We start from the raw sequence: 44,672 nt of genomic DNA, 5'->3' as shown, positions 1-44,672 counted from the left end.
TGCAATCCTGTGGCGAGGGAGCTTGCTCCCGCTTGGGTGCGAAGCAGCCACAACGAATGGGTCTGCTGCGCAGCCCAGCGGGAGCAAGCTCCCTCGCCACAGTGAATCGCGCCAACCTTGAGGGAGCGGCTGTTGGGCTATCTTCTATCAGGACGACAGATACGACGAACGCGTCAGCCCCAAACGCAGCGCATCGAGGAACTGGGTGCGCTCGGCGGCGCTGATGCGGGCGCTGGCGCATTTGTCGCGGTAGTGCGTCATCAACTCCTCTGGCGACAAGTGCACGTAGCGCAGCATGTCTTCGATGGTGTCGTGGGTTTCGATGCCTGCGTGGTACACGCTGCCGTCGGCGTTCTGGTAGATGTTCACCGAGTCGGTATCACCGAACAGGTTGTGCATGTCGCCGAGAATTTCCTGGTAGGCGCCCACCAGGAAGATGCCCAGCAAGTAGTCTTCACCGGGATTGAGGGCGTGCACCGGCAGGCTGGTCTCGATGCTCTGCTCATCGACGTACTGCTTGATCTTGCCGTCGGAGTCGCAGGTCAGGTCTTGCAGCACGGCGCGGCGCAGCGGCTCTTCGTCCAGGCGATGCAGCGGCAGGATCGGCAGCACTTGGCCGATGGCCCAGGTGTCCGGCAGGCTCTGGAATACCGAGAAGTTGCAGATGTACTTGTCGGCCAGCTTGTCGTTGAGTTCGTCCAGCACCTGGCGGTGCGAGCGCTGGCGGGCCTTCAACGAGTTGTGCAGGCGACGGCACACGGCAAAGTAGCACTGCTCGGCCAAGGCTTTTTCCGCCAGGGTCAGCTTGCCGTCGGCATATTGCGCCGCCACGTCGCTCATGTAGTGCGTGGCACGCCAGTAGGTCTCGGTGACCATCTCGATATCGGTCGGGCCCAGCAGGTCAACCAGCCATTGCACGGTTTCCGGCAGTTCCTGCTTGTTGTCGATCGCCGGCACGTCGTCGTTGTGTTTTTCGACGTCGGTCACCTGCACCACCAGCATCGCGTGGTGAGCAGTCAGCGAGCGGCCGCTTTCCGAGAAGATGTGCGGGTGCGGCAGGCCCTGGGCGTCGCAGAATTCCTTGAGCATGCCAACCACGACACCGGCGTAATCGTCCATGTCGTAGTTGATCGAACTGGCATTGCGCGAGTGCGTGCCGTCGTAGTCCACGCCGAGGCCGCCGCCGACGTCGATGTGATCCACCGGCAGGCCGAGGTTGCGCAGCTCACCGTAGTAACGGATCGCTTCCTTGAAGCCATGCTGGTAGTCCGCCAGGTTGGCGATCTGCGAACCCATGTGGAAGTGCAGCAGACGGATGCCCTGGTCCAGGCCAGCCGCGCGGAAACGCTCGACCACCGACAGCAGTTGCGCGGCCGACAAGCCGAACTTGGACTTCTCGCCACCGGTATCGGCCCACTTGCTCGACGCCAGGGACGACAGCCGCACCCGCAGGCCGACCTGTGGCTTGACCTTGAGCACTGCGGCCTCTTCGATCACCAGGCCGACTTCAGACTCTTTCTCGATGACGATGAAGACGTTGTGGCCAAGCTTCTGGCCCATCAGCGCCAGGCGGATGAATTCGCGGTCCTTGTAGCCGTTGCAGACGATGGTCCCGCCCTTCGGTGCGAGGGCCAGCACCGCCAGCAGCTCCGGCTTGGAACCGGCTTCCAGACCGATGGAGACGTTCTGGGTGGCAATGATGTTTTCGATCACCGCTTCCTGCTGGTTGACCTTGATCGGGTAGAGTGCGGTGTACTTGCTCTGGTATTCCAGGCGCGCGATGTTGCTGTCGAACGCGCCGGTGAGCTGGCGCACGCGGTCTTGCAGGATGTCGGGGAAGCGCACCAGCAACGGCAGCGAGAGGCCACTCTGGCGCAACTGGTCGACTTGCTCGAACAGGTCGATGGGCGAACTGCCTGGACCGTTCGGACGGACTTCGACGCGACCGGCTTCATTGATCGCGAAATACCCGGCCCCCCAATGGCGAATCCCGTAAACACTGCGGCTGTCCGCAACTGTCCATTGGCTGCCATCGTCTTTGCGTGTGCGTCGTACGGACATCGAAGTCCCCTATAAAGAAGTCAAAATGCACCATCCGGTCGGAGGCTGGGGCAGTCTAGAGAGTGAAAATGACGAATTGCCTGTTAGCAAGGTAGACCCTGCTCCCAGCGATGAGTTTAGAAACCCGTTCAGAACAGGTTCTGTGAAAACCATGCGGGCGACCTCGGACGGCGGGTCCGGGTCAAGCCGAGGGTGGTTTTCACAGAAGCTGCTAGCCGCCGGATTTCTTTGCCTTGAAGCCGTGCTTGAGCAGTTCCGCCAGCAGCAGCTCGACGTGATCGCCCTGGATCTCAATGATGCCGTCTTTCAACGCACCACCGGTGCCACAACGTTTCTTCAACGTGGTGGCCAGTTCCTTGAGCGCGTCTTCGGCCAACGGCACACCAGTGATCGTGGTCACCGTCTTGCCGCCGCGCCCTTTGCTTTCCCGGCGCACACGGGCAATGCCGTCACCGGCGGGGATGGCGGTCTGTTTGCAGATGCAGGCATCCACCGGCTGACGGCAATCAGGGCAATGACGACCGGCGTCGGTAGAAAATACCAGGCCGCCCAGGGCGGCGAAGGATGCGGCTTTTTTGGCCACCGGCAATCCTCTTGGGAGGACAAAGACTGGTCGAGGGGAGAATGTGCCTCGACCGCGAAACCCCACTCAGGCAGGGGCAGCGCTACTGGACCGCAGACACGGTTCAGCTTGAAAAGTCGCGCAGTGTAACGGCAAAAAGCCGACTTGCTAAGGGCCAATCAACGCCAATTTATAGCTTCTTTGCGACGCTGCCACCGTGGACGCGCAAATAGCGCTCAAGTGCCGCCAGGGAGTCCGGGCAGTAAGGCATGCGCTGGATTTCGTCGAGCACCTGTTCGAGGGGCAGGAAACGCGCTTCGAGGACTTCTTCGGGTTGCAGGACCAACGGGCCGTCCCACACCGCCGAGAACGCCGAGCACCACAGGCGACTGCCGGGATCTTCGAAATAAAAATGATCATGGGCAGTCAGTTCCACGCCGCTCACGCCCAGTTCCTCCGCCAGCTCACGGGCGGCCGATTCGGCGTAGGTCTCGTCGGCCTGGACCATGCCGCCCGCCGCCACGTCCCAGAACCCCGGGTAGATGGCCTTGCTCAGGGTGCGCCGGTGAACACACAGTTCACCGGCCGAGTTGAAGAGCATGATGTAGGTGCCACGTCCGATCAGGCCGCGTTCGCGCAACTCTGAACGCACCAGGCTGCCGAGCAGGTTGTCGTGCTCGTCGACCCACGCGATCAACTCGGCATCCGAGGCCACTCGGTGAGCGACCTCCCGGGGGCTTTCGCTCATGGATCAACCCTGGTTCAGCAGTTGCCGCAAGTCGATGACCGCTGCGTTGGCCCGGGAAATGTAGTTGGCCATGACCAGCGAGTGGTTCGCCAACACACCGAAGCCACTGCCGTTGAGGATCATCGGGCTCCAGACCGGTTCCTGGGACGCCTCCAGTTCACGGATGATCTGCCGCACGCTGACCGTGGCGTTCTTTTTCGCCAGCACATCGGCGAAGTCCACTTCGATGGCACGCAGCAGGTGCGACAGCGCCCAGGCCTGGCCGCGGGCTTCATAGAACACGTTGTCGATCTGCAGCCATGGGGTCTCGACCACCTCTTCGTCCACCTGCGGCACCTGGCCCGGGGCCGGGACTTCGGTTTTCAGCGAGGTGTTGAGCTTGACCCGGCCAACGCTGGCAGACAGGCGCTGGGACAACGAACCCAGGCGCGTGCCGACGTCGCCCAGCCAGTTATTCAAGTTGTCGGCGCGCGCGTAGAACAGCGCGCTTTTCTGGTTCGGGTCAGACAGCCGCGCCTGATAGCGGCTCAGGGAGTTGATGCCTTCCTGGTATTCGGATTCGCTGGAGGGCAGCACCCAGCTGCGGTTGTCGAAGTTGAAGCGCGGCTCGGCCTTGGCCAGGTCGGCGTCCTCGGCGGACTGGGACTGGGAGCGGGCGAAGTCCTTGCGCAGGGCACGGCTCAGGTCGCGGACCTGCACCAGCACGCCGTATTCCCAGCTCGGCATGTTGTCCATCCACAGGCCCGGCGGGAAGCGGTCGTTGGAGATGTAGCCTCCCTGCTTGGTCAGCAAGGTCCCGGCCACGGTCTTGAGGGTCTCGACCGTGGTGTAGCCCACCACCATCTGCCGGCCGTCCTTCTCGGCCGCGGCCTGGGCGTTCTGCTGCACGGGAAACAACGCGGGCTCCTGGCTCCAGTACCAGCCGACGGCAATGGTGACCAGCAGGTAGAGGGCGATCAGCGTGGCCAGTGCGCGGCTGAAAAAAAGCCCACCCAGGTAGCTGCGGGTGGCCGATTTCGGCTCGGCGGCGCGTTCAGGCGCGCTGCCCGCGCGGTTTTTCCAGTCCAGCATGGCGATGTTCCTTCAATCACTTGAGTTCTCGGTTCGACCACAACCCTACGCCATCGTGCCTGATTTGAAACGCGATAATGCGGCGCCAATCATGCCGGGCGCGACAGGGCAATCGAACAGCACTATAAAGGAAGCGTTGCCATCGGCCTACGAGACTGTCCAGTCACAAACTGAATTTCGCGACTGGACAGAATATTGACGTACGACACTCATGCGAGGGAAAAGAGGTGCTAGCATAGAGCCACCAGTCGATCTCAGCATGCACCCTAACTAGTAGTCAGGATATGACCGAGCCAGAAGACCCCAGCCGTGAGCGCCTCAAGCACCACTTTGCCCAGCGGGTAATTCATCAGGCTCGTCAGATCCTGGAGATTTGGCAGCGCCTGCAACGCAGCGAATGGTCAAGCACCGACCTCTCGGAACTCAGCGAAGCCAATCTGCGCCTGCTGCGCTTTGCCGAGCGCTTCGAACAGCCCGAGCACTCCCAACTGGCCCAAGGCATCAGCCAATCGCTGCAAGCGGTGGATGCCAATCGCGGGCGCCTGAGCAGCCACCTGATCACCGAAATCAACCGCCTGATGCAGCGTTTGTCGCGCACCGGCCTGCGCCACGGCGACCAGCTCGAACAAACCTTCCTGCCACCGCTGCGCAAACCCGTCTACGTGATGCTGCAGGACCATGACCGCGCCGAGCGCCTGGCCAAGCAATTGGAATTCTTCGGCCTCAGCGCCCAAGCGCTGGACAGTGTCGCGGCGTTCCGGGCCTCGATGGTCGAGCGCCTGCCGGCGGCAATTGTCATGGATGTGGACTTCAGCGGCCCCGGCACTGGCTTGAAACTGGCCGCCGAAGCCCAGGAAGGCCTGGAACAACCGTTGCCGCTGTTGTTCTTCAGTTTGTTGGAAACCGACACGCCGACACGCCTGGCCGCGGTACGCGCCGGCGGGCAGGAATTCCTCACCGGCACCCTCGAAGCCTCGAGCCTGCTGGAAAAGATCGAGGTGCTGACCTGCGTCGCCCAATACGATCCCTACAAGGTGCTGATCATCGATGACTCCCGTGCCCAGGCCTTGCACACCGAGCGCCTGCTCAACAGCGCCGGCATCATCACCCGCACGCTGATCGAACCGATCCAGGCCATGGCCGAGCTGGCGGATTTCCAGCCCGACCTGATCATCCTCGATATGTACATGCCCGCCTGCACCGGCACGGAACTGGCCAAGGTGATCCGCCACAATGACCGCTACGTCAGCGTGCCGATCATCTACCTGTCCGCCGAAGACGACCTGGACAAGCAGCTCGACGCCATGAGCGAAGGTGGCGACGACTTCCTGACCAAGCCGATCAAGCCTCGGCACCTGATCACCACCGTACGCAACCGTGCGGCCCGGGCGCGCAACCTCAAGGCGCGGATGGTGCGCGACAGCCTCACCGGCCTGTACAACCACACCCACATCCTGCAACTGCTCGAAGATTGCAGCTTCCGCGCCCGTCGCGAAGGCAAGCCCCTGAGCTTCGCCATGCTCGATATCGACCATTTCAAACGGGTCAATGACAGCCACGGCCACCCTATGGGCGACCGGGTGATCAAGAGCCTGGCGCTGTTTCTCAAGCAACGCCTGCGCAAGACCGACTTCATCGGCCGTTACGGCGGCGAAGAGTTCGCCATTGTCATGCCCGACACCGACATCGACGCTGCCTGCAAGGTGTTGGATGAGATTCGCCAGCGCTTTGCCGAAATCCATTACCCGGCCCAGCCCCATGATTTGTGGTGCACCTTCAGCGCTGGCGTGGTGGAGATGAGCGATGATTCCGACAGCCTGATGATGGCCAGCCAGGCGGACGAAGCGCTGTATCGCGCCAAGCACGCCGGACGCAACCGGGTACAGAGCGCCCGTCAATCAAAGCAAAGTGCCACTTTTTCATCGGAATCGACCGATTCGGTCATAAACCTGTAACTCAAGCGCAATAAATTCAGGCACTTACGATTCTGCCCCCGGTAGACCCTTGATGCGCCTGAAGCTGCTGACCAATCTCAACACCCTTCTTTTAGTTGCCGTGTGCCTGGGCCTCGGGGCCACCCTATGGTGGTCTCAGATCGCCCTGGAACGGCCCTACTTGCTGATGGAGCGTTATCTGGGCCTGTCGCGGCAGTTCCAGGGCGAAGTGGCGCGCAACATCGAGGACTACCTGGCCAGCGGCGATGCCTTGCGCCTGAGCGCGGCCACCCAGGCCTTGGAAACCCTGCAAAACGACCTCGACCAGTTCCCCCCGGAGCTGGCCAAGACCCTGCGTCCGAGCCTGTCGAACCTCGATAGCTTCAGCAAGACCGATCTGCTGGCCGCCGGCAAACTGGCCGGCGATCCCCAGGCGTTGCTGCTGCAGGCCGAGCGCGAACTGAGCGCCAGCCTCGATCAACTGGCCCAATACGCCAACGGCGCCCCAGCCTACTTGCCTCCCTTGTTCGCCGCGTCGCAGCACCTGGGCCGGTTGTCCCTCACGCGGGACAAACTGGTCAGCAGCGGCCGCAGCGAACTGGCCGCCGATGTCGAACGAGAACTGGCGAGCATCCGTGTCGAGGCCGAACGCCTCGACCGCCTGCCGCTGCTGGGTGTCACCGCCAGCAGCGATTCGGGCAGCGATGATTTCGCCGCGCTGATGGGCCTGGAGACCCAGGAAAAAGCCGCCGCCGAAGACGCTGGCATCGCCCTCAAGCGCGAACTCAACAGCCTGCTCGGCCGTTATCCGGCGGAATTGACCCGCACCCGTGAATTGATCCAGAAACGCACCGAACTAAGCAGCGCCACGCACCTGAAAATCGCCGACGTGCAAACGGCGATCGATACCCTGGAGCCGGCGGTACGGGCCCAGCATGGACAGATCCAGGGAGAGGTACGCTTGATTCAGGGGGTGATGATCGGCCTGATCCTGCTGATCGCACTGTTGATCGACACGTTGCAGCGACGCCTGGCCCGCACCTTGACGCATCTGGCTCCGGCCCTGTCGACCTGGGCCGAAGGGGACTTCAGCCGGAGCATCCACGTGGGCGCCAGCAACCGCGAAATGCAAGACATCGAGGCTTCGCTCAATCGCCTGCGCGCTTATCTGGTGGACCTGGTGGGCACCATTCGGGTGAACGCCGAACAGGTCGCGGGCAGCAGCCGGGCCCTGGCCGAGCTGAGCGGCGAACTGCACAGCGGGGCCGAGCACCAGGCCGGCGACACGGCGCTGATCCGTGATTCCCTCAGCGAACTGGAAGCGACGATCCAGCAAGTCGCCGGCGACGCCAGCCAGGCCGCAGACGCCAGCCGTAGCGCCGGGCAAGCGGTGGAGCAAGGGCAGAAAGTCATCGGCCTGAGCCTCACGGGCCTGCATGCGCTGGTGGGGGAAGTGCAAGGCAACGCGCAGATGATCGAACAACTGGCCGAGGAATCGGCCACCATCGGTGGCGTGCTGACGGTGATTCGCTCGATTGCCGACCAGACCAACCTGCTGGCCCTCAACGCCGCCATCGAAGCAGCCCGTGCCGGGGAAATGGGCCGGGGCTTTGCGGTGGTGGCCGAGGAAGTCCGCTCCCTGGCCCAACGCACGGCCGGCGCCACCGCCGAAATCCAGACCTTGATCGCCCGCCTGCAACTGGCCGCGCGCCAATCGGTGGACGGCATGCGCGCCCAGGTCGAACACGCCGAAGCCACCGCCAGCCAGGCGCAAGCGGCCGACGGTGCACTGGATGAAATCGTCGGCGCCATCCAGACCATCGCCGATACGGCGGTCCGCATCGCCGACGTCACCGCCCAACAAAGCGGCGCCGTCAGCGAAATCCGCGACCACAGCGAGCGGATCCACCAACTGGGCGGGGACAACCTGCTGCGCATCGGCCAGGGCCGGGAGCAAGGCGACCATCTCTTGGTGCTGGGCGGGCAATTGCACACCGCAGTGCAGGCGTTTCGGGTTTAGCACCAAGCACCCTATGAATCACCGTGGCGAGGGAGCTTGCTCCCGCTCGGCTGCGCAGCAGTCGTAGAACCTGCCTACTGGTTTTTTCCGATACACCGTGTTGAATGGTCTTGGGGCTGCTGCGCAGCCCAGCGGGAGCAAGCTCCCTCGCCACCGGGTCGATTCCGAGAGAAAGTGAACACTCACCGTCAACCGCCATCGCCTGTGGGAGCGAGCTTGCTCGCGATAGCGGTGGGTCTGCTGGCATCGATGCTGGATATGCTGCCGTCATCGCGAGCAAGCTCGCTCCCACAGGGGTTCGGTTTCCAACCGTATGACCGGATCACGGGCCTGGGTCATAAATTTCGCGCAAACATCGGTCATCGTGCTGGCTATTGCCGAGAACTGGACAGTCATTAAGGCTTTGCGGCATAGTCGCCGGGTTCTGATACCTGCTCACAGATAACAAGGAACAGCAGATGGCGACCCTATTGGTCCTGCACGGACCCAACCTGAACCTGCTGGGCACCCGTGAACCGGGCGTCTACGGCGCCGTGACCCTGGCCCAGATCAACCAGGACCTGGAACAGCGGGCCCGCAACGCCGGCCATCATTTGCTCTATCTGCAAAGCAACGCCGAATATGAATTGATCGACCGTATCCATGCCGCGCGTGGCGAAGGCGTGGACTTCATTTTGATCAATCCAGCAGCTTTTACACACACAAGCGTCGCATTACGTGACGCGCTGCTGGCGGTGAGCATCCCATTCATCGAAGTGCATTTGTCCAACGTGCACAAACGCGAACCTTTCCGCCATCACTCCTACTTCTCCGATGTAGCAGTGGGAGTGATCTGCGGCCTTGGCGCCAGCGGTTACCGACTGGCCCTGGAGGCCGCCCTAGAGCAGCTTGAAAGACAGGCGACAGCTTGAACAACAAGCGTTAAACGCCCCTGACCGACCCTTGGGAGTTGATGATTCATGGATATCCGTAAAGTTAAGAAATTGATCGAATTGCTGGAAGAGTCCGGCATCGACGAGCTTGAGATCAAGGAAGGCGAAGAGTCCGTACGCATCAGCCGTCACAGCAAGACCCCGGCCCAGCAGTTCTATGCACCAGCCCCGATGCAGGCTCCGGCCGCCGCGCCTGCTCCAGCAGCAGCCCCGGTTGCCGCCGCAGCACCCGCCGCACCGGCGGCACCAACGCTGAACGGCACTGTTGCCCGTTCGCCAATGGTGGGCACGTTCTATCGCAAGTCTTCGCCATCCTCGCCGTCCTTCGTTGAAGTCGGCCAGACCGTGAAGAAAGGCGACACCCTGTGCATCGTCGAAGCCATGAAGATGATGAACCACATCGAAGCTGAAACCAGCGGTGTGATCGAATCCATCCTCGTCGAAGACGGCCAGCCGGTTGAGTACGACCAACCGCTGTTCACCATCGTTTGAACCGCGGGGAGCCTTTGATGACTGCGAAGTTGGAAAAAGTCCTGATCGCTAACCGCGGTGAGATCGCCCTGCGGATTCTGCGTGCCTGCAAAGAGATGGGCATCAAGACCGTCGCCGTTTACTCCAAGGCCGACAAAGAACTGATGCACCTGGGCCTGGCGGACGAATCCGTCTGCATCGGTCCGGCGTCGGCTGCGCACTCCTACCTGCACATCCCGGCGATCATCGCCGCTGCCGAAGTGACCGGCGCCACCGCCATTCACCCGGGCTACGGTTTCCTGGCGGAAAACGCCGACTTCGCCGAACAGGTGGAAAACTCCGGTTTTGCCTTCATCGGTCCGAAAGCCGACACCATCCGCCTGATGGGCGACAAGGTGTCGGCCAAGCACGCCATGATTGCCGCCGGCGTGCCGACCGTTCCGGGTTCCGACGGCCCGCTGCCTGAAGACGAAGAAACCGCTTTGCGCATCGGTCGCGAAGTGGGTTATCCGGTGATCATCAAGGCCGCTGGCGGCGGCGGTGGTCGCGGCATGCGCGTGGTACACAAGGAAGAAGACCTGATTTCCTCGGCGAAACTGACCCGCTCCGAAGCTGGCGCGGCGTTCGGCAACCCGATGGTCTACCTGGAAAAGTTCCTGACCAACCCACGTCACGTCGAAGTCCAGGTACTGTCCGACGGCCAGGGCCAAGCCATCCATCTGGGCGACCGCGATTGCTCGCTGCAACGTCGTCACCAGAAGGTCCTCGAAGAAGCGCCGGCTCCAGGCATCGACGAGCAGGCTCGCCAGGAAGTCCTGGCACGTTGCGTCAAGGCCTGTATCGACATCGGCTATCGCGGCGCCGGTACCTTCGAGTTCCTCTACGAAAACGGTCGTTTCTACTTCATCGAAATGAACACCCGTGTTCAGGTGGAGCACCCGGTTTCGGAAATGGTCACCGGTATCGACATCGTCAAGGAGATGCTCAGCATCGCCGCCGGCAACAAGCTGTCGTTCACCCAGGATGACGTGGTCATCCGCGGTCACGCGCTGGAATGCCGGATCAACGCCGAAGACCCGAAGACCTTCATGCCAAGCCCTGGCACGGTCAAGCATTTCCATGCCCCGGGCGGCAACGGCGTTCGCGTCGATTCGCACCTGTACAGCGGTTATGCCGTTCCGCCGAACTACGATTCGCTGATCGGCAAGCTGATCACTTACGGGGCGACCCGTGACGAAGCCATGGCGCGCATGCGCAATGCGCTGGACGAAATCGTGGTGGACGGGATCAAGACCAACATCCCGCTGCACCGTGATCTGGTTCGTGATGAAGGCTTCTGCAAAGGGGGCGTGAACATTCACTACCTCGAGCACAAGCTGGCAGGCGAAAAGCACTAAGCTTCAGCCCGCACCAGACAAAGCCGCCTTCGGGCGGCTTTGTCGTACCTGCAGGTTTCGCAAACCCTGTGGGAGCGCGCTTGCTCGCGAATGCGAGGTAGCCGCGGACAACAATGTGACTGACAGCCCGCTTTCGCGAGCAAGCTCGCTCCCACAAAAGCTTTGCGCTCGCGTAAACTTGCGCGCTTCGCTGGCCGCTAGGCTGCAATCATCATTTTTCAAAGGTGCCCGCCATGCCTTGGCTGCAAGTACGCCTGGCCATCAGCCCGGAACAAGCCGAAACCTATGAAGACGCGTTTCTTGAAGTAGGCGCGGTATCGGTAACCTTCATGGACGCCGAAGACCAGCCGATCTTCGAGCCGGAGCTCAACACCACGCCGCTGTGGTCCCACACCCACCTGCTGGCCCTGTTCGAAGGCGGCACCGAGGCGGCCAGTGTGCTTGCCCATCTGGAACTGCTGACCGGCGGCCCGCTGCCCGAGCATCACAGCGAAGTGATCGAGGACCAGGACTGGGAACGCAGCTGGATGGACAATTTCCAGCCGATGCGTTTCGGCCAGCGCCTGTGGATCGTCCCGAGCTGGCATGCCGCGCCGGAGCCCGAGGCGGTCAACCTGTTGCTGGACCCGGGCCTGGCGTTCGGCACCGGCACCCACCCGACCACCGCGCTGTGCCTGGAATGGCTCGACGGCCAGGATCTGAAGGGTTGCAACGTACTCGACTTCGGCTGTGGCTCAGGGATCCTGGCGATTGCCTCGCTCCTGCTGGGCGCCAAGGAAGCGGTCGGCACCGACATCGACGTCCAGGCCCTGGAAGCCTCCCGCGACAACGCCGGTCGCAACAACATCGCCGAAGCCCTGTTCCCGCTGTACTTGCCGCAGGACTTGCCACAGGTCCAGGCCGACGTGCTGGTGGCCAATATCCTCGCCGGCCCGCTGGTTTCCCTGGCGCCGCAACTGTCGAGCCTGGTCAAGCCGGGTGGGCGCCTGGCGCTGTCGGGCATCCTCGCCGAACAGGGCGAAGAAGTCGCCGCCGCTTATGCCGCGGACTTTGACCTGGACCCGATCGCCAATCGCGATGGCTGGGTGCGCATCACCGGACGTCGGCGCTAGAATGAGCGCCTGTATCCACCGGATTGCCGCATGACTGACAGCTTCGTCACCCAGTGCCCGCATTGCCACACCCGTTTTCGCGTCAGCCATGCTCAATTGAGCGTGGCCCGCGGGGTGGTTCGTTGCGGCTCGTGCCTGCAAGTGTTCAATGCCGCACGACAGCTGCTGGAACAACGCACGGGCAAGCCAGTCGCGCCCGCCGTCGCGCCGCCCGCCAAGCCTGCCGCCGAAGCCCCACCCCGGGCTATCAGCCAGAAACAATGGAGCGCCGCCGAGCTGGACCTGGATGACCTGGACAAGGAACTGGCGCGCCTGGAGCGACGTGACAATCGCGCCCCAGGCAGTGCCGGTCGGCGTCGGGAAGACAACCTGAGCGCGCAACGCGATTCGCTTTCCGGCGAACAACAAGCCTGGCCCGACAGCCTGTACAGCGAAACCTCGGACGAACCCGTCGAAACCGTCCTCGATACGCCCTTCGAACCGTTCGAACCCCACGAACCGGTGCGGCCGCCGCGTACCGAACCGTCCCTGTCCCTGGCCCTCGAACCACTGGAACCGGACGACGAACCAGTCGCCCCACTCCGCCTCGCACCGGACGACGAGCCCGAAGAACGCCTTGAGCGCCTGTCCGCTACCGACGACCACGACGACGAACCCGAGCCACCGCTGCCACTGCGCAAGTCACGGGAGCGCCAGGAGCCGGGCATACGCGCCGAAGCCCTCCACGACCTGGACGACGACCCGCTGCAACTGGATTGGCGCAAACGTCGTTCGCCCTGGGGCCGACGCCTGTTGTGGATTCTGCTGATCCTGCTCGCCGCCGCAGCCCTGGGTGGCCAGTACATTGCCTACCATTTCGAAGAACTGGCCCGCCAAGACCAGTACCGGCCGTGGTTCCTGCAAATCTGCCCGACCATCGGCTGCGACGTACCGTCCAAGGTCGACATCGCCAAGATCAAGAGCAGCAACCTGGTGGTGCGCAGCCATCCGGAATTCAGCGGCGCCCTGATAGTGGACGCGATCATCTACAACCGTGCGCCCTTCTCCCAACCTTTTCCGTTGCTGGAACTGCGCTTTGCCGACCTCAACGGGCACCTGATCGCCAGCCGTCGCTTCAAGCCCGGGGAGTACCTGGGCGGCGACCTCGAGGGCCGCGGCGAAATGCCGCCGCAGACGCCCATCCACATCGCACTGGATATCCTGGATCCGGGCCCCAAGGCGGTGAACTACAGTCTGAGCTTCCATTCCCCCGAATGAAACCGGCCAGGGTCGGCCAATTGACGGCAGCTTTCTGACTGACCCCGCCCAGACCAAACCGCTGGCGATAACAAATTAGCTGTTCAGATTTTATCCAATTCGATCTTTAACCAGTCATCGAGAGCGGGTATCATGCCAACCCTTTTTCGAAGTCTCATGATCCGGCCCCACTTCAGGGAAGTCCTATGTCGGCGGTACGCATCGGCCCATATACATTGCAGAACGGCCTGGTTCTCGCCCCCATGGCGGGCGTCACCGACCAGCCCTTTCGTCAGTTGTGCAAACGATTGGGCGCAGGCCTGGTGGTTTCGGAAATGGTCACCAGCGACATGAGTTTGTGGAACACCCGCAAATCGCGTCTGCGCATGATCCACGAAGGCGATCCCGAGCCCCGCTCGGTACAGATCGCCGGTGGCGACGCACAGATGCTGGCGGAGGCGGCCCGGGCGAACGTCGAGCTGGGGGCGCAGATCATCGACATCAACATGGGCTGCCCGGCGAAGAAGGTCTGCAACAAGGCCGCCGGCTCGGCGCTGTTGAAGGATGAAGCGCTGGTCACCGAGATCCTGCAGGCAGTCGTCGCCGCAGTCGATGTGCCGGTGACCCTGAAGATCCGCACCGGGTGGGACCGGGAAAACAAGAATGGCCTGGTGGTGGCGAAGATCGCCGAACAGGCGGGTATCACGGCGCTGGCGGTGCATGGCCGCACCCGTGCCGACCTGTACACCGGCGAGGCCGAGTACGACACCATTGCCGCGATCAAGCAGGCGGTGTCGATTCCGGTGTTTGCCAACGGCGACATCGATTCGCCGGAGAAGGCCCGGTACGTGCTGGACGCGACCGGTGCCGATGGGCTGTTGATCGGCCGGGCCGCCCAGGGGCGGCCATGGATTTTTCGTGAGATCGAACATTACCTGCGCACCGGCGAAAAGCTCGCTGCGCCGCAGTTGTCCGAAGTGGAACGTATTCTGCTAGAGCATCTGGCCGCGCTACATGCCTTCTACGGAGAAGTCATGGGCGTACGCATCGCTCGCAAGCATGTGGGCTGGTATCTCGCAACCCTGCCGGGCGCCAGGGAGTTTCGCGCCCGTTTCAATCGTTTGGATGGTACGCAAGCACAATGCGCCGACGTTCAGGCGTTCTTCGCTGAGCGTTACAAGAGCCTGACAGGGGACGAAGGGGTGGCCGCATGACGATGATGACCGAGACTTTAGTGAGTGGAACAACACCCGTGAGCGACAACGTGAATTTGAAACAGCACCTCAATACGCCCAGCGAAGAAGGCCAGACCCTTCGCGGGAGTGTCGAGAAGGCGCTGCACAATTATTTCGCCCACCTTGAAGGCGCTGCCGTCACGGATGTGTACAACCTGGTGCTTTCCGAAGTCGAGGCGCCTCTGCTCGAAAGCGTGATGAACTACGTCAAGGGCAACCAGACCAAAGCCAGTGAGCTGCTGGGCCTGAACCGCGGCACCCTGCGAAAGAAACTCAAGCAGTACGACCTGCTGTAAGCATTCAATCGAACCAGAAAGGCGCCCGCATCAAAAACGGTCGCCTTTTTTGCTGACTTCCCTTGCTTTTGATGGAAATTGAAATGACCGACCAGACCACCCGCCTGCCGATCCGCCGCGCCTTGATCAGCGTTTCCGACAAGACCGGGATCCTCGAATTCGCCCGCGAGCTGCAACAGCTGGGCGTCGAGATTCTCTCCACCGGCGGAACCTTCAAGCTGCTGCAGGACAACGGCGTCGCCGCAGTGGAAGTCGCGGACTACACCGGTTTTGCAGAAATGATGGACGGTCGGGTCAAGACCCTGCACCCCAAAATCCACGGCGGGATCCTCGGCCGTCGCGGCATCGACGACGCCATCATGAACGAACACGGCATCAAGCCAATCGACCTGGTAGCCGTCAACCTCTACCCGTTCGAAGCCACCATCAACAAGCCTGGCTGCGACCTGCCGACCGCCATCGAGAATATCGATATCGGCGGCCCGACCATGGTCCGCTCGGCGGCCAAGAACCATAAGGACGTCGCCATCGTAGTCAACGCCAGCGACTATGCCAGCGTGCTGGAAAACCTCAAGGCCGGTGGCCTGACCTACGCCCAGCGTTTCGACCTGATGCTCAAGGCCTTCGAACACACCGCCGCCTACGACGGCATGATCGCCAACTACATGGGCACCGTGAACCAGGCTGCCGAAACCCTGGGCACGGAAGGCCGCAGCGAATTCCCGCGCACCTTCAACACCCAGTTCGTCAAGGCCCAGGAAATGCGCTACGGCGAGAACCCGCACCAGAGCGCGGCGTTCTACGTGGAAGCCAAGCCCGCCGAAGTCGGCATTGCCACCGCCACCCAGCTGCAAGGCAAGGAACTGTCGTTCAACAACGTGGCCGACACCGACGCCGCGCTGGAATGCGTGAAGAGCTTCGTCAAGCCCGCCTGCGTGATCGTCAAGCATGCCAACCCGTGCGGCGTGGCCGTGAGCCCGGACGCCGAGGGCGGTATCCGCCAGGCCTACGAACTGGCCTACGCCACCGACACCGAGTCGGCCTTCGGCGGCATCATCGCCTTCAACCGTGAACTGGACGCCGAGACTGCCAAGGCCATCGTCGAGCGCCAGTTCGTCGAAGTGATCATCGCCCCTTCTGTCAGCGAAGAAGCTCGCGCCATTGTCGCCGCCAAGGCCAACGTGCGCCTGCTGGCCTGCGGCCAATGGTCGGCCGACCGTGCGCCGGCCTGGGACTACAAGCGCGTCAACGGCGGCCTGCTGGTCCAGAGCCGCGACATCGGCATGATCGGCAGCGAAGACCTCAAGGTCGTGACCCAGCGCGCCCCGAGCGAACAGGAAATCAACGACCTGATCTTCGCCTGGAAAGTCGCCAAATACGTCAAGTCCAACGCCATCGTCTACGCCAAGAACCGCCAGACCATCGGCGTCGGCGCCGGCCAGATGAGCCGCGTGAACTCGGCCCGCATCGCCGCCATCAAGGCTGAGCACGCCGGCTTGCAAGTACAGGGCGCGGTCATGGCCTCCGATGCGTTCTTCCCGTTCCGCGACGGCATCGACAACGCGGCCAAGGTCGGTATTACTGCGGTGATCCAGCCGGGTGGTTCGATGCGTGACAATGAAGTGATTGCGGCCGCCGACGAGGCTGGCATCGCGATGGTCTTTACGGGCATGCGCCACTTCCGTCACTGATACAACCCGATCGAAATGTGGGAGCGAGCCTGCTCGCGAATGCAATCTGCCAGCGACGTTGATGTTGGCTGACACACCGCTTTCGCGAGCAGGCTCGCTCCCACATAAAGCGCTCCAGCAGCGCCTTACAGAATTTGAGGTTTTTGAAATGAATGTTTTGATCATTGGCAGCGGTGGCCGCGAACACGCCCTGGCCTGGAAAGTGGCCCAGGATCCCCGTGTACAGAAGGTCTTCGTGGCGCCAGGCAACGCCGGCACCGCCATCGAAGCCAAGTGCGAAAACGTCGCCATCGACGTGCTGGCCTTGGAACAACTGGCCGATTTCGCCGAGAAGAACGTCTCGCTGACCATCGTCGGTCCGGAAGTGCCACTGGTCGCCGGCGTGGTCGATCTGTTCCGCTCCCGTGGCCTGGACTGCTTCGGCCCGACCGCCGGTGCCGCGCAGCTGGAAGGCTCGAAAGCGTTCACCAAGGATTTCCTGGCGCGCCACAAGATCCCGACCGCCGACTACCAGAACTTCACTGAAATCGAACCGGCCCTGGCGTACCTGCGCGAGAAAGGCGCGCCGATCGTGATCAAGGCCGACGGCCTGGCCGCCGGCAAGGGCGTGATCGTTGCCATGACCCTGGCCGAGGCCGAGGACGCCGTGCGCGACATGCTCGCCGGCAATGCCTTCGGTGACGCCGGCTCCCGCGTGGTCATCGAAGAGTTCCTCGACGGCGAGGAAGCCAGCTTCATCGTCATGGTCGATGGCAAGAACGTCCTGCCGATGGCCACCAGCCAAGACCACAAGCGTGTCGGCGATGGCGACAGCGGCCCGAACACTGGCGGCATGGGCGCCTACTCCCCGGCCCCGGTGGTGACCGCCCAAGTGCACCAGCGCGTCATGGACCAGGTAATCTGGCCAACCGTGCGTGGCATGGCCGACGAAGGCAACGTCTACACCGGTTTCCTCTACGCTGGCCTGATGATCGACAAGGCTGGTAACCCAAAAGTCATCGAATTCAACTGCCGTTTCGGCGATCCTGAGACCCAGCCGGTGATGCTGCGCCTGCAATCGAGCCTGGTCCTGCTGGTCGAGGCCGCACTGGCCCAGGCCCTGGACAAGGTCGAAGCCCAATGGGATCCGCGCCCAAGCGTCGGCGTCGTATTGGCCGCTGGCGGTTACCCGGGCGACTACGCCAAGGGTAGCGCGATCCAGGGCCTGGACGCTGCGGCCCGGCTGGAAGGCAAGGTGTTCCATGCAGGCACGGCATTGAAGGATGGGCAAGTGATCACGGCCGGCGGTCGTGTGCTTTGCGCCACCGCCTTGGGCGCTAGTGTCGACGCAGCTCAGCAGCAGGCCTACAAGCTTGCCGCCGAGATTGACTGGGAAGGTTGTTTCTACCGCAAGGACATTGGCTACCGTGCCATTGCCCGTGAGCGTGGCGAAAATCTGGAATAACCCAGCCATTCAGCCAGGCAAGGGTCTGCGGCCCTTGCCTGACTGTTCCGGCGCCGCGCATAGTTATAATCTGGCATCAACCTACGAAGGGATTTCGCCGTGCGCTGGCTCAGGATTGCCATAGGCTTTACCGTCACCCTGCTGACGCTGCTGTGCATGCTCCCGGCCCAGGCCGCGCCAGGCAGTGGCTGGGCGGTATTGCTTGACGAACAGGGCGACCTGACGCTGAGCGATATACGCTCTGCCCGCTACACCAATCAATTCAGCCCCATCGATCTGGACCGCCTCAAGGCCGCCGAGCCCGGTGGTGCATTGTGGCTGCGTTTCCGCCTGGCCCCGGACAGGCACGAACAGATCCTGCGCATCTTCGCACCCGACCTGTCACGCCTGAACCTCTACGTGCTGGACGGCGACGCCCTGGTCGAGCAACAGGTCAGTGGCAATGCCACGCCGCATACCGAACCGGCGGTGCCCAGCAGCGACTTCATGCTGCCTCTGCCGCGCAGCGATAAATCGCTGGACGTCTACCTGCGACTGGCCTCGCGCCACGAACTGCGCCCCTACGTCACGTTGCAATCGGCCGTCACAGCGGCGGCCGATCAGAACCAGACGCTGATTTATGGGTTGCTGTTCGGCTGCATCGCCATGCTGATCCTGCACAACCTTACCCGCTACGCCTACACCCGCTCACGCAGTTGCCTGTGGCTGGCCGCCTGTGAAGGGCTGCTGATGCTCAGCCTGGTGCTGTTGCTGAACCTGGCCGGCCCCTGGCTGCCCGACTGGCCGGCGGTGCAGACGCCCGGGGCCTACCTGGCGCTACTGCTGACGGCGCCCTGCGGCCTGATGTTCGCCTACCGCTTCTTCGCGCCCTTGGGGCCGCACCCGTTGAACCGGCTGCTGCTGGGGGACATCGTGTTCGTCATGCTGTGCAGCCTGCTGCTGTTGTTCGTCAACACGCTGCCACTCAATATCATGACCTATGCCCTGGTGGCCCTGGCCGGCCTGAGCATGCTGTTCGTCAGCGCCTGGCACTGGCAAAAGGGCTACCGTCCGGCCCGGCTGTTCGTCGCGGCCATGGTGGTCTTCAACCTGGGCACGCTGATCATCCTTCCGGCACTGCAAGGGCTTACGGAAGTCCCTCCCCAGGGCTTGATCATCACCCTGCTGGTCTTCATCTGCATCAGTGGCCTGTTGATGAGTGTCGCCCTGGGCGAACGCCAGCGCTCGATCAACGAAAGCCGTTTCAGCCTCAGCCGCGACCTGGCGGCGAGCAATGCCGAAATCAATGCCAAGGCCGAATTCCTGGCGAAGATCAGCCACGAGATCCGCACCCCGATGAACGGCGTTCTGGGCATGACCGAGTTGCTGCTGGGCACGCCGCTGTCGGTCAAGCAGCGCGACTACGTGCAGACGATCCATAGCGCCGGCAATGAACTGCTGACCCTGATCAACGAGATCCTCGACATTTCCCGGCTCGAATCCGGGCAGATCGAACTGGACGATGTGCAGTTCGACCTCAATGCCCTGATCGAGGATTGCCTGAGCATCTTCCGCGCCAAGGCTGAACAGCAGAACGTCGAGCTGATCAGTTTCATCCAGCCCCAGGTACCACGCGTGATCAGCGGCGACCCTACGCGGCTGCGCCAGGCGTTGCTGAGCCTGCTGGAAAATGCCCTGAAGAAGACCGACGAAGGCGAAGTGCTGATCGTCGTCGCCCTCGACGAGCGCAGCCATCAGCCCCGCCTGCGCATCGCCGTGCAGGACAGCGGGACGCCGATGGACGCAGAGGAGCGCGACACGCTGATGCACGCCGAGCTGCACAGCAAGAACTTCCTCTCGGCCACACGCCTGGGCGGCAACCTGGGCCTGGTCATCGCCCGCCAGCTAATCATCCTGATGCACGGGGAATTCGGCATCAAAAGCGGCAGCAACCAGGGCAGTACCCTGTGGCTGACCTTGCCGCTGGACCCGGATCGCCTCGAACACCCGACTTCCGATCTCGATGGCCCGCTGCAAGGGGCGCGGGTGTTGATCGTCGACGACAACGACACCTGCCGCAAAGTACTGGTGCAGCAATGCAGCGCCTGGGGCCTGAACGTCAGCGCGGTGCCCTCGGGCAAGGAAGCCCTGGCACTGCTGCGCACCAAGGCGCACCTGCGGGATTATTTTGACGTGGTGCTGCTGGACCAGAACATGCCGGGCATGACCGGCATGCAACTGGCGGCCAAGATCAAGGAAGATCCGAGCCTGAACCACGACATCCTGTTGATCATGCTCACCGGCATCAGCAACGCGCCGAGCAAGATCGTGGCGCGCAACAGCGGGGTCAAGCGCATCCTCGCCAAGCCGGTGGCCGGCTATACCCTCAAGACCACCCTGGCGGACGAGCTGAACCAGCGCAACCGGGGTCAGGCGACGAACATGCAAGTGAATGCAGGCCCGCCCATCCCGGTGAAAGTGCCGAGCGACTTCCGCATCCTGGTGGCCGAGGACAACAGCATCTCCACCAAGGTCATCCGCGGCATGCTCGGCAAGCTCAACCTGCAACCCGACACCGCCAGCAACGGTGAGGAAGCCCTCAAGGCCATGAAGGAGCAGCGCTACGACCTGGTCCTGATGGACTGCGAAATGCCGATCCTCGACGGTTTTTCCGCTACCCAGCAACTGCGTGCCTGGGAAATGGGTAACCAGCGCACCCGCACACCAGTGGTAGCGCTTACCGCGCACATCCTGGCCGAGCACAAGGAGCGCGCCCGCCAGGCCGGGATGGACGGGCACATGGCCAAGCCAGTGGAGCTGTCCCAACTGCGCGAGCTGATCGAACACTGGGTGGCCCAGCGCGATCAGCAAAAACCGACCGCATCGACTTATTGACCCCGACCCAAGCCTGCAAGAAAGCCTTCTTCAAAGCTCCAGGGCGCTGAGGTAGGTGGACGCTTGAGACATCACCGAGCGTTTTACCTTGTCTCTGAAGGTGGCGTAGTACAGCGTATTGAAAGTGATGAGGGTCATTTGCTCCACGCTGTTGCGCACCCAGTCGCCTCGCTCGACGAACAAGAACCGAGACACCTGTCGGCGCAGCTGGAACTGGCAGTGATAGACGCCCACTTCAATTCGATGGGCGCCTTTGGGCACACAAGGAATCATCTGGAAAATACCCGTATCGCGCGACAAGGTGGTTGATTCGAACAGCCCAAGCGCTTCCGGATTGTGCCTGAGCGCCATTAACGCACCACTGGCCGGCGCATGAAATGCTTCGCCAAAACGGGCCTCGATCTGTTGCGCCGCCCCCGCCCCCATCGGCTGGCCCTCAATGGCCGGTAACGCCTGCGGACGGGGTACGTCCCACCCCAGGTATTTGAGTTGGTTGCAGTAGTAGTCGAACCAATTCCCGGATAACCCAGCATCGTAGGCAGCCCTGGTGGCGCGTTGCGCGAAGAAGGTACTCAAATACACGTCTTCTCTCTGGGAAGCGGGCAGACCTGCCGCGAACGAAACAATACTGCCGCCGACAACCCCTGCGGATGGAGCGAACCCCGTCATCGGCCGACCTCCTCGACAGGAGGCGCCACCGCATCGTGGATCACCTCGGAGATATCCACGACATTGTCAGCCACGACCGCCCCAACCTTACGGGCGATAACCTCACGAGCCGGCGCAAACAGTGTTTCGCTCAGTTGCATCCGGAAATAACGCACCGATACAGCACCGTCGATGTCCTCGGCATCAAAGCATTGTCCCCAAGGGTTGGCATCGATCACTTTTCCTGTGTTGAATTGCAGGCAGATACCGGTTATCGAAACAGCACTTTGCGCCACAATCACCAGCAAGCGCACGGGGTTGGGCGATGGTGGAGACAGCGTCGGGTCAGCTTCACTTTGTTTTTGCGCGTGCTTGCGCAGGATTCCCATCGCTGGCAGCGTGCCAGATAACGCTGCGACACGCGCCAATACCGCCATGATTTGCTGTTGTTGATCCGGCCGATCGTCCAGGGGAAAGGCTGCAACCCACTTGAGTGGCGAGTTGGAGTCTTCCTTTTTTGGCCACAGGTCTTTTCGCCGTTTGGTACCCGAGACCCAGGCGACGTTCAAGACATCCATGTAAGCGCCGTACCAATCAGCGATCGGCAAGCGCTGCAGACTCTTGTTAGCAACCAATTGCGCGAGCAAGAGCGAATTCATTAGGTCGTCAGCTCCCGTTTGCCCCGCAGAAGAGGGAACTAAAACAACCGCCGCCGCGCTAACAAAAACCGAATATTCCTTGTCCATTTTTTTTATTTTCCCTGAAAATAAGACAGCCGTCGCCCGGCTGCCTTATTTAAATAAAGCTTAAATTTCGTACTCTTCGATTTTGCTCACCGCATGGCTACCCAGCCGACTGATAATAATGCCTCTGGTTTGCTCCACAATACCGGGAACTTTCCTGAATACCGACTCACCTTTATATAACTTGACGTCACGACTACTCCAATCGGCAAACAAGACCTGAGTCGAACTGTTGCGCCGAGTAAAGCGTACGGTACCCAGTAACATGCTGACTTCACCTTCGATCTCGACACAGGTGCCGGCCGCCATTCCGCCGACCCCATGTTCCAACAGGTTTCGCTCATAAAGCGTCAGCGCCTTTTCTTTCCTCTGCAATGCAGTGATTGCACTTTCAGCGACTTTCAACAGCAACGCCGATGTCGCGCCTCCGAGGGCAACCCCCGTCACCACGGAGGCCAGGATATCCAACACCAGCTTATCCATTCGCACGGTGTTACCGGAAATGTTCAGGTCATCATAGAAACGCTGCGTCGGGACCCAACCTGCATTCGTCATGACTTCGACGAACTTGTAGTACCACTCCCGTCCCTGGGACTCGAGCGGAAATTGCCTATTGGCGACCAGAGAGGCGAAGAGAAAAGCATGCTGCGCATCTTCCTGGTGCTGGGGCGCAAGGCCACCGGCAAAAGCCAGGATACCTTCACCAACGACCGAGCCCTTGGCCGGGGGCTCAACATCGCCGGAATAGAACGAGCGGGGGCGAATATCAGGATGGACTTCGTAACTTTCCAGGCGTGCCACACAGGCCGCCACCGCACTATCAAATACTTCAACACTCATAACTTACTCCTTAAATTAATTAGACAAGCCATTCCGTGACTTGCAGCCTCACACTAATCAAGCCAACCGAATACAACAACACCTGACTTGTAACTTTAGAATAAACCAGCCAACCAACACCCTTTGGACAAGTAAAAACAGCCCGACAAATAAGGAATACGCTTCCACCGTACTCAATCAAATGCCGACAGTCGTTTCAGAGACTGATAGACTCCGGCAATGTCTTTCGCAATGAGTCTGAACCATGCTCCATGTACTATTCAGCGTTTATCTGAAGATGCTGGTGCTCTACAGCCCCTTCTTCGTGCTGTCATGTTTTATCGGGCTGACTCGCGGCTATTCGCGCAAGGAACAACGCCGCCTGGCCTGGAAGGTCGCGACCGCGACGCTGGTCTCCAGCGTGCTGCTGTATTTGTTTGGGCGGGTGATTTTCAGCGTGTTCGGCATCACCGTGGACGCATTCCGGATCGGCGCCGGCAGTGTGTTGTTCATTTCGGCACTGGGCATGGCCCAGGGCAAGTCGGCGGTGCAGACCGACAATGTGCAGCAGGACGTGACCATCGTCCCGCTGACCATTCCGTTGACCGTCGGCCCCGGCACCATCGGCGCCCTGCTGGTGATGGGCGTGAGCCAGCCACATTGGGACGACAAACTCATGGCCATCATCAGCATCGCCCTGGCGAGCTTCACCGTCGGCGTTGTGCTCTACCTGTCCAGCCGCATCGAACGGATCCTCGGTGACCAGGGCTTGCAGATCGTCAGCCGCCTGATGGGGCTGTTTGTCTGTGCGCTGGCCGCGCAGATTATCTTTACCGGGGTCAAAGGCTATCTGGTGCCATAGCATGGCCCGCGAGCACCGGGTTCGATCAAAGAGGTTTGTTGCCATACCAACGCGGTGTGTACACCCAGTCGCCACCCTGGGCGCGCGGGAATACGCACGTAGTCGAGGAACCGATCAGCACCATGGTGCGCATGTCCACTTGATCCGGGGTCAACTGCCCCAGGGTCGTGACACGCAAGGTCTGGCCCGGGCGGCCGATATCGCGCCCCAGCACCACGGGTGTTTGCGCCGTGCGATGTTGCCCGACGATCTCCAGCGCCCGCCCCAACTGCCATGGCCGGGAGCGGGAGATCGGGTTGTAGAAGGCCAGGGCCAGGTCGGCTTCAGCCGCAAGACCCAGGCGTTTTTCAATGATCGACCAGGGCTTGAGGTTGTCCGACAGCGACATCACGCAAAAATCATGACCCAACGGCGCACCGGCCTGGGCGGCGGTGGCCAGGGAGGCCGAGACACCCGGCAAGATCTGCAAGTCGACGTTGTGCCAATGGGCATCCGAGGACTCATGCAACGCTTCCAACACAGCGGCAGCCATGGCGAACACGCCCGGATCACCGGACGATACCACCACTACGGAGCGTCCCTGGGCCGCGAGTTCGAAGGCATGTCGGGCCCGCTGCATCTCTTCGCGGTTGTCAGTGCAGTGTTGCACCTGATCGGCCCGAAAGGGCCCGGCCATGCGCACGTAGGTTTCATAACCGAGCACATCGGTGGCACGGTCGAGTTCGGCGCGCACCGCCGGCACCATCAACTCGGCAGCGCCTGGGCCCAGGCCAATCACCGCCAGGCGCCCACGTGGACAACCGATCAACTGCGGATCGAAGGGGTGTTCAGTCACGACAATGGCATGGCTGTCCATGACCTGTAGCGATGCCGGTTGGCCGAGGGCATCGCTCAACCACTGCTCCAGGTAGTCATTAGGCGCCGCAAAACGCAGCGGCACCTCCAACGCCGAAGCCATTTCGTGCAGCTCGGCACGGGCCATGTCACTGTCCGCCGCCAGCAGACACGCCAGCGACTGCACCGCGAGGCCAGCCTGTTCCAGTATCGCGCCGATGTCCGGCGTCGCCCCTGCATTCAATACCACCAGCACATTGCGCGGATAGATCCGTAGTTCATTCGCCCCCGGTGTGCCCGCGGCACTGTCGATACGGATCGCCAGCCGTGCCTGCTCATCCCCAGGCAACTGCGCCTGATCCAGCCACGGCGCCGCGCCGTCGATACGCACCGGCTCGCCGGCCAGCAAGTCGGAGACGAAGCGCTTGCCCTGCTCCAGGTCGCCGAGGCTGTAGCCGCTTGGCGGATTGAGCAGGCAAGTGCCGAAACGCAATTCGCCGCTGGTGGTAATGGCCGGCGCGACTCGCAGGGTTGCCGCGATGTCCCGGGCCATGTCATTCACCCCGCCCAGGCCGCCCAACAGCGGCACCACGGCGCTGCCATCTTCGGCCACCGCCAGCACTGGCGGCTCGGCGCCTTTTTCCAGCAACAGCGGCGCCAGGGTACGGATGACAATGCCCGCGGCACACAGGGCGATGATCGGCGTGTCCTGCTGGTAGAGTTCGCGCAACGTCGCGCCAAATTCCAGGTACTGCCGATCGCCCTCGACACGCCCGGCCAGGCCGTGGATCAGGGCGTCGGGGTAGCGCTGCTGGATCCGTCGGGCCGTCGCCAGGCTGCCGGGGCCGAGGATGACGATGGCCGGCGTCTTGGCGGCCATCAACCCTGCCACCGTTCGCCCGGCACGATGATCAGCGAGAAGTACGGCGAAGACATCGGCTCGACGTCATCCAACGGCACGATTTTCTGGTTGGCCATGGTCGCGCGCTCGACGTACAGCGCCCGCCCGTCCATGCCCAGTTCCTGGAGCACTTGGCGAACCTTGGGGAAATTACGTCCCAGCTTCATGATCACCGCCGCGTCCGCGTCGGCGAGGCGACGCTTGAGATCGTCGTGAGGCAGGACGCCCGAGAGCACCGACAGGCTCTGGTTGCGATAGACCAGCGGCGCACCGAGCACCGAGGCTCCGCCGAGCATCGAGCACACGCCGGGGATGACTTGGGCCTCATAACGCTCGGCCAGGCGATCGTGCAGGTACATGTAGGAGCCGTAGAAGAACGGGTCGCCCTCACAGATCACCGCCACGTCGCGACCGGCGTCCAGATGCACGGCCAACTGCTCGGCGGCGGTGTCGTAGAAATCGGCGATCACCTGTTCATAGGACAGCGGCGCCGGCAGCACCTCGGTGGTGACCGGGTAGACCAGCGGCAGCAATGTCTGCGCGTCCTGCAAATGCGCCTCGATGATGCCGAAGGCGTTGCCTTTCTTGCCCTTGGCGACGAAGTACGCCACCACGGGCGATTCGCGCAGCAGGCGCAGGGCCTTGACCGTAATCAGTTCCGGGTCACCGGGGCCCACGCCCAGGCCGATCAGACGTCCAGGCTGCTGCATCATTCAACCTCCGTAGCGAGGGCGTTGACGGCGGCGGCGGCCATGGCGCTGCCACCCAGGCGGCCTTGCATGATCACGAAGGGCACGCCACGGCTGTTGGCCGCGAGCATCGCCTTGGACTCGGCGGCGCCAACGAAGCCCACCGGAAAACCGAGGATCAAAGCCGGTTTCGGCGCGCCGGCGTCGAGCATTTCCAACAGATAGAACAACGCGGTCGGCGCGTTGCCAATGACCACGACACTGCCCTCCAGATGCGGACGCCACAACTCCAGCGCCGCCGCCGAACGGGTGTTGCCCAGTTCCAGGGCCAAGGCCGGCACGCTCTCGTCGCGCAAGGTGCAGATCACCGGATTGTTGGCCGGCAGGCGAGCCCGGGTCACGCCTTCGGAGACCATCCGCGCATCGCACAGGATCGGCGCACCGGCGGCCAGCGCCTGACGCCCGGCCGTGCCCGCGCCCTCGGAAAACTGCAAGCCATCAATGGCCTCGACCATGCCGCAGGCGTGGATCACCCGCACCGCGAGTTTCTCCAGATCGGCCGGAATGCGCGCGAGGTTGGCTTCGGCGCGGATGATCGCGAAGGAGTTGCGATAGATCTCCTGACCGTCGCGGATGTAATCAAGCATCAAGGGGGCTCCGGGGATGAGCGTCGAGCCATTGGCCGAGCGCTTCAATAGTCATATTGTGGGCTTGCAACGCGCCGAAACCTGGCAGCGCGGCATCACGAAAATACAGGTCGTAACGACCGGGGGCGACCGCCAGCAAGGTGGCGGGCGCGATATGGGCTGCCGCGCAGGAACGTGGGCAGCCCGACAGATGGACTTTCAGGGTTTGGCCCTGGTGTTGCAGCAGCTCGGCCAATTGACGAGCATCGGCCTTGGTGTCGGCCAGGGCTTTGCCGCAGCCACTGGAGCCGGTGCAGGCGATGAGCTGCGCCAGGGGTTGGTCGACCGACACCAACAGGCCCAGCGTTTGGAGCCGCGCCAGCACTTCTTCGGCATCCTCGATACACACGTTGGGCAGCAACAGGCTTTGCCAGGGCGTGAAACGAAGGCTGCCGTCGCCCTTTTCCCGCGCCAGTTGCGCCGCCCCCCGCAGCATGAACGCATCGAGCCGCCCCAGGGGCGCCGCCGCGCCGACGTAGACACGGTCGTCGTGCTGGGAATGAACGCCAATGTGCCGTTCGTCGACGGGCTCGTCCCGCTGCCAATCCAGGCAAGCTTGCAGCGGCAAGCGGCAGGCCAATCGGGTCATGAATTCATCGCTGGGGATTTCAGCCAACAAGTGACGCATGCGGTTCTGGTCCGGGCGAGCCAGGTCGAGGAACAGCTCCAGCACCGCCACCACCAAGGCATGCCCCTGGGCCAGGGGCACCCTGCCCGCCGGTTTATCCAATGGGGAGCCGGCCAAGCCGAAGGCCAGCCAGGGCTCGCCATCACGGACCAAGGCCGACAACCACAGGTCGTGGTGATGTTCGAGCATTGCCAGCGCCTCTCCACCGTCCAGTTGCACGGCGAACTTGGCCGACAGTTCGGGGAAGCGTTCGTGGGTTTGCAGGGTGATGAGTATCTGCTCGGCCAACGGGCGGGTGTCGAACAGCATCTGCCGGTCGATCCCAGCCGCGGGGCTGAGCATCAGGTTGCGCACGTCATCGCCAGACGGTTTGCGAGGACCAAGCCCGGCGGCCAGCAATGGCTGGATCAGCGCGTCGTGCCCGGGACCGATCCCGCGGATCTGCAGGTTGGCCCGGTTGGTCGCTTCGATCACGCCCCCGGCGAACCGCTCGGCCACCGAGGCCACGACGTCAGCCTGATCCGCCTGGATGGAACCGCCATCGAGCTTGATCCGACAGATCCCCCCGTCCAACGCCTGGACGACACGCAGCAACCCCGGGCAACCGGAGGGGCGGGTGACGTTGGAGGATGGACGTTCGTTCAAGGGCAGACCGGCAGCTGAGAAACGCCACATTGGCGAAGGTGCGCCATTATGCCTGCTTTGCCGGTGGTCATGAAAAGCTTGCCTGTCGGATTGAGGCGAGATTGCTCAAGAACACGGGCTGCCTGATCCAATGATGTTGTCTGTATCGCCGCCATCGCGAGCAAGCTCGCTCCCACCGTTTTGACCGGGGTATACACAAACTCTGCGTTCAACCCCAAATCCCCTGTGGGAGCGAGCTTGCTCGCGAAGGCGGTCTGTCTGAAAAAATGATGTTGGATGGACCGCCGCCATCGCGAGCAGGCTCGCTCCCACAGTTTTGGATCGGGGTGTTCACAAATTCTGCGTTCAACCCCAAATCCCCTGTGGGAGCGAGCTTGCTCGCGATAGCGGTCTGTCTGAAAAAGTGATGTTGGATGGACCGCCGCCATCGCGAGCAAGCTCGCTCCCACAGTTTTGGATCGGGGTGTTCACAAATTCTGCGTTCAACCCCAAATCCCCTGTGGGAGCGAGCTTGCTCGCGAAGGCGGTCTGTCTGAAAAAATGATGTTGGATGGACCACCGCCATCGCGAGCAGGCTCGCTCCCACAGTTTGGATCGGGGTGTTCACAAATTCTGCGCTCAACCCCAAATCCCCTGAGGGAGCGAGCTTGCTCGCGATAGCGGTCTGGCGGTGACAATGATGTTGCGCCAGGCGCCTGATCCGCCGGGGCGCGGTATGATGGCGGCCCGGTTCGCGGCGGCAACACGCCTGTCGATCAACCCAACTATTCGAGGAACAGAGATGACCCCCTGGCTGACCGTAGTGGGCATCGGTGAAGACGGCTTCAAGGGCCTGGGCCGAACGGCTCGCCATGCCTTGCTGCGAGCATCGCGGATCTTGGGCAGCCCTCGCCAGTTGGAACTGTTACCCCTGTGTATCCGCGGCGAGCGGGAGCTGTGGCCCAGCCCGTTTTCCCTGGAACCGCTGCTCGCTCGGCAGGGCGAACCGGTGTGCGTGCTGGCCAGCGGCGATCCGATGTTCTATGGCGTGGGCGCCAGCCTGGCGAAACAGGTACCGAGCGACCAGATGCTGGTCATCCCCGCGCCCTCCTCCTGTTCACTGGCCGCGGCGCGCATGGGCTGGCCATTGCAGGAAGTGGTCACGCTGTCGCTGGTGGCGCGGCCCCTGGCGGCGCTCAATGGGCATTTATCCACAGGCGTCAGGCTGCTGCTGCTGAGCAACGATCGCCACAGCCCCGCCGCCGTGGCGAGCTTGCTGCGCGAGCGGGGATTCGGCCCAAGCGCCATGACGGTGCTGGAACATTTGGGCGGCACGGCAGAACGACGGATCGAAAGCACTGCGACACAGTGGTCCGACGCCACCGTCGCCGACCTGAACCTGATCGCCATCGAATGCCGGGCCGAACCATCAACACCGCGCCTGTCACGCCTGGCCGGCTTGCAGGACACCGCGTTCGAGCATGACGGCCAGTTGACCAAACGCGACGTTCGCGCCATTACCCTCGCCCGTCTCGCCCCAACACCTGGTGAGCTGCTCTGGGATGTCGGTGCCGGCAGCGGCTCCATCGGCATCGAATGGATGCGCTCCCACCCCAGCTGCCGGGCCCTGGCCATCGAGGCCGATGAAGGCCGGCAAGGCTTGATCGAACGCAACCGCGACACCCTCGGCGTGCCGGGCCTGCAACTGATTCGCGGCAGCGCCCCGCAGGCGCTGGAAAACCTCGAACGTCCGGACGCGGTGTTCATCGGTGGCGGCGTCACCCGCGAAGGCGTGCTCGACGCCTGCTGGGCCCAACTCAAACCCGGCGGTCGGCTGGTCGCCAATGCCGTGACCCTGCAAAGCGAAATGACCTTGATGCACTGGCGCGAACGTCACGGCGGTGAACTGACCCGCATCCACATCGCCCAGGCCCAGCCCTTGGGCGAGTTCGACACCTGGCGCCAGGCCTTGCCGATCACCTTGCTGGACCTGACGAAACCTCTCGATGCGTGACGAAACCGCCGAACAACCCGCCCCCCTGCGCAGCGGCCTGACCACCGGCAGTTGCGCCACCGCTACCAGCCTGGCGGCGGCCCGCTTGCTGCTGCGCGGCACCGAAGCCGACGCGGTGGAGATCGTGCTGCCCAAGGGTAAGCAGGTGCAGATGCGCCTGGAGTTCTGCCGGTTGACCGACCAAGGTGCCGAGGCCGGGACGATCAAGGACGCCGGCGACGACCCGGACGTGACCCACGGTGCCCTGTTGTTTTCCCAGGTGCGCTTGATCGCCGAACCCGGCGTGTGCTTCATCGCCGGTCGCGGCGTGGGCACGGTGACGCGCCCCGGGTTGGTGCTGGGCGTCGGTGAGCCAGCGATCAATCCGGTGCCACGCAAAATGATCAACGATCACCTGGGTCGCTTGGCCGAAGAATGCGGTTATGCCGGCGGTTTCGAAGTCACGGTCAATGTCGAGGGCGGCGAAGCCCTGGCGTTGAAAACCATGAACCCGCGATTGGGCATCCTCGGCGGCCTGTCGATCCTTGGCACCAGCGGCATCGTCCGGCCGTTCTCTTGCGCGGCCTACATTGCCTCGATCCACCAGGGCATCGACGTGGCGAAAACCAACGGCTACCTGCACATCGCCGCCTGCACCGGCAATGCCAGCGAAGACACCATGCGCCGGGTCTACAACCTGCCGGAAATCGCCCTGATCGAAATGGGCGACTTCGTCGGCGCCGTGCTCAAGCATGTGCGCAAGGTGCCGGTGGAAAAACTCAGCCTCTGCGGCGGTTTCGGCAAGATCAGCAAACTCGCCGCCGGCCACATGGACCTGCACAGCCGTCATTCGAGCATCGACCTGCCGCAACTGGCCGAATGGGCGGCTGCCATCGGTGCCGATGAGGTGTTGCAGCAAGGCATTCGAGAAGCCAACACCAGCCAACAGGCCCTGGCGATGGCCAGCGCCGCCGGCATCGCCCTCGGTGACGCGGTGTGCGAACACGCGCTGGCCTTCGCCCGTAGCGTGGTACCGGCCCAGGTCCAGGTCGAAGTCTTCGCCATCGACCGCCAGGGTGGGATCGTCGGCCATGCGGGAGCCTTGTCATGAAGAGCCTTGAAATGAAACGCATCCTGCTGCTCGGTGGCATCACCGAAGCCCTGGCCATCGCCCGCACCCTCGGCCCCCAGCACATCTACAGCCTGGCCGGCATCGGCCGCGTTCCCACTGACCTGACCTGCCAGGTGCGCGTCGGCGGCTACGGCGGCGCCGAAGGGCTGGCGCACTTCATCCGCGCCGAGGGCATCGACCTGCTGCTGGACGCCACCCACCCCTACGCCGCCCAGATCAGCCACAACGCCGCCCACGCAGCCCGTGCCTGCGCCATCCCCTGCTGGGCCCTGCGCCGCCCGGCCTGGCAACCCCTGGCCGGCGATGACTGGCGCGAAGTGGCCGACTGGAGCGAACTGATCCAGGCCCTGCAACCCTTCCACCGACCCCTGTTCACCCTCGGGCGCGAGCCGCTGCAACACCTGGATGAAATCCCGCCAGAGCAATTCTGGACCCTGCGGGCGCTGGAGGTTTACCCCGGTAACGAGCGCTGCGAAGTGATTGGGGCCCGTGGTCCTTTTCATATCGAGGGCGAGCGTGAGCTGTTCGAACAACGGCGGATCGATGTGCTTGTGAGCAAGAACAGCGGTAGCACGGCGACTGAACCGAAGCTGGAGGTGGCGCGGGAGCGGGGGGTGCCGGTGTTGGTGTTGAAGCGGCCGGTGCTGGCGGGGGTGGATCGGGAGTTTGGGACGGTGGATGAGGTGTTGCAGGGGCTGCGGCAGTTGGTCTGACAGAAATCTGCACCGTCCTACAAGCCTGTCCTGTCGGAACTACGCCAGAATCCGCCGGCTTGTGCGCCTTGGAGGCCCTCGGTAACTTGATTCCCGTCACTGCCCTTCAGTGATCGGGTTTAGTCGCCCGAGGTTTTCAGCGGGTTCACAAGCTTCGTCAGTCAGGTATTTCATCCCTGCACTTGATGGTGGTTGTGCGCAGGGCGCCTTCGGGCGCGCCGGTAATGCTGGACTCCCCGGTCGACTAACCTGCGCACAGCCGCCGCCCTGTGGCGAGGGAGCTTGCTCCCGCTGGGCTGCGCAGCAGCCCCAAAAAAGCGGACGCGATATTCCTGACACACCGCAATGTCCGGTTTTAGGGCCGCTCCGCGCCCCAGCGGGAGCAAGCTCCCTCGCCACAAAAACCATGCATGTTCTCTGGTCCCACAGGTGAATAAATGGCTCTTACACGAAACTACAAACATATGATTGCGGAACGCGCCAAAAGCGATCCAGCGTTCGCCCAAATTCTGCGGGATGAAGCCTTCACACGTTTCGATGCTGCCAGCTATCTCCAAACGGCAGAGGAAAAGTTGGCTTATCTTGATGCTTGCCTGGAAGAAGATAAGGGTGACGGCGTCTTGATCCGAGCGGCCCTCAACGATATCGCCCGGGCAAACGATATAGCACAGGCTTATACCGGCGCAGATCGGGAACGACTGGATATCAAATGATCAATAATGCCGTGGCGAGGGAGCTTGCTCCCGCTGGGCTGCGCAGCGGCCCCAAGGAAATGAACGCTATGTTCCTGAAACACTGCAATGTCCGGTTTTAGGGCCGCTTCGCGCTGGAGCGCCAGCCCGGCCCAGCGGGAGCAAGCTCCCTCGCCACAAAAGCACTCACTCGAAGATCTGTTGCTACTGTTAACCCCAGCCCTGCGACCCTACACCGCACGTGGCCTTTTTACTTCTGCCCCCCGATCAGGCTAAATACCGCCACCTGATCGCCCAACCGAGCGGATTGCCCCATGTCCCGACAACGGCTTGCATTTGCCTGGATCGCCTGCTTCGCAGTGCTGTTCAACATGCTTGCCATGCCGCTTTCCAACAGCGGGGGTGCGACCGCCAATTCGCCAGCCGAGCAAGTGCTGTGGGGCAGTTTCTGTTCCTCCAGCGGCACGAAGATGGTGGCGATTTCCCTGGGCACGTTCAAACAGGGCGCGCCGCAACAGGACAATCATTCGACCATGCAACATTGCTGGTGCTGCTCAGGTCCGGCGCCATTGGTAGCGCTTGCCGGGCATGCGCCGCAGTTGTATCTGGATGCTCAACTGGCCCATCGTGCCGCCATCCATTCGGAACTCGACAGCCCTACCCCGCGCCAGCAATGGCCCAGCCTGAACCCTCGCGCCTCGCCTCTGGCCTGATTCCTCCGCACACACCTGCGTCCTGAATCGTTCCGGAGATTTGCCATGTTGAACAAACTTATCCTGCTGGCCGCCCTACTGCTTCCTGTCGGCTTCGCCCAAGCTCACCAATACAAGGCGGGCGAGCTTGAGATCGCTCATCCGTGGTCCCAGGAGTTGCCCCCCAACGCGCCGACCGTGGCTGCGTATTTCGTCATCCACAACAGCGGCACGACCGCGGACAAACTGCTCAGCGTCGACTCGCCCATCGCCGGCAAGGCCGAGCTCCATGAGCATGTGATGCAAAACGACCTGATGAAAATGCAACCGGTGCCCATCGTGAATATCGCCCCCGGTGCGACCGTCACCTTCGCGCCGATGGCGTATCACGTGATGCTGCTGGACCTGAAAGACCGCAGCCTGCTCAGCGACGGCAAACGCTTCCCCATGACCCTGCATTTCGAAAAAGCCGGGGATGTCACGGTTGATGTCGCGGTGCAGAAAAAAGCACCCGACGGCAACAAGTCGCATAAGCACGGCCAGTAAGACGTAGCCGCCCATGCAACCTCGTCGCGCCAGCCTGTCCACGCACCGCCGTCAGCCCATGAGCCTGACCCGCGGCAGCTGGATCAGCTTGTTCGCCATGCTGATGATCTTTATCGGTCCGCTGGTTTCCCAGTCGATGCCGATGGATCAGCGCATGCCTTCGTCCATGCCTGTGTCCATGAGTATGGACATGGAGATGGGCATGGACATGACGGCGCATGAAGCGCCGGCAGCCGAACATTGCCCGCCCCAGAGCGAGCACCACGCGTTGTGGGAAAAGTGCGGTTATTGCAGCCTGCTGTTCAATTGCCCCGCGCTGCCCGGCGGCCACACCTTCGCGGCCTTCGACACACCCCACACCAACACCTACCCCCGTTCTTCCCCACGCCTGGGCCATGCCCGGTCGGCGTTCTTCCCGGGTGCCCGCACCCGCGCACCACCCTTCGCAGCGTAGCTCCCGACACTTACCTCAACCGGTCATACAAGACAGCCCCAGGCTGCCCGACCGTGTCGTCTACGTCTGTTCGATGGAATCATCATGTCCAGGTTTTCTGCTGGCACCGCGTTGGGCTCTGCCCAGGTTCGCTGCCCCCTGAACGAGCCACGGGTTCGTTCGCGCCACACCGTCGCCGCCCTGTGCGGCCTGCTGCTCGCTCCACTCGCGCTGGCCGATGAGCACGAGCATCACGACCATCCGGTCGAAGAACTGAGCCCGACGGTCATCACCGCCATCGCCCCCAGCTCGCCCCTGACCGTCGTCACCAACCCCAAGGACCCGCGCCAACCGGTGCCGGCCAGCGATGGCGGCGATTACCTCAAGACCATTCCCGGCTTCGCCCTGGTGCGCAACGGCGGCACCAATGGCGACCCGGTGTTGCGTGGCATGTTCGGTTCGCGGCTGAACATCCTCACCAACGGCAGCATGCTGCTGGGTGCTTGCCCGGGCCGGATGGACGCGCCGACGTCCTATATCTCGCCGGAAACCTACGACAAGCTCACCGCCATCAAAGGCCCGCAAACCGTGCTCTGGGGCCCCGGCGCATCGGCCGGGACCGTGCTGTTCGAGCGCGAGCCGGAGCAGTTCGGCGAGCTGGGCACCCGGGTCAATGCCAGCGTGCTGGCCGGCTCCAACGGCCGTTTCGACAAGGTAGTGGATGCCGCCGCCGGTGGGCCGCTGGGTTATGTGCGGGTGATCGGCAACACCGCCCATTCGGACGATTACCGCGACGGCAACAACGACACCGTGCCGTCGCGCTATGACAAATGGAATGGTGACGTCACCCTCGGCTGGACGCCGGACGCCGATACCCTGCTGGAGCTGACGGCCGGCAAGGGGGACGGTGAAGCGCGCTACGCCGGGCGCGGCATGGACGGCTCGCAGTTCAAGCGCGAAAGCCTCGGGCTGCGTTTCGAGCGTTCGAACATCGGTGACGTGTTGGATAAAGTCGAAGCCCAGGTCTACTACAACTACGCCGACCACGTGATGGACAACTACACGCTGCGCACGCCGTCCGGCACCGGGATGATGGCCGGGCCCATGGCTTCCAACGTCGACCGTCGCACCCTCGGCGCCCGCATCAAGGCCACCTGGCGCTGGGCCGATGTGCAATTGATCAGCGGCCTGGACGCCCAGACCAACGAGCATCGCCAACGCAGCAGCATGGGCGTGGACACCTACAAGGACCTGCCGTACACCAAGGACGCCGACTTCCACAACTACGGGGCGTTTGGCGAACTGACCTGGTACGCCGCCGACCGCGACCGAGTGATCACCGGCGCCCGGCTCGACCGCGCCTCGGCCAAGGATTACCGCCAGAGCATCGGTTCCGGTATGTCGGCCCGTCCCAATCCTACTGCCGATGACACCCGCGCCGACACGCTGCCCAGCGGTTTCGTCCGCTACGAGCACGACCTGGACGACAGCCCTGCCACCCTCTACGCAGGCATCGGTCACGCGCAACGCTTTCCGGATTACTGGGAGCTGTTCTCGCCAAACGCCGGCCCGAGCGGCTCGCTGAATGCTTTCGACGCGATCAAGCCGGAGAAAACTACTCAGCTCGACTTCGGCCTGCAGTACAAGACCGAAACCCTCGAAGCCTGGGCGTCGGGTTACGTCGGGCAGGTGCGCGACTACATCCTGTTCGACTACACCCCCGGAATGATGGGCACCACTTCCCGGGCCGAGAACATTGACGCACGGATCATGGGCGGTGAACTGGGCGCGGCCTACAAGCTCACCGAGCGCTGGAAAGCCGACGCCACCCTGGCCTACGCCTGGGGCAAGAACAGCAGCGACGGCAGCGCCCTGGCGCAGATGCCGCCGCTGGACGCACGCCTGGGCCTGACCTACAGCGAAGACCGCTGGAGCGCCGGAGCCTTGTGGCGGGTGGTGGCCGCGCAGCACCGGGTCGATGAAAACAAGGGCAACGTGGTGGGCAAGGACTACGGCAAAAGCTCGGGGTTCGGGGTCTTCTCCCTCAACGGCGCCTACCGCATCAACCAGCACTGGAAGGTCAGCAGCGGCGTCGACAACCTGTTCGGCAAAGCCTACGCCGAGCACTTGAACCTGGCCGGCAACGCCGGGTTCGGCTACCCGGCGAGCGATCCGCAGGCCATCAACGAACCGGGGCGCACGCTTTGGACGAAGGTGGATATGAGTTTCTGACAACACAGGCAGAGCCTGACACCTGACCTTGTGGCGAGGGAGCTTGCTCCCGCTCGGTTGCGTAGCAACCGCAAAAAGCCAGGGACTGCTGCGCAGTCCAGCGGGAGCAAGCTCCCTCGCCACGGGGTCTGTGTTTAAGGCTCCCTGCTTATCGGTTGCCTGGCAACCGCTAAAAACATAACAACCCATTTGCCCTGCGGAGTGCTTTGCAATGAGCCAACCGAAACCGAATTTCTACAACCTGGCCTGGCGCTGGCATTTCTATGCCGGGCTGTTCGTGGCGCCGTTCATGGTGATGCTGGCCCTGACCGGGATCATTTACCTGTTCAAGCCGCAACTCGATCCCCTGATGTACGGCAGCCTGCTGAACGTGCCGGCCGGGCATCACACCCTGGCGGCGGACGACCTGCTCAAGCAGGTCCGCCAGGCCTACCCCGAAGGCCAGGTCAAGCAGTACCTGCCACCGGTCAACGCCGAGCGCAGCGCGCAGTTCGTGGTGATCGACAAGGGCCGGGAGTTGAATGTGTTCATCGACCCGTACCACGGCGATGTCCTCGGCGAGCAGGATGCGAAAGACAATCTGCAAGCCATGGCCCGGGCGATCCACGGCGAGTTGCTGATCGGCACCGTCGGCGACCGACTGGTGGAAATGGCCGCCGGCTGGGGCGTGGTGCTGGTGGTCTCCGGCCTCTACCTGTGGTGGCCGCGCGGGCAATCATCGGCGGGTGTGCTGTGGCCGCGCTGGAGCGCGCGCGGTCGGGTGTTCTGGCGTGACCTGCACGTTGTCGTCGGTTTCTGGGGCGCGGCGTTCCTGCTGGTGATGCTGCTCAGCGGCATGACCTGGACCGGCTTCTGGGGCAAGCAATACGCCGACCTCTGGAACCGCTTCCCGGCGGCGATGTGGAATGACGTGCCAAAGTCCGACGTCGAGGCCGGCAGCCTCAACAACGCCCATCGCCAGACCGTGCCGTGGGCCATGGAAAACACGCCGATGCCAATGTCTGGCGACCATGCCGAGCACATGGCCCACGGTGGCATGCACGAAGGCCCTGCCGCCCCGACCGTCAGCCTGCAAGCGGTGCAGGATATCGCCACCGAGCGCCAGGTCGAACCCGGCTACAGCATCACATTCCCAACGACCGCCTCGGGCGTGTTCACCATCGCCGTGTTCGCCGATGACCCGCGCAACGACGCGACCCTGCACGTGGACCAATACACCGGCAAGGTCCTGGCCGATGTGCGCTGGGAGCATTACGGCATCGTGGCCCGCGCCACCGAGACCGGCGTAATGCTGCACGAAGGCAAGATGTTCGGCCCGGTGAACCAGATCCTCGTGCTGCTGGTTTGCCTGATGATCCTGCTCAGCGCGGTGAGTGGCCTGGTGATTTGGTGGAAGCGCCGGCCCCAGGGCAAGTTCGGCGTGCCACCGTTGCGCCACGACCTGCCGACTTGGAAAACCGGGGTGTTCATCATGCTGGCCCTGGCGCTGGTGTTCCCGTTGGTGGGGGCTTCGCTGGTGGTGGTGTGGTTGCTGGACCGGCTCGTCACGCGGTTGAATCGCCAGCCTGAGATTGCCTCATCTTCAAACTGAAGACAGTGCGTTAACGGAAGGTGGCGCGAACCCTCTACAATCGTGCCCGCCTTCCAAACGGTGAACACCATCCCTTGTGGGAGCGAGCTTGCTCGCGATTGCAGTCGGTCAGTCACATCTCTATCGACTGACACACCGCTATCGCGAGCAAGCTCGCTCCCACAGGGGACTGAGGTGTCGAGCCAATGACTTGAGTAACCGCATGACCTCCCTAACCCTCTCCCACCTCGCCTGGACACCCCTGGGCCATGGCCACTGCCATCACCAGTTCCAGCTGCGTGATGCCACCCTGCAGGTGGCGGCCGGGGAGTTTGTCGGGTTGATCGGGCCCAACGGCAGCGGCAAGACCAGCCTGTTGCGCTGCGCCTATCGCTTCAGCCGACCAGAACATGGCGAGGTCAAACTCGAACATCACAACCTCTGGAAGCAGTCCTCACGCTGGTGTGCCCAACGCATCGCGGTGGTGCTGCAAGAGTTTCCCGACGCCTTCGGCCTGACGGTGGAGGAAGTGGTCGCCATGGGTCGCACGCCCCACAAAGGGCTGTTCGACAGCGACAATCACGAAGACCGCCGGCTGGTGCTCCAGGCATTGGCATCGGCAGGGCTCGAAGGCTTTGGCGACCACGCTTTCGCCACGCTGTCGGGAGGGGAAAAACAACGGGTGATCCTCGCCCGTGCCCTGGCCCAGCAACCGCAGTTGCTGATCCTCGACGAGCCGACCAACCACCTCGACCCGCACTATCAATTGCAACTGCTGCAACTGATCAAGGGCCTGGGCATCGGCACCCTCGCCAGCCTCCACGATTTGAACCTGGCCGCCGCCTTTTGTGATCGCCTGTACGTGATCGAACACGGGCGCATCGTCGCCAGCGGCACGCCCAAGGACGTCCTCACGGCAGAGCTGTTGCGCGAGGTGTTCGGCGTCGAAGCCCTGGTGGATGAGCACCCGCTGTCCGGCTACCCACGAATCACCTGGATAACCCAACCATGACCTTGCGTTTCCTGCTGTTGCTGCCCCTCCTGCTGGGCAGCGTCCATGCCCTGGCCGAAGCTACTCGCTACCCGTTGACAATCCAGAGCTGCAACCGCCAGGTGGTGTTCAACGAGGCACCTCGCCACGCGGTCAGCCATGACATCAACATGACGCAGATGATGCTCGCCCTGGGGCTCAAGCCTCGCATGGTTGGCTACAGCGGTATCAGCGGTTGGAAATCGGTGACGCCCGAGATGGCTAGGATCCTTGATGGCCTGCCGGAACTGGCCGCCAAATATCCCTCGGTGGAAACCCTGCTCGATGCCAACGTCGATTTTTTCTTCGCGGGCTGGGACTACGGCATGCGCGTGGGCGGCGACCTGACGCCGCAGACCTTGCAACCGCTGGGCATCAACGTCTACGAACTGACCGAATCCTGCGCCTTCGTGATGAAACGCCCGGCGGCCTCCCTGGAGGACACCTACAACGACCTGCGCAACCTCGGGAAAATCTTCGATGTGCAGGATCGCGCCAATGCGCTGATCGCGACGATGCAGGCCCAGGTGGCCGAAACGCGCAAGCACCTGCCCGCCCAGCGGCCGCGAGTGTTCCTGTACGACAGCGGCGAAGACCGTGCCATGACCTCCGGCCGTCTCGGCATGCCCCAGGCGTTGATTGACGCCGCCGGCGGACGCAACATCCTCGATGACGTGGAAACCAGTTGGACCCGGGTGAACTGGGAGAACGTGGTGGAGCGCAACCCGCAGGTGATCGTGATCGTCGACTACGGCGAAGTCAGCGCCGAGCAGAAGCAACAATTCCTGCTGGATAACCCGGCCCTGCAATCGGTGGATGCCATCAAGCACCGGCGCTTCATCGTGATCCCCTATGTGCAAGCCACGCCGGGCATCGATAACGTGCTGGCGGTGCAAACCCTGGCACGGGGTTTCCACGACCAATGAATAATCGTCGCTACGCCGCCCTGCTGATGGTCCTCGGCGCGCTGCTGCTGGTGTCGTGCCTGGTGTCCCTGGGCTTTGGGCCGGCGCGGGTGCCGGTGGCCGTGGTCTGGGACCTGCTGCTGCACAAGGCCTTCGGTGTGGGCGAGGTCTATTGGACGCCCGGCCAGGAACATATCGTCTGGCTGATCCGCGTCCCGCGCCTGCTGCTCGGTGCCCTGGTCGGTGCCGGGCTGGCGCTGATCGGCGCGGTACTCCAAGCGGTGACGCGCAACCCGCTGGCCGATCCGCACCTGTTGGGTGTCACCTCCGGTGCGACCTTGGGGGCGGTGATCGTTGTGTTGCATGTCGGTGAAATCATTGGCCTGCTGACCCTGCCGCTGGCCGCGTTCATCGGCGCATTGCTGAGCATGTTGCTGGTGCTGGCCATCGCTGCCCGCCAAGGCCGGCTGGAGAGTGATCGGCTGTTGCTGTGTGGTGTGGCAGTGTCCTTCGTGATGATGGCGGCGGCCAACCTGCTGTTGTTCCTCGGCGATCATCGTGCCAGTTCGGCGGTGATGTTCTGGATGCTCGGCGGCCTGGGCCTGGCCCGTTGGGAACTGCTAGCCGCGCCGGCCGCCAGTGTGCTGCTGGGACTGGTGTTGCTGCTGGGCATGGCCCGGCCGTTGAACGCGCTGATGGCCGGCGAACAGACCGCCGTGACCCTCGGCCTGAACGCGGCGAAGGTGCGGTTGTGGATTTTCCTGATCGCGTCGCTGATGACCGGCGTACTGGTGTCCATCAGCGGCTCGATTGGTTTTGTCGGGCTAATGGTGCCGCACATTGCCCGGCGCCTGGTGGGCGCCGAGCATCGGCGGCTGCTGCCGGCTTGCGTACTGCTCGGCAGCCTGTTCCTGGTGTGGGTGGACGTGGCGGCCCGCACGTTGATCGCCCCCGAGGACTTGCCGATTGGGGTCGCTACAGCCGCTATCGGCGGACTGTTCTTTATCGGTCTGATGCGCCGTCGCTGAAAAGATGCTTCTTTTTGTAGACGCCGAAGAGTTCGGTCCCAAGGCCTCCATTGCGAAAATGCTCGAGCTCCGCTCGCACCAGTTCAATCACTAAGGCCCGGTCTTCAGCTTGTTCAAGATTGAAATTCCCGCTGTAGGCAAGATTCACCATCCGCCAGAGGAAGCAGTTGGTGCGGTAAACGTCTACCGGCTTCAGCCAACGCTCAAGGAGCCCGGTAATTTCCTCGCTTCGAATCCCCTCGAAACACCCAATCGAATGGTCCTTATCCGGAATGACAGCATCGACAACCTGAGTGTCGGCATTGAGTCGGTAGCGCGCCGGCAAGGTAGAGAATGCGGCGTCAGCGGCAATTATTGCGTCGGGCCACAAGCGATTGCCATTACGTCCCACCGCCTCTCCCACACTCCAGAACTCCCCATCATTTTTCAAACTACGGGAGATAAAGCCCATGACTTTTTCCAGTTCTACCAAATGATGCAATGCCGATACACAGATAATGACATCCCACTGTTCACCGGTCGGCACCAGGTTATTCGCATCCGCCACGATCAAATCGAGCTGGATCCCTGGCGGAAACTGCTTGGCCGCGATTTGAAGCAGATCTTCATTGATATCCAGCAACGACCATTCCACGCCTTCGGGAACAGCCGCTGACAAACCGGCCTCTATCCGCGCGGCTCCACTGCAGATTGACAAGACCTTTATCGTCCCGTGGTCCGTGACTTTCCGGCGTAGCCTCGCTTGAAAATCAGGCGGCATTTGCGGGACGTTCGCCCTCAGCAGGCGCGTCGCATAAGAGTAGGCGGCCTCTCCTTCAAACGGCTCCAAAATGACCATGTCAGCCGGCGCACCAGGCCCTTTCGTATGAGCCGGTCCATTGAGTTGGCGAACCGTGCGCGCAACGCCCATCGCAGCTTCACTTTGTCGCTCCTGGACGTTTGCATAGAACTCATTCCGGTAGACGCTGCTGAAGTGTGCGATCTCGTTTTTCATGCGCATGGGTTGATGGGTTTTCGCCAGAAGCGCTTTCATTTCCCACTCTCTGGCTATGCACAGGTCAGCTATCGCCAGCCAATCTGCCGTTGGATCGTTCTTCGCCCCAGGCCCACATGCCACCAGGAGACGGCCACGCTTGCCCACCAACCAAGCCAGATCCAAATCCACCGTCCTCCATTCCGACGCGGTATAGCCTCCGCCAACATGAAACGTTCCAAGTTGAAATTCGGCTTGAGCTTGATCATCGAAAAAAACAACTGAGCAGGTGAGCCCATCCGAACTGATGCTGGGTAGAGCCGCCGAAAAACGTACGTGCAAGGTTGTATCAGCAAACACCTGCAGCTCACTGCTTCGAAGGTGCTCTCCAGCGGTGAGAATCAGCGAATACCTACCTTCTCTCAAATGCGTCACATGCATCCATTTCGGGTGCTCGGCCGGTTTAACGCCAGGCAATACGTCAAAAACCGCCGTCTCGTCGAGAAGAAAACTGCTCGCAGCGCCAGAATCATTCAAACGGATTTCCCCTGTTCAGAATGGCAGAAGAGTCAGCATAGTCGGGCGGTCGAAAATCTCACCTTGAATTGGCCCACATCCACGCCCCAATGCGGAGCGCCGTATTGCACCAGCGTCCGCGAGGTGGTCGTTGATGGTGCATTGTCGTTTCCTCTCCCGCCGCCAACCCCGCATTTCAAAGCTCTTTGCCCGACCGGGCACATCCCTTGCAAAAGCGCCTTCAGCGTTTGCATCTGCCACCTAAAACTCATAAGTCCATGGAGATCGCACAATGAAGCGTCGTAGCTTGATCAAGGCTTTTACACTCTCGGCAAGTATTGCCGCGATGGGCATGGCCTGGACCGTCCAGGCCGCCGAGACCATCAAGGTCGGCATCTTGCATTCGCTGTCCGGCACCATGGCGATCTCCGAGACGTCCCTCAAGGACATGGCGTTGATGACCATCGACGAGATCAACGCCAAGGGTGGTGTGAACGGCAAGAAGCTCGAAGCGGTGGTCGTGGACCCGGCGTCGAACTGGCCGCTGTTCGCCGAAAAGGGCCGGCAGTTGCTGACCCAGGACAAGGTCGCCGTGGTGTTCGGCTGCTGGACCTCGGTGTCGCGTAAATCCGTGTTGCCGGTATTCGAAGAACTCAATGGCCTGCTGTTCTACCCGGTGCAATACGAAGGCGAAGAGATGTCGCCCAACGTGTTCTACACCGGCGCGGCGCCAAACCAGCAGGCGATTCCGGCGGTGGAATACCTGATGAGCGAAGAAGGCGGCAGCGCCAAGCGTTATTTCCTGCTGGGCACCGACTACGTCTACCCGCGCACCACCAACAAGATCCTGCGTTCGTTCCTGCATTCCAAAGGCGTGGCAGACAAGGACATCGAAGAGGTCTACACCCCGTTCGGCCACAGCGACTACCAGACCATCGTGGCCAACATCAAGAAATTCTCGGCCGGTGGCAAGACCGCGGTCATCTCCACCGTGAACGGCGACTCCAACGTGCCGTTCTACAAAGAACTGGCGAACCAGGGCCTGAAGGCCACCGACGTACCGGTCGTGGCGTTCTCGGTGGGCGAAGAAGAACTGCGCGGCATCGACACCAAACCACTGGTGGGCAACCTGGCGGCATGGAATTACTTCGAGTCCGTGGATAACCCGGCGAACAAGAAATTCGTCGATTCCTGGAAAGCCTACGCCAAGGCCAAGAACCTGCCGGGCGCCGACAAAGCGGTAACCAACGACCCGATGGAGGCCACCTACGTCGGCATCCACATGTGGGCGCAAGCAGTAGAGAAAGCCAAGTCCACCGATGTCGACAAGGTCCGCGAAGCCCTGGCCGGCCAGACCTTCGCCGCACCGTCGGGCTACACCCTGACCATGGACAAGACCAACCACCACCTGCACAAGCCGGTGATGATCGGCGAGATCCAGGCCGACGGTCAGTTCAACGTGGTCTGGCAGACCGAAGGGCCGATCCGCGCGCAACCGTGGAGCCCCTTCATCGCCGGCAACGACAAGAAGCCTGACTACGCGGTGAAGAGCAACTGAGCCCATGGGTGTCGGGCTTGAGCATGACGCTCAGGTCCGACACAACTCCCTTGTGGGAGCGGGGGGGGGGGGGGGGGGGGGGGGGGGGGGGGGGGGGGGGGGTGGGGGTGGGGGGGGGGGGGGGGGGGCCCACGCGCGCCC

The 44,672-nt window shown here is 62.5% G+C and carries 38 protein-coding genes; 26 read left to right on the top strand and 12 right to left on the bottom strand.

Annotated elements, in window-relative coordinates:
* Positions 1-147 precede the first annotated feature (147 nt).
* From speA to ACIPQ1_RS24480, 4 genes are all read right to left on the bottom strand, one after another.
* A complete protein-coding gene (gene speA, locus ACIPQ1_RS24495) occupies positions 148-2,061 on the bottom strand; it encodes an arginine decarboxylase (protein ID WP_186707901.1) in 1,914 nt (637 codons plus the stop codon).
* Positions 2,062-2,272: 211 nt separating this feature from the next.
* On the bottom strand, positions 2,273-2,644 hold the full coding sequence (locus ACIPQ1_RS24490; RefSeq protein ID WP_053118082.1) for a translation initiation factor Sui1: 372 nt from the start codon (positions 2,642-2,644) through the stop codon (positions 2,273-2,275).
* Positions 2,645-2,813: 169 nt separating this feature from the next.
* A complete protein-coding gene (locus ACIPQ1_RS24485) occupies positions 2,814-3,371 on the bottom strand; it encodes an NUDIX hydrolase (RefSeq protein WP_250964111.1) in 558 nt (185 codons plus the stop codon).
* Positions 3,372-3,374: 3 nt separating this feature from the next.
* Positions 3,375-4,442, bottom strand: a complete 1,068-nt coding sequence (locus ACIPQ1_RS24480) for a DUF2333 family protein (protein WP_186707897.1) — start codon at positions 4,440-4,442, stop codon at positions 3,375-3,377.
* A 284-nt stretch (positions 4,443-4,726) separates the two neighbouring features.
* Here ACIPQ1_RS24480 and ACIPQ1_RS24475 point away from each other — a divergent pair, with 284 nt between their 5' ends.
* The 12 genes from ACIPQ1_RS24475 to ACIPQ1_RS24420 all read left to right on the top strand — a co-directional run bounded on the left by ACIPQ1_RS24475 (position 4,727) and on the right by ACIPQ1_RS24420 (position 21,084).
* Positions 4,727-6,397 (top strand): GGDEF domain-containing response regulator, encoded by a 1,671-nt coding sequence (locus ACIPQ1_RS24475; RefSeq protein ID WP_411386398.1) that lies wholly within the window; start codon positions 4,727-4,729, stop codon positions 6,395-6,397.
* A 52-nt stretch (positions 6,398-6,449) separates the two neighbouring features.
* Positions 6,450-8,396, top strand: coding sequence for a methyl-accepting chemotaxis protein (locus tag ACIPQ1_RS24470; RefSeq protein ID WP_446534934.1), 1,947 nt, complete (start codon positions 6,450-6,452; stop codon positions 8,394-8,396).
* 458 nt (positions 8,397-8,854) lie between these two features.
* Positions 8,855-9,307, top strand: coding sequence for a type II 3-dehydroquinate dehydratase (gene aroQ, locus ACIPQ1_RS24465; RefSeq protein WP_058543870.1), 453 nt, complete (start codon positions 8,855-8,857; stop codon positions 9,305-9,307).
* 48 nt (positions 9,308-9,355) lie between these two features.
* Complete coding sequence (accB, locus tag ACIPQ1_RS24460; protein WP_053118072.1) at positions 9,356-9,820, top strand: acetyl-CoA carboxylase biotin carboxyl carrier protein; 465 nt, start codon at positions 9,356-9,358, stop codon at positions 9,818-9,820.
* Positions 9,821-9,837: 17 nt separating this feature from the next.
* The gene (accC, locus tag ACIPQ1_RS24455) at positions 9,838-11,196 is read left to right on the top strand and encodes an acetyl-CoA carboxylase biotin carboxylase subunit (RefSeq protein ID WP_411386396.1); all 1,359 of its coding nucleotides are present in this window, start codon (positions 9,838-9,840) and stop codon (positions 11,194-11,196) included.
* Between the two features lie 233 nt (positions 11,197-11,429).
* Positions 11,430-12,308 (top strand): 50S ribosomal protein L11 methyltransferase, encoded by an 879-nt coding sequence (gene prmA / locus ACIPQ1_RS24450; RefSeq protein ID WP_411386395.1) that lies wholly within the window; start codon positions 11,430-11,432, stop codon positions 12,306-12,308.
* A gap of 30 nt (positions 12,309-12,338) precedes the next feature.
* Positions 12,339-13,565: a DUF3426 domain-containing protein gene (locus tag ACIPQ1_RS24445; protein ID WP_446534933.1), complete on the top strand. Its 1,227-nt coding sequence runs from the start codon at positions 12,339-12,341 to the stop codon at positions 13,563-13,565.
* 185 nt (positions 13,566-13,750) lie between these two features.
* Positions 13,751-14,758 carry a tRNA dihydrouridine synthase DusB gene (gene dusB, locus ACIPQ1_RS24440; protein ID WP_053181619.1) on the top strand — a complete coding sequence of 336 codons (1,008 nt, stop codon included), beginning with the start codon at positions 13,751-13,753 and terminating at the stop codon, positions 14,756-14,758.
* Positions 14,755-15,075, top strand: a complete 321-nt coding sequence (gene fis, locus ACIPQ1_RS24435; protein WP_003186237.1) for a DNA-binding transcriptional regulator Fis — start codon at positions 14,755-14,757, stop codon at positions 15,073-15,075. Before dusB ends, fis begins: the two co-directional genes overlap by 4 nt.
* Positions 15,076-15,158: 83 nt before the next feature.
* The gene (purH, locus tag ACIPQ1_RS24430; protein WP_250964105.1) at positions 15,159-16,766 is read left to right on the top strand and encodes a bifunctional phosphoribosylaminoimidazolecarboxamide formyltransferase/IMP cyclohydrolase; all 1,608 of its coding nucleotides are present in this window, start codon (positions 15,159-15,161) and stop codon (positions 16,764-16,766) included.
* A 148-nt stretch (positions 16,767-16,914) separates the two neighbouring features.
* Positions 16,915-18,210 (top strand): phosphoribosylamine--glycine ligase, encoded by a 1,296-nt coding sequence (purD, locus tag ACIPQ1_RS24425; protein WP_411386392.1) that lies wholly within the window; start codon positions 16,915-16,917, stop codon positions 18,208-18,210.
* 99 nt (positions 18,211-18,309) lie between these two features.
* Positions 18,310-21,084 (top strand): response regulator, encoded by a 2,775-nt coding sequence (locus ACIPQ1_RS24420; RefSeq protein ID WP_446534932.1) that lies wholly within the window; start codon positions 18,310-18,312, stop codon positions 21,082-21,084.
* 30 nt (positions 21,085-21,114) lie between these two features.
* Here ACIPQ1_RS24420 and ACIPQ1_RS24415 read toward each other — a convergent pair whose 3' ends face one another.
* Genes ACIPQ1_RS24415 through ACIPQ1_RS24405 form a run of 3 tightly spaced genes read right to left on the bottom strand, consistent with a single transcriptional unit; the run spans position 21,115 to position 23,315 of the window.
* The gene (locus ACIPQ1_RS24415; RefSeq protein ID WP_446534931.1) at positions 21,115-21,753 is read right to left on the bottom strand and encodes a hypothetical protein; all 639 of its coding nucleotides are present in this window, start codon (positions 21,751-21,753) and stop codon (positions 21,115-21,117) included.
* Positions 21,750-22,478 (bottom strand): hypothetical protein, encoded by a 729-nt coding sequence (locus tag ACIPQ1_RS24410; protein ID WP_446534930.1) that lies wholly within the window; start codon positions 22,476-22,478, stop codon positions 21,750-21,752. Before ACIPQ1_RS24410 ends, ACIPQ1_RS24415 begins: the two co-directional genes overlap by 4 nt.
* Before the next feature lie 60 nt (positions 22,479-22,538).
* Complete coding sequence (locus ACIPQ1_RS24405; RefSeq protein WP_446534929.1) at positions 22,539-23,315, bottom strand: hypothetical protein; 777 nt, start codon at positions 23,313-23,315, stop codon at positions 22,539-22,541.
* Between the two features lie 244 nt (positions 23,316-23,559).
* Between ACIPQ1_RS24405 and ACIPQ1_RS24400 the strand changes: the two genes are divergently transcribed.
* A complete protein-coding gene (locus ACIPQ1_RS24400; protein WP_003186248.1) occupies positions 23,560-24,156 on the top strand; it encodes a MarC family protein in 597 nt (198 codons plus the stop codon).
* A gap of 25 nt (positions 24,157-24,181) precedes the next feature.
* Here the strand turns inward: ACIPQ1_RS24400 and cobJ are convergent, their stop codons facing one another.
* From cobJ to cobG, 4 genes are read right to left on the bottom strand one after another with little or no spacing between them, the layout of a single operon-like run.
* A complete protein-coding gene (gene cobJ, locus ACIPQ1_RS24395; protein ID WP_446534928.1) occupies positions 24,182-25,870 on the bottom strand; it encodes a precorrin-3B C(17)-methyltransferase in 1,689 nt (562 codons plus the stop codon).
* Entirely contained in the window at positions 25,870-26,601 is a 732-nt protein-coding gene (locus ACIPQ1_RS24390; protein ID WP_411387459.1) for a precorrin-2 C(20)-methyltransferase, read from the bottom strand. The genes cobJ and ACIPQ1_RS24390 overlap by 1 nt, the downstream gene beginning before the upstream one ends.
* Positions 26,601-27,227 (bottom strand): precorrin-8X methylmutase, encoded by a 627-nt coding sequence (locus ACIPQ1_RS24385; protein WP_186731096.1) that lies wholly within the window; start codon positions 27,225-27,227, stop codon positions 26,601-26,603. Before ACIPQ1_RS24385 ends, ACIPQ1_RS24390 begins: the two co-directional genes overlap by 1 nt.
* Positions 27,220-28,569: a precorrin-3B synthase gene (gene cobG / locus ACIPQ1_RS24380; RefSeq protein WP_446534927.1), complete on the bottom strand. Its 1,350-nt coding sequence runs from the start codon at positions 28,567-28,569 to the stop codon at positions 27,220-27,222. Before cobG ends, ACIPQ1_RS24385 begins: the two co-directional genes overlap by 8 nt.
* 751 nt (positions 28,570-29,320) lie before the next feature.
* Here cobG and cbiE point away from each other — a divergent pair.
* From cbiE to ACIPQ1_RS24320, 12 genes are all read left to right on the top strand, one after another.
* A complete protein-coding gene (gene cbiE, locus ACIPQ1_RS24375; RefSeq protein ID WP_446534926.1) occupies positions 29,321-30,532 on the top strand; it encodes a precorrin-6y C5,15-methyltransferase (decarboxylating) subunit CbiE in 1,212 nt (403 codons plus the stop codon).
* Positions 30,525-31,622 (top strand): cobalt-precorrin-5B (C(1))-methyltransferase, encoded by a 1,098-nt coding sequence (locus tag ACIPQ1_RS24370; protein WP_446534925.1) that lies wholly within the window; start codon positions 30,525-30,527, stop codon positions 31,620-31,622. Before cbiE ends, ACIPQ1_RS24370 begins: the two co-directional genes overlap by 8 nt.
* 11 nt (positions 31,623-31,633) lie before the next feature.
* Positions 31,634-32,356, top strand: coding sequence for a cobalt-precorrin-6A reductase (locus ACIPQ1_RS24365; RefSeq protein WP_446534951.1), 723 nt, complete (start codon positions 31,634-31,636; stop codon positions 32,354-32,356).
* Positions 32,357-32,793: 437 nt separating this feature from the next.
* A complete protein-coding gene (locus ACIPQ1_RS24360; RefSeq protein WP_446534924.1) occupies positions 32,794-33,069 on the top strand; it encodes a helix-turn-helix domain-containing transcriptional regulator in 276 nt (91 codons plus the stop codon).
* Between the two features lie 293 nt (positions 33,070-33,362).
* Entirely contained in the window at positions 33,363-33,761 is a 399-nt protein-coding gene (locus ACIPQ1_RS24355; RefSeq protein ID WP_446534923.1) for a DUF2946 domain-containing protein, read from the top strand.
* Between the two features lie 45 nt (positions 33,762-33,806).
* Positions 33,807-34,286 carry a copper chaperone PCu(A)C gene (locus tag ACIPQ1_RS24350; protein ID WP_446534922.1) on the top strand — a complete coding sequence of 160 codons (480 nt, stop codon included), beginning with the start codon at positions 33,807-33,809 and terminating at the stop codon, positions 34,284-34,286.
* 58 nt (positions 34,287-34,344) lie between these two features.
* Positions 34,345-34,740, top strand: a complete 396-nt coding sequence (locus tag ACIPQ1_RS24345; protein WP_250964121.1) for a DUF2946 domain-containing protein — start codon at positions 34,345-34,347, stop codon at positions 34,738-34,740.
* Positions 34,741-34,824: 84 nt separating this feature from the next.
* Complete coding sequence (locus ACIPQ1_RS24340; protein WP_446534921.1) at positions 34,825-36,951, top strand: TonB-dependent copper receptor; 2,127 nt, start codon at positions 34,825-34,827, stop codon at positions 36,949-36,951.
* Between the two features lie 211 nt (positions 36,952-37,162).
* On the top strand, positions 37,163-38,542 hold the full coding sequence (locus ACIPQ1_RS24335; RefSeq protein WP_446534920.1) for a PepSY-associated TM helix domain-containing protein: 1,380 nt from the start codon (positions 37,163-37,165) through the stop codon (positions 38,540-38,542).
* Positions 38,543-38,744: 202 nt separating this feature from the next.
* Complete coding sequence (locus ACIPQ1_RS24330) at positions 38,745-39,533, top strand: ABC transporter ATP-binding protein (protein WP_446534919.1); 789 nt, start codon at positions 38,745-38,747, stop codon at positions 39,531-39,533.
* Positions 39,530-40,477 (top strand): ABC transporter substrate-binding protein, encoded by a 948-nt coding sequence (locus tag ACIPQ1_RS24325; protein WP_411386380.1) that lies wholly within the window; start codon positions 39,530-39,532, stop codon positions 40,475-40,477. The genes ACIPQ1_RS24330 and ACIPQ1_RS24325 overlap by 4 nt, the downstream gene beginning before the upstream one ends.
* Positions 40,474-41,484, top strand: coding sequence for a FecCD family ABC transporter permease (locus ACIPQ1_RS24320; RefSeq protein WP_446534918.1), 1,011 nt, complete (start codon positions 40,474-40,476; stop codon positions 41,482-41,484). Before ACIPQ1_RS24325 ends, ACIPQ1_RS24320 begins: the two co-directional genes overlap by 4 nt.
* Here the strand turns inward: ACIPQ1_RS24320 and ACIPQ1_RS24315 are convergent.
* On the bottom strand, positions 41,459-42,994 hold the full coding sequence (locus tag ACIPQ1_RS24315; protein WP_446534917.1) for a class I SAM-dependent methyltransferase: 1,536 nt from the start codon (positions 42,992-42,994) through the stop codon (positions 41,459-41,461). The genes ACIPQ1_RS24320 and ACIPQ1_RS24315 overlap by 26 nt on opposite strands.
* 271 nt (positions 42,995-43,265) lie before the next feature.
* Between ACIPQ1_RS24315 and urtA the strand changes: the two genes are divergently transcribed.
* The gene (gene urtA, locus ACIPQ1_RS24310) at positions 43,266-44,531 is read left to right on the top strand and encodes an urea ABC transporter substrate-binding protein (RefSeq protein WP_025211599.1); all 1,266 of its coding nucleotides are present in this window, start codon (positions 43,266-43,268) and stop codon (positions 44,529-44,531) included.
* The last annotated feature ends 141 nt before the right edge of the window (positions 44,532-44,672 follow it).

The sequence above is a fragment of the Pseudomonas sp. LARHCG127 genome (assembly GCF_052871455.1).
Note: the sequence above shows the minus strand (reverse complement) of the source record. Positions and strands in the feature narration are given on the sequence as shown.

Coding starts and splice junctions, on each gene's coding strand:
- aroQ (WP_058543870.1), top strand. CDS start 8,855: ATGGCGACCCTATTGGTCCTGCACGGACCCAACCTGAACCTGCTGGGC.
- speA (WP_186707901.1), bottom strand. CDS start 2,061: ATGTCCGTACGACGCACACGCAAAGACGATGGCAGCCAATGGACAGTT.
- cobJ (WP_446534928.1), bottom strand. CDS start 25,870: ATGGCCGCCAAGACGCCGGCCATCGTCATCCTCGGCCCCGGCAGCCTG.
- ACIPQ1_RS24480 (WP_186707897.1), bottom strand. CDS start 4,442: ATGCTGGACTGGAAAAACCGCGCGGGCAGCGCGCCTGAACGCGCCGCC.
- ACIPQ1_RS24445 (WP_446534933.1), top strand. CDS start 12,339: ATGACTGACAGCTTCGTCACCCAGTGCCCGCATTGCCACACCCGTTTT.
- ACIPQ1_RS24415 (WP_446534931.1), bottom strand. CDS start 21,753: ATGACGGGGTTCGCTCCATCCGCAGGGGTTGTCGGCGGCAGTATTGTT.
- cbiE (WP_446534926.1), top strand. CDS start 29,321: ATGACCCCCTGGCTGACCGTAGTGGGCATCGGTGAAGACGGCTTCAAG.
- prmA (WP_411386395.1), top strand. CDS start 11,430: ATGCCTTGGCTGCAAGTACGCCTGGCCATCAGCCCGGAACAAGCCGAA.
- ACIPQ1_RS24370 (WP_446534925.1), top strand. CDS start 30,525: ATGCGTGACGAAACCGCCGAACAACCCGCCCCCCTGCGCAGCGGCCTG.
- ACIPQ1_RS24400 (WP_003186248.1), top strand. CDS start 23,560: ATGCTCCATGTACTATTCAGCGTTTATCTGAAGATGCTGGTGCTCTAC.
- ACIPQ1_RS24390 (WP_411387459.1), bottom strand. CDS start 26,601: ATGCAGCAGCCTGGACGTCTGATCGGCCTGGGCGTGGGCCCCGGTGAC.
- ACIPQ1_RS24330 (WP_446534919.1), top strand. CDS start 38,745: ATGACCTCCCTAACCCTCTCCCACCTCGCCTGGACACCCCTGGGCCAT.
- ACIPQ1_RS24405 (WP_446534929.1), bottom strand. CDS start 23,315: ATGAGTGTTGAAGTATTTGATAGTGCGGTGGCGGCCTGTGTGGCACGC.
- ACIPQ1_RS24365 (WP_446534951.1), top strand. CDS start 31,634: ATGAAACGCATCCTGCTGCTCGGTGGCATCACCGAAGCCCTGGCCATC.
- ACIPQ1_RS24360 (WP_446534924.1), top strand. CDS start 32,794: ATGGCTCTTACACGAAACTACAAACATATGATTGCGGAACGCGCCAAA.
- urtA (WP_025211599.1), top strand. CDS start 43,266: ATGAAGCGTCGTAGCTTGATCAAGGCTTTTACACTCTCGGCAAGTATT.
- ACIPQ1_RS24320 (WP_446534918.1), top strand. CDS start 40,474: ATGAATAATCGTCGCTACGCCGCCCTGCTGATGGTCCTCGGCGCGCTG.
- ACIPQ1_RS24410 (WP_446534930.1), bottom strand. CDS start 22,478: ATGGACAAGGAATATTCGGTTTTTGTTAGCGCGGCGGCGGTTGTTTTA.
- dusB (WP_053181619.1), top strand. CDS start 13,751: ATGTCGGCGGTACGCATCGGCCCATATACATTGCAGAACGGCCTGGTT.
- accC (WP_411386396.1), top strand. CDS start 9,838: ATGACTGCGAAGTTGGAAAAAGTCCTGATCGCTAACCGCGGTGAGATC.
- ACIPQ1_RS24470 (WP_446534934.1), top strand. CDS start 6,450: ATGCGCCTGAAGCTGCTGACCAATCTCAACACCCTTCTTTTAGTTGCC.
- cobG (WP_446534927.1), bottom strand. CDS start 28,569: ATGTGGCGTTTCTCAGCTGCCGGTCTGCCCTTGAACGAACGTCCATCC.
- accB (WP_053118072.1), top strand. CDS start 9,356: ATGGATATCCGTAAAGTTAAGAAATTGATCGAATTGCTGGAAGAGTCC.
- ACIPQ1_RS24340 (WP_446534921.1), top strand. CDS start 34,825: ATGTCCAGGTTTTCTGCTGGCACCGCGTTGGGCTCTGCCCAGGTTCGC.
- ACIPQ1_RS24350 (WP_446534922.1), top strand. CDS start 33,807: ATGTTGAACAAACTTATCCTGCTGGCCGCCCTACTGCTTCCTGTCGGC.
- purH (WP_250964105.1), top strand. CDS start 15,159: ATGACCGACCAGACCACCCGCCTGCCGATCCGCCGCGCCTTGATCAGC.
- ACIPQ1_RS24345 (WP_250964121.1), top strand. CDS start 34,345: ATGAGCCTGACCCGCGGCAGCTGGATCAGCTTGTTCGCCATGCTGATG.
- ACIPQ1_RS24355 (WP_446534923.1), top strand. CDS start 33,363: ATGTCCCGACAACGGCTTGCATTTGCCTGGATCGCCTGCTTCGCAGTG.
- ACIPQ1_RS24475 (WP_411386398.1), top strand. CDS start 4,727: ATGACCGAGCCAGAAGACCCCAGCCGTGAGCGCCTCAAGCACCACTTT.
- purD (WP_411386392.1), top strand. CDS start 16,915: ATGAATGTTTTGATCATTGGCAGCGGTGGCCGCGAACACGCCCTGGCC.
- ACIPQ1_RS24325 (WP_411386380.1), top strand. CDS start 39,530: ATGACCTTGCGTTTCCTGCTGTTGCTGCCCCTCCTGCTGGGCAGCGTC.
- fis (WP_003186237.1), top strand. CDS start 14,755: ATGACGATGATGACCGAGACTTTAGTGAGTGGAACAACACCCGTGAGC.
- ACIPQ1_RS24385 (WP_186731096.1), bottom strand. CDS start 27,227: ATGCTTGATTACATCCGCGACGGTCAGGAGATCTATCGCAACTCCTTC.
- ACIPQ1_RS24335 (WP_446534920.1), top strand. CDS start 37,163: ATGAGCCAACCGAAACCGAATTTCTACAACCTGGCCTGGCGCTGGCAT.
- ACIPQ1_RS24485 (WP_250964111.1), bottom strand. CDS start 3,371: ATGAGCGAAAGCCCCCGGGAGGTCGCTCACCGAGTGGCCTCGGATGCC.